General features: G+C 36.0%; 58 protein-coding genes and 1 pseudogene. 18 read left to right on the forward strand and 41 right to left on the reverse strand.

The window, feature by feature from the left end; translation table 11 throughout:
• Positions 1-213: 213 nt before the first annotated feature.
• A complete protein-coding gene (locus I6U49_RS13705) occupies positions 214-1194 on the forward strand; it encodes an IS110 family RNA-guided transposase (protein WP_198627550.1) in 981 nt (326 codons plus the stop codon).
• Between the two features lie 44 nt (positions 1195-1238).
• On the opposite strand, the gene I6U49_RS13710 is transcribed toward I6U49_RS13705, so the two are convergent.
• Positions 1239-1631 (reverse strand): SRPBCC domain-containing protein, encoded by a 393-nt coding sequence (locus I6U49_RS13710; protein WP_198629241.1) that lies wholly within the window; start codon positions 1629-1631, stop codon positions 1239-1241.
• Positions 1632-1703: 72 nt separating this feature from the next.
• Positions 1704-2345 carry an orotate phosphoribosyltransferase gene (pyrE, locus tag I6U49_RS13715; RefSeq protein ID WP_198629242.1) on the reverse strand — a complete coding sequence of 214 codons (642 nt, stop codon included), beginning with the start codon at positions 2343-2345 and terminating at the stop codon, positions 1704-1706.
• Between the two features lie 7 nt (positions 2346-2352).
• Here pyrE and I6U49_RS13720 point away from each other — a divergent pair, with 7 nt between their 5' ends.
• The gene (locus I6U49_RS13720; RefSeq protein WP_198629243.1) at positions 2353-2976 is read left to right on the forward strand and encodes an NUDIX hydrolase; all 624 of its coding nucleotides are present in this window, start codon (positions 2353-2355) and stop codon (positions 2974-2976) included.
• Here I6U49_RS13720 and I6U49_RS13725 read toward each other — a convergent pair.
• Positions 2944-4695 (reverse strand): M14 family metallopeptidase, encoded by a 1752-nt coding sequence (locus I6U49_RS13725; protein WP_198629244.1) that lies wholly within the window; start codon positions 4693-4695, stop codon positions 2944-2946. The genes I6U49_RS13720 and I6U49_RS13725 overlap by 33 nt on opposite strands.
• Positions 4696-4999: 304 nt before the next feature.
• Between I6U49_RS13725 and I6U49_RS13730 the strand changes: the two genes are divergently transcribed.
• Positions 5000-7288 (forward strand): TonB-dependent receptor family protein, encoded by a 2289-nt coding sequence (locus I6U49_RS13730; RefSeq protein ID WP_317191882.1) that lies wholly within the window; start codon positions 5000-5002, stop codon positions 7286-7288.
• Positions 7289-7382: 94 nt separating this feature from the next.
• Here the strand turns inward: I6U49_RS13730 and coaD (I6U49_RS13735) are convergent, their stop codons facing one another.
• A complete protein-coding gene (coaD, locus tag I6U49_RS13735; RefSeq protein ID WP_198629282.1) occupies positions 7383-7784 on the reverse strand; it encodes a pantetheine-phosphate adenylyltransferase in 402 nt (133 codons plus the stop codon).
• Positions 7785-7938: 154 nt separating this feature from the next.
• Between coaD (I6U49_RS13735) and I6U49_RS13740 the strand changes: the two genes are divergently transcribed.
• Entirely contained in the window at positions 7939-8193 is a 255-nt protein-coding gene (locus tag I6U49_RS13740) for a type II toxin-antitoxin system Phd/YefM family antitoxin (RefSeq protein ID WP_193711038.1), read from the forward strand.
• Position 8194: 1 nt separating this feature from the next.
• On the forward strand, positions 8195-8452 hold the full coding sequence (locus I6U49_RS13745; RefSeq protein ID WP_198629245.1) for a Txe/YoeB family addiction module toxin: 258 nt from the start codon (positions 8195-8197) through the stop codon (positions 8450-8452).
• Positions 8453-8613: 161 nt separating this feature from the next.
• Here the strand turns inward: I6U49_RS13745 and coaD (I6U49_RS13750) are convergent, their stop codons facing one another.
• Both coaD (I6U49_RS13750) and I6U49_RS13755 read right to left on the reverse strand, forming a co-directional pair.
• Positions 8614-9072 (reverse strand): pantetheine-phosphate adenylyltransferase, encoded by a 459-nt coding sequence (gene coaD, locus I6U49_RS13750; protein ID WP_198629246.1) that lies wholly within the window; start codon positions 9070-9072, stop codon positions 8614-8616.
• A gap of 228 nt (positions 9073-9300) precedes the next feature.
• Positions 9301-10281 carry a D-alanine--D-alanine ligase gene (locus I6U49_RS13755; RefSeq protein ID WP_198629247.1) on the reverse strand — a complete coding sequence of 327 codons (981 nt, stop codon included), beginning with the start codon at positions 10279-10281 and terminating at the stop codon, positions 9301-9303.
• A gap of 314 nt (positions 10282-10595) precedes the next feature.
• Between I6U49_RS13755 and I6U49_RS13760 the strand changes: the two genes are divergently transcribed.
• Together I6U49_RS13760 and I6U49_RS13765 are read left to right on the forward strand one after the other, a co-directional pair.
• Entirely contained in the window at positions 10596-11210 is a 615-nt protein-coding gene (locus tag I6U49_RS13760) for a PASTA domain-containing protein (protein ID WP_198629248.1), read from the forward strand.
• On the forward strand, positions 11210-12256 hold the full coding sequence (locus I6U49_RS13765; protein ID WP_198629249.1) for an RluA family pseudouridine synthase: 1047 nt from the start codon (positions 11210-11212) through the stop codon (positions 12254-12256). Before I6U49_RS13760 ends, I6U49_RS13765 begins: the two co-directional genes overlap by 1 nt.
• A gap of 258 nt (positions 12257-12514) precedes the next feature.
• Here I6U49_RS13765 and I6U49_RS13770 read toward each other — a convergent pair whose 3' ends face one another.
• The 5 genes from I6U49_RS13770 to I6U49_RS13790 form a co-directional block, all read right to left on the reverse strand.
• Positions 12515-12763, reverse strand: coding sequence for a hypothetical protein (locus I6U49_RS13770; RefSeq protein ID WP_198629250.1), 249 nt, complete (start codon positions 12761-12763; stop codon positions 12515-12517).
• Positions 12764-12839: 76 nt separating this feature from the next.
• A complete protein-coding gene (locus tag I6U49_RS13775) occupies positions 12840-13136 on the reverse strand; it encodes a TIGR03643 family protein (protein ID WP_193711030.1) in 297 nt (98 codons plus the stop codon).
• Positions 13137-13461: 325 nt separating this feature from the next.
• Positions 13462-14769, reverse strand: coding sequence for an MvaI/BcnI family restriction endonuclease (locus I6U49_RS13780; RefSeq protein ID WP_198629251.1), 1308 nt, complete (start codon positions 14767-14769; stop codon positions 13462-13464).
• Complete coding sequence (gene dcm, locus I6U49_RS13785; RefSeq protein ID WP_232804729.1) at positions 14732-15973, reverse strand: DNA (cytosine-5-)-methyltransferase; 1242 nt, start codon at positions 15971-15973, stop codon at positions 14732-14734. Before dcm ends, I6U49_RS13780 begins: the two co-directional genes overlap by 38 nt.
• 127 nt (positions 15974-16100) lie before the next feature.
• The gene (locus tag I6U49_RS13790) at positions 16101-16592 is read right to left on the reverse strand and encodes a very short patch repair endonuclease (RefSeq protein WP_232804730.1); all 492 of its coding nucleotides are present in this window, start codon (positions 16590-16592) and stop codon (positions 16101-16103) included.
• 121 nt (positions 16593-16713) lie between these two features.
• Here I6U49_RS13790 and yaaA point away from each other — a divergent pair, with 121 nt between their 5' ends.
• Complete coding sequence (yaaA, locus tag I6U49_RS13795; RefSeq protein ID WP_198629252.1) at positions 16714-17475, forward strand: peroxide stress protein YaaA; 762 nt, start codon at positions 16714-16716, stop codon at positions 17473-17475.
• Positions 17476-18932: 1457 nt separating this feature from the next.
• Complete coding sequence (locus I6U49_RS13800; RefSeq protein WP_198629253.1) at positions 18933-19592, forward strand: uracil-DNA glycosylase family protein; 660 nt, start codon at positions 18933-18935, stop codon at positions 19590-19592.
• Positions 19593-19792: 200 nt separating this feature from the next.
• Here the strand turns inward: I6U49_RS13800 and I6U49_RS13805 are convergent, their stop codons facing one another.
• The 14 genes from I6U49_RS13805 to I6U49_RS13870 form a co-directional block, all read right to left on the reverse strand.
• Positions 19793-19927 carry a 30S ribosomal protein THX gene (locus I6U49_RS13805; protein WP_198629254.1) on the reverse strand — a complete coding sequence of 45 codons (135 nt, stop codon included), beginning with the start codon at positions 19925-19927 and terminating at the stop codon, positions 19793-19795.
• A gap of 4 nt (positions 19928-19931) precedes the next feature.
• Positions 19932-20075 carry a hypothetical protein gene (locus I6U49_RS13810; protein WP_198629255.1) on the reverse strand — a complete coding sequence of 48 codons (144 nt, stop codon included), beginning with the start codon at positions 20073-20075 and terminating at the stop codon, positions 19932-19934.
• Between the two features lie 77 nt (positions 20076-20152).
• Entirely contained in the window at positions 20153-20920 is a 768-nt protein-coding gene (gene trpA / locus I6U49_RS13815) for a tryptophan synthase subunit alpha (RefSeq protein ID WP_198629256.1), read from the reverse strand.
• A 390-nt stretch (positions 20921-21310) separates the two neighbouring features.
• A complete protein-coding gene (gene trpB, locus I6U49_RS13820; RefSeq protein ID WP_193711019.1) occupies positions 21311-22492 on the reverse strand; it encodes a tryptophan synthase subunit beta in 1182 nt (393 codons plus the stop codon).
• A 265-nt stretch (positions 22493-22757) separates the two neighbouring features.
• A complete protein-coding gene (locus I6U49_RS13825; RefSeq protein WP_232804731.1) occupies positions 22758-23405 on the reverse strand; it encodes a phosphoribosylanthranilate isomerase in 648 nt (215 codons plus the stop codon).
• 203 nt (positions 23406-23608) lie between these two features.
• Positions 23609-24397 carry an indole-3-glycerol phosphate synthase TrpC gene (gene trpC / locus I6U49_RS13830; protein ID WP_198629257.1) on the reverse strand — a complete coding sequence of 263 codons (789 nt, stop codon included), beginning with the start codon at positions 24395-24397 and terminating at the stop codon, positions 23609-23611.
• Between the two features lie 141 nt (positions 24398-24538).
• Positions 24539-25531 carry an anthranilate phosphoribosyltransferase gene (trpD, locus tag I6U49_RS13835; RefSeq protein WP_198629258.1) on the reverse strand — a complete coding sequence of 331 codons (993 nt, stop codon included), beginning with the start codon at positions 25529-25531 and terminating at the stop codon, positions 24539-24541.
• A 124-nt stretch (positions 25532-25655) separates the two neighbouring features.
• Entirely contained in the window at positions 25656-26222 is a 567-nt protein-coding gene (locus I6U49_RS13840; protein WP_198629259.1) for an anthranilate synthase component II, read from the reverse strand.
• 143 nt (positions 26223-26365) lie between these two features.
• Complete coding sequence (locus I6U49_RS13845; protein WP_198629260.1) at positions 26366-27760, reverse strand: anthranilate synthase component I family protein; 1395 nt, start codon at positions 27758-27760, stop codon at positions 26366-26368.
• A gap of 61 nt (positions 27761-27821) precedes the next feature.
• The gene (locus tag I6U49_RS13850) at positions 27822-28118 is read right to left on the reverse strand and encodes a GIY-YIG nuclease family protein (protein ID WP_198629261.1); all 297 of its coding nucleotides are present in this window, start codon (positions 28116-28118) and stop codon (positions 27822-27824) included.
• A 276-nt stretch (positions 28119-28394) separates the two neighbouring features.
• Entirely contained in the window at positions 28395-28895 is a 501-nt protein-coding gene (locus I6U49_RS13855; RefSeq protein ID WP_193711014.1) for a YceI family protein, read from the reverse strand.
• 43 nt (positions 28896-28938) lie between these two features.
• Positions 28939-29517, reverse strand: a complete 579-nt coding sequence (locus I6U49_RS13860; RefSeq protein WP_198629262.1) for a YceI family protein — start codon at positions 29515-29517, stop codon at positions 28939-28941.
• 35 nt (positions 29518-29552) lie between these two features.
• Entirely contained in the window at positions 29553-30185 is a 633-nt protein-coding gene (locus I6U49_RS13865; RefSeq protein ID WP_198629263.1) for an NAD(P)H-dependent oxidoreductase, read from the reverse strand.
• Positions 30185-30634 carry a MarR family winged helix-turn-helix transcriptional regulator gene (locus I6U49_RS13870; protein WP_198629264.1) on the reverse strand — a complete coding sequence of 150 codons (450 nt, stop codon included), beginning with the start codon at positions 30632-30634 and terminating at the stop codon, positions 30185-30187. The genes I6U49_RS13865 and I6U49_RS13870 overlap by 1 nt, the downstream gene beginning before the upstream one ends.
• A 192-nt stretch (positions 30635-30826) precedes the next feature.
• Here I6U49_RS13870 and I6U49_RS13875 point away from each other — a divergent pair, with 192 nt between their 5' ends.
• Complete coding sequence (locus I6U49_RS13875; protein ID WP_198629265.1) at positions 30827-31141, forward strand: rhodanese-like domain-containing protein; 315 nt, start codon at positions 30827-30829, stop codon at positions 31139-31141.
• A gap of 195 nt (positions 31142-31336) precedes the next feature.
• On the forward strand, positions 31337-32587 hold the full coding sequence (locus tag I6U49_RS13880; protein ID WP_198629266.1) for a S8 family peptidase: 1251 nt from the start codon (positions 31337-31339) through the stop codon (positions 32585-32587).
• A 185-nt stretch (positions 32588-32772) separates the two neighbouring features.
• Here the strand turns inward: I6U49_RS13880 and I6U49_RS13885 are convergent, their stop codons facing one another.
• The 4 genes from I6U49_RS13885 to I6U49_RS13900 all read right to left on the reverse strand — a co-directional run bounded on the left by I6U49_RS13885 (position 32773) and on the right by I6U49_RS13900 (position 38057).
• A complete protein-coding gene (locus I6U49_RS13885) occupies positions 32773-33984 on the reverse strand; it encodes a hypothetical protein (protein ID WP_198629267.1) in 1212 nt (403 codons plus the stop codon).
• 129 nt (positions 33985-34113) lie between these two features.
• Complete coding sequence (gene uvrB, locus I6U49_RS13890; RefSeq protein WP_232804732.1) at positions 34114-36117, reverse strand: excinuclease ABC subunit UvrB; 2004 nt, start codon at positions 36115-36117, stop codon at positions 34114-34116.
• A gap of 198 nt (positions 36118-36315) precedes the next feature.
• Positions 36316-37152, reverse strand: a complete 837-nt coding sequence (locus I6U49_RS13895; protein ID WP_198629268.1) for an ABC transporter permease — start codon at positions 37150-37152, stop codon at positions 36316-36318.
• A complete protein-coding gene (locus tag I6U49_RS13900) occupies positions 37152-38057 on the reverse strand; it encodes an ABC transporter ATP-binding protein (protein ID WP_198629269.1) in 906 nt (301 codons plus the stop codon). Before I6U49_RS13900 ends, I6U49_RS13895 begins: the two co-directional genes overlap by 1 nt.
• A 94-nt stretch (positions 38058-38151) precedes the next feature.
• Here I6U49_RS13900 and I6U49_RS13905 point away from each other — a divergent pair, with 94 nt between their 5' ends.
• On the forward strand, positions 38152-39222 hold the full coding sequence (locus I6U49_RS13905) for a hypothetical protein (protein WP_193711005.1): 1071 nt from the start codon (positions 38152-38154) through the stop codon (positions 39220-39222).
• 252 nt (positions 39223-39474) lie between these two features.
• Here I6U49_RS13905 and I6U49_RS13910 read toward each other — a convergent pair whose 3' ends face one another.
• The 7 genes from I6U49_RS13910 to I6U49_RS13940 all read right to left on the reverse strand — a co-directional run bounded on the left by I6U49_RS13910 (position 39475) and on the right by I6U49_RS13940 (position 46187).
• The gene (locus tag I6U49_RS13910; RefSeq protein ID WP_193711245.1) at positions 39475-40533 is read right to left on the reverse strand and encodes a nucleoid-associated protein; all 1059 of its coding nucleotides are present in this window, start codon (positions 40531-40533) and stop codon (positions 39475-39477) included.
• A 277-nt stretch (positions 40534-40810) separates the two neighbouring features.
• Positions 40811-41320, reverse strand: a complete 510-nt coding sequence (locus tag I6U49_RS13915) for an IS1096 element passenger TnpR family protein (protein ID WP_193711004.1) — start codon at positions 41318-41320, stop codon at positions 40811-40813.
• 24 nt (positions 41321-41344) lie between these two features.
• Positions 41345-42370 carry a COX15/CtaA family protein gene (locus tag I6U49_RS13920; RefSeq protein ID WP_198629270.1) on the reverse strand — a complete coding sequence of 342 codons (1026 nt, stop codon included), beginning with the start codon at positions 42368-42370 and terminating at the stop codon, positions 41345-41347.
• Positions 42371-42589: 219 nt separating this feature from the next.
• Positions 42590-44020 carry a CCA tRNA nucleotidyltransferase gene (locus I6U49_RS13925; protein WP_198629271.1) on the reverse strand — a complete coding sequence of 477 codons (1431 nt, stop codon included), beginning with the start codon at positions 44018-44020 and terminating at the stop codon, positions 42590-42592.
• Between the two features lie 91 nt (positions 44021-44111).
• Positions 44112-44489 (reverse strand): GxxExxY protein, encoded by a 378-nt coding sequence (locus I6U49_RS13930; protein WP_198629272.1) that lies wholly within the window; start codon positions 44487-44489, stop codon positions 44112-44114.
• A 26-nt stretch (positions 44490-44515) separates the two neighbouring features.
• Positions 44516-45085 (reverse strand): L-threonylcarbamoyladenylate synthase, encoded by a 570-nt coding sequence (locus I6U49_RS13935; protein ID WP_198629273.1) that lies wholly within the window; start codon positions 45083-45085, stop codon positions 44516-44518.
• Complete coding sequence (locus I6U49_RS13940; protein WP_198629274.1) at positions 45072-46187, reverse strand: glycosyltransferase family 4 protein; 1116 nt, start codon at positions 46185-46187, stop codon at positions 45072-45074. The genes I6U49_RS13935 and I6U49_RS13940 overlap by 14 nt, the downstream gene beginning before the upstream one ends.
• Positions 46188-46370: 183 nt before the next feature.
• Here I6U49_RS13940 and I6U49_RS13945 point away from each other — a divergent pair, with 183 nt between their 5' ends.
• Complete coding sequence (locus I6U49_RS13945) at positions 46371-47138, forward strand: lipopolysaccharide kinase InaA family protein (protein ID WP_198629275.1); 768 nt, start codon at positions 46371-46373, stop codon at positions 47136-47138.
• A 231-nt stretch (positions 47139-47369) separates the two neighbouring features.
• Positions 47370-48218 (forward strand): glycosyltransferase, encoded by an 849-nt coding sequence (locus I6U49_RS13950; RefSeq protein WP_198629276.1) that lies wholly within the window; start codon positions 47370-47372, stop codon positions 48216-48218.
• An 80-nt stretch (positions 48219-48298) separates the two neighbouring features.
• Here the strand turns inward: I6U49_RS13950 and I6U49_RS13955 are convergent, their stop codons facing one another.
• The 4 genes from I6U49_RS13955 to I6U49_RS13970 all read right to left on the reverse strand — a co-directional run bounded on the left by I6U49_RS13955 (position 48299) and on the right by I6U49_RS13970 (position 52422).
• On the reverse strand, positions 48299-49288 hold the full coding sequence (locus tag I6U49_RS13955; RefSeq protein ID WP_193710997.1) for a Stealth CR1 domain-containing protein: 990 nt from the start codon (positions 49286-49288) through the stop codon (positions 48299-48301).
• Positions 49289-49432: 144 nt separating this feature from the next.
• Positions 49433-50497, reverse strand: a complete 1065-nt coding sequence (locus I6U49_RS13960; RefSeq protein ID WP_198629277.1) for a CDP-glycerol glycerophosphotransferase family protein — start codon at positions 50495-50497, stop codon at positions 49433-49435.
• Complete coding sequence (locus I6U49_RS13965; RefSeq protein ID WP_198629278.1) at positions 50494-51561, reverse strand: glycosyltransferase family 9 protein; 1068 nt, start codon at positions 51559-51561, stop codon at positions 50494-50496. The genes I6U49_RS13960 and I6U49_RS13965 overlap by 4 nt, the downstream gene beginning before the upstream one ends.
• A 45-nt stretch (positions 51562-51606) precedes the next feature.
• Positions 51607-52422 carry a 2,3,4,5-tetrahydropyridine-2,6-dicarboxylate N-succinyltransferase gene (locus tag I6U49_RS13970; protein WP_193710994.1) on the reverse strand — a complete coding sequence of 272 codons (816 nt, stop codon included), beginning with the start codon at positions 52420-52422 and terminating at the stop codon, positions 51607-51609.
• A gap of 93 nt (positions 52423-52515) precedes the next feature.
• On the opposite strand from I6U49_RS13970, the gene ruvX reads away from it, so the two are divergent.
• The 4 genes and pseudogenes from ruvX to I6U49_RS13990 all read left to right on the forward strand — a co-directional run bounded on the left by ruvX (position 52516) and on the right by I6U49_RS13990 (position 54701).
• Positions 52516-52923 (forward strand): Holliday junction resolvase RuvX, encoded by a 408-nt coding sequence (ruvX, locus tag I6U49_RS13975; RefSeq protein ID WP_198629279.1) that lies wholly within the window; start codon positions 52516-52518, stop codon positions 52921-52923.
• 214 nt (positions 52924-53137) lie between these two features.
• Positions 53138-53278: pseudogene (locus I6U49_RS17300) on the forward strand (four helix bundle protein); the annotation flags it as partial.
• Positions 53279-53378: 100 nt separating this feature from the next.
• Positions 53379-53969 (forward strand): peptide deformylase, encoded by a 591-nt coding sequence (def, locus tag I6U49_RS13985; protein ID WP_198629280.1) that lies wholly within the window; start codon positions 53379-53381, stop codon positions 53967-53969.
• Between the two features lie 297 nt (positions 53970-54266).
• Positions 54267-54701, forward strand: coding sequence for a DUF5606 family protein (locus I6U49_RS13990; protein ID WP_193710992.1), 435 nt, complete (start codon positions 54267-54269; stop codon positions 54699-54701).
• 142 nt (positions 54702-54843) lie between these two features.
• Here I6U49_RS13990 and I6U49_RS13995 read toward each other — a convergent pair whose 3' ends face one another.
• Positions 54844-55824 carry an IS110 family RNA-guided transposase gene (locus tag I6U49_RS13995; RefSeq protein WP_198627550.1) on the reverse strand — a complete coding sequence of 327 codons (981 nt, stop codon included), beginning with the start codon at positions 55822-55824 and terminating at the stop codon, positions 54844-54846.
• Positions 55825-56037 lie beyond the last annotated feature (213 nt).

Here is a 56037-nt window from a genome sequence, read left to right on the forward strand (position 1 = left end):
TTCCTTTAGACTTGCAAGAGTAAAATTTGTGTAAATTAAGGATTAAAAAAGAGTAGGCTAACTATAACAAGTTCCAGTTAAAAGAGCTATATGCTGATTCAGTACCTACTCTTTCCCTAAATAGTAACTCAAATAGAAATTCGGGATTAAAAGCCCATTATTAAGGAATTGAGTCCTATTTAATTTAATCCATTCATAACTAAAACCAAAATTATGAAAAATTCATTGACTTTTGTAGGTATTGATATCAGTAAAAACACATTGGATATTTGTTCTATAAAAGGTGAGAAGAAACTGGCCAAACGTATTGATAACAACAAAAAAGCTATAAAAGTTTTTTTTAGTGGCTCAAAGCCACAAAGTTTAAAAGTCTGTATTGAGAATACGGGGCGATATGGCCGTAAGATTATTGAAGTCTTAACCTCTTTAAATATCGTTTTTTACGAAGTAAATCCTTTGCATTTACACAAAAGTATTGGACTCACCAGAGGAAAAGATGATATTATAGATGCCTTCCGTATTGCTAAATTCCTGGAAAAAAACCACACAGAACTCGAACCACATCAAAAACCAGAACCGGGAATAGAAAAGCTGAAAGCACTTATATCCCATAGGAACCTGTTAATTAAGCAAAGAGCCCAACTCAAAGCAAAAAACAAAGAAAACCTACTGATTGCAGATCTTGACTTGCCGCAACTGGAAGAGCACGGAGCTGAACTTATTCAATTACTAACTGAAAAAATAAAACAAACCGACAAATCAATAATTGAGGTTATTGAGCACAATAGTGTATTGAAGCACCAATACCATTTAATACGTGCTATTCCTGGAGTAGGTCCTATTTTATCGTGGAATATGTTGATTAAAACAAATGCATTTAAATCGATCACAAATCCTCGTAAATTTGCCTGTTATGCTGGAGTGGCGCCATTTTCAAAAAGTTCAGGAACTTCTGTTTTTGGTAGGGCATCGGTTTCTATCTATGCAGATAAAGGCATTAAGAAAATACTGCATTTAGCAGCCATGAGGGCGATCCAATTGCCTTCTGATTTAAAACAATATTACCATCGAAAGGTAAATGAAGGCAAAAACAAAATGAGCGTCTTAAATGCTGTAAGAAATAAGATCATTCATAGAATTTTTGCCATCATAAAAAATCAAAAAATATATAATAATAACTTGCAAGTGTCATAGAAATCAGCTTGACGAGAATAGACTTTTCAAACAGCTTTTTTAATTTAAAGTTTGCCAATATTTTCGGCTAGCGTGTTTATAAATTTGGTTAATGGCTTTTTAACCATCATTGCCATCATAGCATTAAATTCACCGCCGAATTCCATCTGTACTTCGCTCTGATTTTCGTTTAAAGTCGAAATATGCGCTTTTAATTTAAAATCAAATTTATCTGAAGTGGAGCCCAATACCACCAATTCTGGTTTCCGGGTTTCCTGGATTTCCAATTTTATAACAGGCATACCTTTAAGTCCGAAAACAAAGGTTTTTTCATCTCTTACTTCAAAAACTTCTTTGTTTTCAGGCATTAACTGTTCGTAATTTTTAGGGTTAATCAAAAATTCGAACATTTCCTGCTCACTTTTATTAGCAGTTACTTTTGGGCTTTCTATACGCATCTTGTCTATATATCTTTAAAGAAACTTATTTTCAGATAGTACAGGTTGTATTCTATACTTTCTGTAACCAAATTATTTTTTCCAGTTAGCCGGATCCTGTCGCCACTCTCTTAAAAGATCGGCTTCAGCAGCATTTATATAATTGGTCCTCTGTGCAGTTTCAAGAAGAAAATCGTAGTCGCTAAGGGTATGAAGCTCTATTCCTGCTTTTTCAAAATTCTCATCGGCAGTTTTAAAGCCATAAGTAAAGATGGCCAGCATTCCTTTTACGTTTGCATTGGCTTCTTTTAATGCTTTCACTGCGTTAAGGCTACTGTTTCCTGTGCTAATTAAATCTTCTATTACCACAACGCTCTGGCCTTCGGTTAGGTTTCCTTCTATTTGATTTTTTCTTCCGTGGCTTTTGGCTTCCGGCCTAACATAAATAAACGGGAGACTCAAAATTTCAGCTACCAGCATACCAATTCCAATAGCACCGGTGGCAACCGCGGCTATAACATCGGGTTTTCCATATAGCTCTTCAACCTGCCTTGCAAATTGTTCCCTTATATGGTTTCTAATGGGAGGATAAGATAATACTATTCGGTTATCGCAATAAATTGGCGATTTCCAACCACTGGCCCAGGTAAAAGGTTCTTGTGCATCTAATTTTATTGCTTTAATTTGCAATAGCAGTTCAGCGGTTGTTCTGGCTGTTTCTTTATTTAAAATCATGCTGCAAATGTATAAAGTTTTTGTTAATGATATTCCCCTAATTTTATCTACAAAGAAAGATTTTGGAGAAAATTACGTGTCTTTACCTATTAAGAAGGTTAGAATCAAACGAATAATAAAAAAAATTAGTAAAGGAGAATTGCTCTACGTAAACCTTTACCACGAAAAGGAAGAAAAGCTTTTAAAGCATTTGTTTAAAAAATTGCGCGTGGTTACAGCAGCGGGGGGAATGGTTTTTAATGATAAAGACGAAATTTTATTTATTTATCGCAAAAAGCGTTGGGATTTGCCAAAAGGTAAAACCGAAAAAAACGAAACTATTGAAGCCTCTGCCATAAGAGAGGTAGAGGAAGAAACAGGGGTTGAAGGTTTAAAAGTCACTAAGTTTTTGCAAAAAACCTATCACATTTTTAAACGAAAGGGGCGTTTTAGGCTAAAGGTTACTTATTGGTATGAGATGCGTACTTCTTATGAGGGGGAGTTACGCCCCGAAACTAAAGAGGGTATAGAAAAAGCTAAATGGAAAAACCTGAAGAAAAGCCAAAAGGCCCTTCAAAAATCCTATGCCAATATTAAACTTCTTTTTACCGATGAATATCTAACGAGGAACTCTAAAGATAGGGTAGCGTAAGTGCGCCTCTTCATAATGTTTAGATTGTTTGTGCAACCAATCTAATTGGTTGTACCAACTATTTGCAAATTCGGCCTCTTTATTTTTCTTTGCTTCGAAGGCGTCTTTTAATTCGGGATTATCTTCTAGCATTTTTTTAGCGATATCCTCAAAAACATAGGGAGAGAAGCCTTCCTTTTGCTGAAGAACGCTGTCAAAGAAATTCCAGTTAAAGAAAGAATCTGAAGCTTCAGGTTCTAAAGTTTCAATTAAATAGCGCACTCCATCCTGAAAAGTCTTAACCATAAAATCTCCTTTTCTAAATTTGATAGAATCCATTTTTTTGGAAACCCTGGTTTCGCTATGGGTATAATGGCCCTCGTAGGCATTATCCCTTGTTTTAAAATCTTCTATTCTATAAGTTTCAACATATAGCGTGGTGTCCCGGGCTAAGGATTCCAGTTTTATATTGTTTAGTTTTAGTAGCTCGGTAATTTGCCACCAACCCTGTGGAATAATATATGCCCTGGGAATTTCGATGGTATCTTGTGCAATAAAATTATTATAATAGTCTATTTCTTTGGTAAATGGCTTTTCTGTATCAAATTTTAAACGTTCATCACCGGTTATTTCACTCGCAATCATGTTGCCTTCATAACCTTTAAAATTTCTTTTGGTGGGATTTTCATAATCCGGTGTATAATTAATAGGATACCAGCGGTCTGTCAGGTATTTTCTAGAGGCTCTTTTACGAATATCTTTCATTCGTTCCCTATTGGCTTCGGCAATGCCTATCATACTGCGCATAAGCTCGTAGGTGCCCTTTACCCGTTTTGGATAGGGCTTGAGCATATGGGTTTCAATCATCATTCCAATGGTATTCCAAAGACTGGTATAGCCGGTAGAATACCTGGGAAGATCGTTAAATTGGGTAAAACCTTCATCCGGGACTTTGTTGAAAACATTTACGTAAGGAGTTATGTCCCAATCTTTTTTTGCAAGAGAATCTTCTAATTGAGGTACAATTTGCTCATTCAGGTAAGCTCCCAATTCGCCCCCCAATTTGTTGTGCTGAGTAAATAAATGGGTGAGTGTATATTGGTAATCGGCGCCATTGCTAACGTGATTGTCAATAAAGATATCGGGTTTCACGTGATGAAAAATCTTATAAAAACTCCGGGCATTACGCGTGTCGGCTTTTATAAAATCCCTGTTTAGATCATAATTTCTGGCATTTCCTCTAAAACCATATTCCGCCGGCCCATTTTGATTTGTACGGCTATGGGAGTTTCTATTTAAGGCACCTCCAACATTATATACAGGAATTGTGGCTAAAACTGTATTTTTCGGTGCTGTAATAGAATCTCCTGCCAAATCTCTAAAAAGCATCATAGTAGCATCAATACCGTCACTTTCGCCCGGGTGTATGCCGTTATTTATAAGAATAATGCTGTTTTTATCTCTTAGTTTTTCAAAATCAAAATCTTCAGCAGGGCTGTAAATTGCAAGATGAAGCGGTTTTCCGCTATCGGTTTCTCCAAATTCTTCCAGGCTCACTTTGCCGGAACTTTCTGCCAATTCGCTATAGAAATCTATAACTTCGGCATAAGTAGCGGTTTCTTTTCCATCACTTTTTTCAAAACGGGTTTCAAAATCATAATCGGTAACCAGTTGGTATTTCTCGAAGTCACAAGATGTAAGTGAAATCAGACATAAAAGTAAAAGGAGATATTTTTTCATAGTATCCTAAGAAATTGGAGGGGTAAAATTAACTAAAACCCGTCTAGCCACCAAACAAGCTATACTAATTAGTACTTGTTAAAGTAAACCTAATCTGTTTTAAAAACTTTTTGCCTACTATTATTAAAAGTAATTTTATTTGCTAATTAATGATAAAGGCTGTTATATAATTTTCAATTTTGTAAACTAAGACAGTCAGGTTAACTTTCTCGCGGCAAGTAAACGGGGTATTAAACAGAAAATTTTTGGATTTCGAGGTGGTTATAAGGCCTTACATCTCAATTATTGCGTAAAAATTAAAATAGTGGATAAAAAATTACTGGCACTGCTGTGTTTTTTCTTTTTAAACAAGCTGTTCTCACAGGAAAATCAATTTAAAATATTAACACTAAATACTGAGCAGGTGGTTAGGGAAGCCCGTATTTTTAATGCTTCAGGGCTTGTGGCTGTCTCAGATGAATATGGGGTTTTTGAGCTGAACTCCCGGGAATTGCCGGGAAATTTTACTATATCGGCCATTGGGTATAAAAGTTCACAGTTCTTTTTGCAGGCTTCCAAAGAAATTCAGCAACTTTATTTAAGTCCTGGGTCAGAAAGCCTTTCAGAAGTGGTGGTGCGAAGTACCAATATTCCTAAAAGTCTTAAAAACGTTCCGGCTTCGGTGAATCTGGTGACTCAAACAGATTTTAAACGAACCGATGCTACAAATGTGCTGGAAACATTTAACACTGTACCTGGACTATTTGTAAATCAGGGAGCTTTAAATACCAATAAAATAAATATCCGTGGAATTGGCGCTCGTTCGCAGTATAGCACGAATAGGATTCAGGCTTATTTTGAAGGAATTCCGCTTACCACGGCCGAGGGGGAATTGACCTTAGACGATTTTGACCAGGAAAGCCTGGATAGAATTGAAGTTATTAAAGGGCCAACCTCCAGTATTTATGGAGCGGGTTTAGGGGGATCTATTAATTTGTATGCTAAACAATCTAAACAAGAGGAAGCCCAACTTACGGCCAAAACGCAATTTGGCAGTTTTAATACCAGAAAACAGGTTTACCAGGCCTCCAATACCACTAAAGAATCTTCAATTTTTGGAACCTTTACACACTTAACAAGTAATGGATACCGCGACAACGGAAATTACGATCGGAAATCAGTTTTGGTGAATGGAAGTCTTAAAACCAGCCAAAATGGTAGTTTATCTTATTTAGCCAATTTTAGCCGATTAAAAGCTTTTATTCCCAGTTCATTGAACGAAGAAGATCTAAGAAATGATCCTGAAAAAGCTGCATTTACCTGGGGGCAGGCCAGGGGGTACGAGTCTTACGATAAAGGTATGCTGGGTGGTTCTTATACACATGCCCTTTTCGATGATTTTAGCAATACAACCAGCATATTTTTAAGTTTTAGAGATGCTTATGAACCGCGCCCTTTTAATATTTTAAAGGAAGAGCGTGTTTCGGCAGGGGTTAGAACAAAATTTAATTTAAATACCCGGGTTTTCGAATTGCCTTCTGAAATTAGTTTTGGAGCCGAATATTATAACGAATGGTACGAAACAGGTACTTTTCAGAATCGATATGAGGATTTTCCCGGGAATGGAAGTGTGTTAGGGGAGCGCTTAAGCAATAATGAGCAGGATAGAAATTATGCTAATTTTTTTGCCCAGCTTAATCTTGAGATTACTGAAAAATGGAACCTGGAAGCCGGGTTTAATATCAATAATACAACTTACAGTTTAACCGATCTTTTTGTGCAAGATGAGATAGATCAAACCGGCGAATATAGTTTTGATATAGTAGTTTCTCCAAGAATAGGTGCTACGTATAAAGTAGCCGAAGGTAAAAACATCTATGCCTCTGTAAGCCATGGGTTTTCAACCCCAACAGTTGCGGAGACTTTGACACCTGATGGGCAGATAAACACTAATCTCAAGCCCGAAACCGGATTAAATTATGAGTTTGGTTTTAAAGGAAACTGGCTCCAAAATAAATTGTATACCGAAGTCGCGGTATTTTCAATTCAAATAGAGAATTTACTAGTGGCACAAAGAGTGGCCGAAGATCAATATGTGGGGGTTAATGCTGGAAAAACCAATCATAATGGATTGGAATTTCTTAGCAATTATCGTTTTCTGGTAGGTGGAGATATTTCAGTAAAACCCTATGTTAATGGGGCTATTAACTTCTTTGAATTTGATGAGTTTGTGAATAATGATGAAGATTTCTCCGGAAATAAGCTCCCCGGGGTTCCTAAATATACGCTAAACCTGGGAGTGGATGTTCAAAGTGATTCAGGTTTTGAATTTTTCGGAAACTATAGAAATGTTGGGGAAATTCCTCTAGATGATGCAAATTCGGGTTACACCAATCAATACAGCCTGTTGAATTTTAAAGCGGGATATACTTTTAAATTGTTTCAGGCATTAAACCTGAACTTCTACGGAGGTGTGAACAATGCTTTAGATAAAAATTATGCAGCGAGTATTGTAACCAATGCTGTTGGATTTGGAGGCGCTTCACCACGTTATTTTTATCCCGGAAATCCCAGAAATTATTACGGCGGACTTCAACTGAATTATATTTTTTAAGATTTCGGGAGTATTTTTGCCACGAATGCACCAATAATTTTTTCAGAGCTATGAAATCTTCCTTTGGAGCTTGTCCTGAATTCAATTCGGGAGGTTAGGGTGCTACCCTCACCACATCGGGCACCATAAACTCATAATTTCCTTTATTACGAATTACATCCCGAACTACGGTAGAAGAAATATGGCTTTTACCGGAAGAGGTTATAAAAAAGAGCGTGTCTATTCCGCTCATTTTATAATTGGTTTGGCCAATAGCTTTTTCAAACTCCAAATCTTGCGCATTTCGTAAGCCTCGTAGTAAATATTCGGCATTTTGTTCTTTGCAAAAATTTACGGTAAGTCCTTTATAGGTGGTCACTTTTATTTTAGGTTCGTCTTTAAAAGTTTCCTTTAAAAAATGCAGCCGCTCTTCCAGGGAAAACATATACTTTTTGTTGGAATTTGTGCCAATGGCCAGAATAATTTCATCAAAAAGCGGCAATGCCCTTTCAATAATTTTTGTTGCTGGTTAAATTTATGAAGGATTTATCTCAGGTAATTTTAGCTCATTTCTCTTAAAAAGAATAGAGATAAACTTATTTGGTAGCCATACTTAAAATTGAAATATCCAATTTTTGTACATATATTTGTACTTGAATAAATACGTTATTATGCAAATTACAACTGTTTCTGACTTTAGAAAAAATATTAAAGTATACCTTGACAGGGTAATCCAAAACTTTGAAACCTTAATTATTAATCGTGGAAAAGATTCTGGAATTGTTGTGATGTCCCTGGAAGAATACAATTCTCTAATGGCCACCAATCACGAATTATCTTCCCGAAAAAATGAATTACGTTTAGATTCTGCCATTGAAAAATTAAAAAACGGAAAATCATTTTCAAGGGGCTTAATCGAAGACTAATATGAAATATATATTTGTTGACGAATCCTGGGAAGACTACTTATATTGGCAGAAAACCGATAAGAAAAAACTTAAAAAAATAAACGAACTTTTAAAGGATATTTCGAGAAATCCGTTTGATGGAATTGGGAAACCAGAACCTTTAAAGCATAAATACGCCGGATTTTGGTCAAGAAGAATTGATAGTGAGCATAGGCTTATTTACCAATATAGGGAAGGAGAGATATTGATTGCAAAATGTAGATTTCACTACGACTAAAAAAAGAAAGCCGCAACAAAGACTAAAAATAATTACCTAGTCTTTTTTGAAAAAAATATAATTTAAAGATTTCGGGAGTATTTTTGCCTCGAATGCACGAATAATTTTATCAGAGTCATGAAATTCCCCTTTGGAGCTTGTCCTGAATTCACTTCGGGAGGTTAGGGTGCTACCCTCACCACATCGGGCACCATAAACTCATAATTTCCTTTATTACGAATTACATCCCGAACTACTGTAGAAGAAATATGGCTTTTACCGGAAGAGGTTATAAAAAAGAGCGTGTCTATTCCGCTCATTTTATAATTGGTTTGGCCAATGGCTTTTTCAAACTCCAAATCTTGCGCATTTCGTAAGCCTCGTAGTAAAAATTCGGCATTTTGTTCTTTGCAAAAATCTACCGTAAGTCCTTTATAGGTGGTCACTTTTATTTTAGGTTCATCTTTAAAAGTTTCCTTTAAAAAATGCAGCCGCTCTTCCAGGGAAAACATATACTTTTTGTTGGAATTTGTGCCAATGGCCAGAATAATTTCATCAAAAAGCGGCAAAGCCCTTTCAATAATATCGGTATGGCCTAAAGTAATAGGGTCAAAAGATCCCGGAAAAACTGCTTTTTTCATAAAAAATGATTTTGTCTTTTCCGTGAAGACGGAATACCAATTAGTCATTTGCGCATAAGCGGAAATTCAAATTTAATCATTTCAGGTAAAAGGAAAAAGAAACCCCTCCGCCTATCGGCACCTCCCCTTTAAAAAAAGGGGAGGAACTTTTAAGAGTATTAAATAATTATATAAGAATCACATCCACTTCTATTTTGAATGGAAACTTTCTGAATTTACTTCGGGAGGCTACCGTAATTTTAAAGCCGTCTCGATTGCGCTGCTAAAAAGTTCGCTTAAACTTATTTCTGCAGCTGCGGCCTGTTTGGGTAAAATACTGGCTGCACTTAATCCCGGGGTGGTATTCATTTCAATAAAATGAGGTTCCCCGTTATGGAAAATAAATTCCGACCTTGTAAATCCGCGCATTTTTAGCTTTTTGTAAATCAGTTTAGCGATTTCCTGCACTTTTTTGGTTTGCTCTTCCGAAATATTGGCAGGTGTAATCTCCTGTGATTTTCCTAAATATTTAGCTTCATAATCAAAGAATTCGTTTTCAGAAATAATTTCGGTAACAGGCAGGGCTTTTACTTTTCCTTTGTAGGTAATTACGCCAACAGAAACCTCGGTGCCATCCAGAAAAGATTCAATAATCACCTCGTCATCTTCTTTAAAGGCATTTTTAGTGGCAGGAAGCAATTCTTCTTCAGTTTTTACTTTAGTGATTCCAAAGCTGCTACCGGCCCGATTGGCTTTTACAAAACAGGGTAAACCAACTCTGGCTAGAATTTCTTCGGTATTTACTTTATCTTCTTTATTCAGAAAATAATTTACTGCCGACTTTATTCCGTAAGCTTTTAAAACGCTTATTAGATCGCGCTTGTTAAAGGTTAAAGCAGCCTGGTAATAGCCACAGGTAGTTTGCGGAATTCCGATTAATTCCAGGTAAGCCTGGAGCAATCCGTTTTCGCCGGGTGTGCCATGAATGGTATTAAAAACACAGTCGAAAGAAATGGTCTTTCCGGCTATTTTTACGGTAAAATCGTTTTTATTAATCGGGTAGGGGGTATCATCATCGGCCACTACAAACCATTCCTTTTGTAAAATATGTACCCGGTAAGGTTCATATAAATCGCGATTAAGATGTTTGTAAACCATATTTCCACTATTAATAGAGATTCTATACTCACTGGAATAGCCGCCCATGGCAATGGCAATTTTTTTCTTCATCTGGGGAGTTTGGCGTTTTTAGTTTATTGTTTCAATAATATCGACTTAATTATAAAGCTTATTGTTTAATAAAAATATTTTAACCGAAACAGGCGTTAAAACCTATATGCTAAATTATCCTGGGATAAATAAGCATTCAATGAAAAAATCAAGATTTACGGGTTTGAAATGAGTTTTTTATTATCTCCGGATAACGCGTAAACAATAGACTTTAAACAATAAACAATAAACCGGCAAAGCCGACACAACAAATCTACAAACAATCTGCCACCAAAAGCAGGGGTTTTATATCTTTGCTGCTTAGAAACAAATGTATGGGATTCTTTAAATTTATTTTTAGTAAAACTTTTTTAATTCAGCTAATCATTGCCGCTATTTTAGTAATTGTTATTGCTTTTTTGGCTTTGAAATGGCTTGATTATTCTACCAACCAGGATCAGCGTATCGCTGTGCCAGATCTGGCAAAGCAGTCTTTAGATGAAGTAGAAGATAAACTGGCAGCCCAAAATTTAAGATTTGAGATTATGGATTCTGCGAATTTTAATCCAGATTTTCCGCGTTATTCGGTGATAGAACAAGTGCCGGAAGCAGGGCAATTTGTAAAAGAAAATAGAAAAATATACCTTACTTTAAATCCCTCAGGTTATAGAAAAGTAATGATCCCCGATTTGATAAGGAAAACGCGAAGACAGGCCGAACCTACTTTAAGGTCTTTGGGCTTTGAGATTGGAGACGTTAGTTATAAACCCGATATTGCCGAAGATGCTGTATTAGAACTAAGGCATAAGGGTAAAAAACTGGAACCGGGAGACGAACTTATGAAAACTTCTACTATAGATTTGGTATTGGGAGATGGTTCTGGAAGGTACCGAATAGGCGAAGATAGGAAGGATAGCACAACTACCGCAGAGGAAGAAATTGAATTTTAATGAAAGAAGAAGATCAAAACGAAATAGACCAACAGGACGAAACTTTATACGAACATCATAAATTTGAAGCCGGTCCCGGTCAAAAACCTTTGCGCGTAGATAAATTCTTAATGAATTTTATTGAAAACGCCACCCGAAATAAAATTCAAAAAGCTGCTAAAACCGGTAATATATACGTTAACGAAGAACAGGTAAAACAAAATTATAAAGTTAAAGCCGGCGATATAGTCCAGGTAATGTTCGAGCATCCGCCGTATGAGTTTTTGCTAACCCCGGAGAATATTCCCTTAGATATTGTTTACGAAGACGATACCTTGTTGGTGGTAAATAAACCTGCGGGTATGGTAGTTCATCCCGGCCACGGTAATTATAGCGGAACCCTAATAAATGCCCTGGTATATCATTTTGAAAACCTTCCCAATAACTCCAGCGATCGCCCGGGACTTGTACATAGAATAGACAAAGACACCAGCGGACTCCTGGTAATTGCAAAAACAGAGGAAGCTATGGCACACCTCTCTAAACAGTTCTTTGACAAAACCAGCGAACGCGAATATGTGGCTCTGGTTTGGGGAAATATAGAAGAAGATGAGGGTAGGGTAGAAGGAAATATTGGAAGGCATCCTAAAAACAGGTTACAAAATACCGTTTATGAAGGGGAGGAAGCCGAAAAAGGAAAACCTGCCGTCACCCATTATAAAGTCCTGGAACGTTTTGGTTATGTAACCCTGGTTTCCTGTAAGTTAGAAACCGGGAGAACCCACCAAATTAGGGTGCATATGAAGCATATTGGGCATACCCTGTTTAACGACGAACGTTATGGTGGCGATAAGATTTTAAAAGGAACTACATTCAGCAAATACAAGCAATTTGTAGATAATTGCTTTAAAATATTGCCCCGTCAGGCCCTACACGCAAAAACCCTGGGCTTTGTACATCCAAAAACCGGTGAAGCCATGAGTTTTAATACCCAGATTCCGGAGGATATACAGGCCTGTGTTGAGAAATGGCGCAACTATGCCAAAAACCAGAAGGAGGTGTTGTAAACCATCTCATTTACTTTTTTAACGTCACCCCGAACCTGCGCTTACCTTAAGGCGGGTTTATTTTGGATTATAGCAGCTTTAAAATCTGATTATAAAAAGAATTTATACTCAACTTGCATCCCGATAAAGAATCGAGGCAGTCTCTGAAATAATCCCGAAGCTTCGGAACAGGATGAGGTAGTGCTCGTCACCCCGAATTTATTTCGGGGTCTAAGCTGTTAAGAATTTAAATTGAGCTACGATATTATAGAAAACACTTCAATTCAACGAACAATCTACCCGGGTCATCATCTTCCAGGAACATTTAAATGCCGGCGATTTTTTAGTGGAAGAAAGCTTCCGTTTAAACCTGATCTTAATGAATTTTCCACCCGAAATATTAAACTGGTAAGAATTCGAATTAAGCAGCTGCCCGTTAAAATCAATAATAATTGCACCAGAATTTTTCCATAAAAAACGACCTGTACAGGTTTTTATCGGGTTTGGATATTTAGAAGATCCTTCCATAAAATCAATTTTTGGAAACTATAAGTTACGCAAAAAGATGCTTTTATAAGAAAAACCTGTAAAATTTAACGCAGCTTCAATATTTTTTCTTCGCAATTCTATTCCCGGTAATTTGGCGTTGCGCATTAGATTTAAAGCGTGAGACCTCGTTATCCCGTAGTTTAGCGTGCTTGGTTTTTCTACCCTGCACCCTGGCGCGCCATTTTCTCCAATTACGCGGGTGCATTTCCTCCTGCATAAATTTTATCACATCCTTTTCGGCCAGGCCAAACTGGTATTCAATCGCTTCAAAAGGCGTGCGGTCTTCCCAGGCCATAGCAATTACGCGATCCCGCTGCCGCTCGTCTAAGTCAAACTTTTTAGCAATACTCATTTTTTAACCGAAATTTATGAAAATAGGAGCTTTTGTTGGGTTGAACATTGGTGAAGGTTTTTGTAAAAAAGAGGTGGTTTTATAAAAATGAATAGCAGAAAAGGGATAATAATTATTTAGGTGTTTCCCTGGCGGGTCGGGCTTTACGTTGCAATCTTTTTGCTCGATAATCGAGATTTAATCCTTCCGGCTTTGTTTTAAAGCCAAACCTGCCTCAAACCGAATTTCTGAAACTCGCAAAAAGGATTTCCACTACAATCCCTAACGCAGGGGTTTATGTTTATTATTCCAAAGTTAAAAATCAATTTATTATGTTGTAAATAGCTTATCTGGAAAGATCTATAATTTCATTTTTTTTATACAAATTAGGTAGATATCTCGATTTGATTCGAAACTGACTTCTTTTCTTAATTTTCGGTTTAACAGACATGTTTTCAAGCTTTATACCTGGGTCATAATAAATATTACCAGTCGACATTTGGGAAAGGAAAAGCTGAAAATCCGTTCCTGTACCTAAAATTATATTGTTTCCATACTTGTATTTTCTATCTTTCTTTGAATCCGAGAGAGAGGGGACATAGCACGCCTTGTCATGTTTTCTATTCCAATGTAAAAGCATAGATGAAAAACTCCAAGAGGCCGCTTCATTCCCTTTTTGATCAATTAAAGATATACTTCCGTTTGAATTTCTAATTTTTCCGCTTTCTTGATCGAATCCTATAAGTTTCATTTCTAAATTAGTAGTTGGGTGAATTTTTCCAACTTTGTGAAGGCCACCAAAATTCATACGGTCAGGTCGTCCTCTTTTATCAGAATACCCATATTTTCTAATAAAATATTCCGTCCCTTTTGTTTTATAAAGACCATCAGTTGGTTCTGGTGTCATTAAGGTAATAACCGATGAGTTAATATTTTCGAATTTCTTGACACCAAATTGCTTTATTTCCCAACCCATAAAATCAGGTTCTGAATATCCATTTGGCGTTACACCTAGCTCTGCTTCTAAAGTGTAACCGCCACAATTTGAAGATCTACATGGCAGTATGTTACTCTTGGAATCGAGACGTTTTGAGGAAATCCAACCAAGTTGATGAACTCTTGAAAGTTCTTGAAGTAGAATAGCTCTATTATTTGCTGCTCGCGGCAATTCAATAATTTTAAATACACCGTGTTCTTGCAAATTATTTAGAGCATCAAATTCCTTAGCAATTTTCGAAATAGGATGAGCAACAAAACCTAAAACTTTTCCTTTTTTGTTAGCAGATATAAATAGTATTCTATCCTCCAGTCTTTGAGTCATTAATTCAGAGGGGGCATTCTTTGAACCTAACAAAAAACCTGAAAATCTAACTTCTGGGTATTTAGGATAAAGAATTAATTGAGCATTTGGAGCAGGGGTAAGATTGCCTTCTTCCGTGATCCAAGAAAAATTTAGTGATGCCTTAAATCTTTCTCTTCTCCAATCTCCAGCCTCAACCGTTGATATGCTTGAGATAGGTAAAATATTTAAAATTTCGAAATTTCCACCAAAATAAACTTGATTTTTGGAATTATCATTTGGAGCGAGTTTTTTTACATATATTACATCACATCCATTATTGACGAACAGTGATTTGAGACTCTCTAGTTTCATTAACTTTTAAAAGTTCTTTTACAATATTTTTACCAACCGCTTGAATTAACGGGGTGGCAACTGAATTACCAAACTGCTTGTACGCTTGATTATTTGAAACAGGTATAATAAAATTGTCTGGAAACCCTTGAATTCTTGCACACTCCCTTGGTGTTAATCTTCGTGGATTTTTCCCTTTCTGTGGTATTAAAATTTCAGCACCATCTTTATAGTACCTAGCGCTTAAAGTCCGTGAAATACCATTCAAGTTAGTTAAACCAAAACCAAATCCATTTCCTTTTGCTTGATGTTTTTTCTTATAAGCCTGTAGGTAACTCCATAGTTTGTCAGATAATGTATACTTATCGTCAACTTTTGGCTCTAAAATATCTTGTATGGCTAAATCTATTCTTTCGGGATCCGGAAAATTAAAATTTTCTTTTTCTTTGAAAATATTTTTGTTGAAACCGACTATTATAATTCTTTCTCTGTGCTGCGGCACATAATATTTAGCATCTAAAACCTTGAAATGAATTGAATACCCCAGTTCAGATAAAGTTTCAGTTATTACTTTAAAAGTTTTCTTTTTATCGTGAGAGATTAGGTTTTTTACATTTTCTAACATAAAAACCTTAGGTTTTTTATGTTTTATAATTCGAGCAATATCAAAAAATAATGTGCCTTGAGTTTTATCTAAAAAGCCGTGTTCTCTACCCAGAGATTTTTTCTTTGAAACCCCGGCTATAGAAAAGGGTTGACAAGGAAATCCCCCTAGTAAAATATCGTGATCAGGTATTTTTGTTTCCGGAATTTCCGTAATGTCCCCGAAAGGTACTTCTCCAAAGTTAGCTTCGTAAGTTTTTTTAGCGAAGGAATCCCACTCGCTGGTAAAAACGCATTTTCCACCTACATTTTGATAAGCCAATCTAATACCTCCTATTCCTGCAAAAAGGTCAATGAACTTAAATTTTGGTTTTTTTGGAGGTGGAAATGGAATATCCCACTTTATAGGTAAATAATATTGAAAATCTGGTTCTTCTGAAATCTCCAAATTTTCGTGCAATTGGGTTAAGAATTCTTTTGCATAGGTTTCATAATATTTTGAAACCTCATTATCATGATTTTGAAAATAATGAGTTAAATGAGCCATTTCGTTAGTAGTTTTTTTGTCTATAACGATTTGTAAATTTTCTTTAACCTCAGAATATTTTTTACTCATTTTCATATTGCAAATATGCGATAATTATAACTTTTAACTTAGAAATTTTATTCCAACTTTTCAACAGTTTAAAGACTTCACCTTGACAGATTTTAAAGAAAAATATAAACAAAGGGGTATAACAAAGTTTAATTTAATCTTTAATTTTTAAAATTTTCATCAATCGATTTAGGTTTACCTCTCTTTTAATTGATTTCTTCCTCTTTGGTTCTAACTCACAATCTGTCCAAATTATAATTACTCGCCATCCTAATTCTTTCCATTTCTGTGATTTTATTTTATCTCTTTTTACGGCTGAAATTCTTTTGCCGGAAACTATTTCAGAAGTTGTAGATATTTTATCTCCCTTATTGCAATCTTTATGGCAATGCCAAAAACATCCCCGTACATCAATTATTGTTTTATATTTCGGTAAAACAATATCCGGTTTCCCCGGCAATTTTTTATCGTGAAGTCGGTAACGAAATCCTTGCGCATGCAAAAACTTTCTGACAATCATTTCTGGTTTGGTATCCTTTCCACGAATTTTACTCATATTGTAACTCCGTGTTTTCTTATCGTGTACATCTGCCATAAGAATGCTCAATTTACCACTTAATCCACAAACCAAAAAAAGGTTTTCCATAAAGCGATCTAAATTTTTAAAAGCCTATAAATCCTGGCTATTCCCATATAAAAAACTAATAAAACGTGGCTTTCCTGTTTTCTATGCTTTCACTTATATTTGAAGTAAAAATCGCATAATTATGAAAATTGTTATCTCACCGGCCAAAAGCCTTGATTACGAATCTAAATTACCAACCACCCGGGGCACACAGCCCGCTTTTTTGGAAACTACTGCCAAACTAAACCGCAAGATGAGTAGAATGACCAAAAATGAGATTTCAAAATTAATGAGCATCAGCGATAAGCTGGCCGATCTTAATTATACCCGCTACCAGGATTTTGAAGAAGAACACAATAAAAGGAACTCCCGCCCGGCCGTCTATGCCTTTAACGGCGATGTGTATGCCGGCCTGGATGCCTATAGCATTCCTACCGAAAAGTTAGACCAATTGCAGGATAGCCTGCGCATCCTTTCCGGACTTTACGGTATACTAAAACCGCTAGACCTTATACAGCCATATCGTTTGGAAATGGGAACATCGGTAGGTATTGAACGTAAAGATAGCCTTTATGAAGTTTGGCAGTCTAAAATCACCGAACTGCTAAATAATGAAATGGAAACAGATGAGCTTTTTATCAACCTGGCCAGTAATGAATATTTTAAAGCCATAGACACCAAAAAGTTAAAGGCTGAGGTAATTTCACCGGTATTTAAAGATTTTAAAAACGGAAAATTAAAAATCATTAGTTTCTACGCCAAAAAAGCCAGAGGGGCCATGGTACGTTATATCATAGATAAAGACGTTCACAACCTGGAAGAACTTAAAGGTTTTGATTATATGGATTACCGATTTAGCGAAGAACATACCGAAAAAGAAAGCGAGCCGGTGTTTATTAGGTAATTTCTTCAGATTTTCAGTGAGCAGTCTCAGTGGGCGGTAGTATTTAATCGTCATCACGAGCGAATGCTGAGTGCGGCCATCTTTTGTTTTATTTTCCCGGTCACTTCTAATTTCCGACGCGAGTCGGAAGTATCGGGAAATGCTTGGTAGATAAGAGTTAAAAGTTAAAAGTGAATAGTTAATAGGGAAAGAGGTTAGAGAAAAGAATAAAGAGGTAGAAGTGAGGAAACCCATAACTGACTAAGACTAGAGTTTAACAACTACCGTCCAGGGGGGAGTTAAAAGTTAAAAGTGAATAGTGAATAGGGAAAGAGGTAAGAGACTAGAGAAAAGAGAAAAGAATAAAGAGGTAGAAATGAGGGAACCCATAACTGACTAAGACTACAGTCTAACAACTACCGTCTAGAGGGGGTGAAAGTTAAAGGTTAAAAGTTAAAAGTGAATAGGTAAGAGAATAGTTAAAAGAATAAAGAGGCAGAAGTCATGGAATTTTAAACCTATACCTGACTAAGACTACCGTATAGGGGAGAGTTAAAAGTTAAAGGTTAATAGTGAATAGGGAAAGAGGTAAGAGAAGAGAGAAAAGAGAAGAGAGAAAAGAGAAGAGAGAAAAGAGGTAGAAGTGATGGAACCCATAACCGTCTAAGATTACAGTCTAACAACTATCGTCTATAGGAGAGTTAAAAGGTTAATAGGGAATAGGGATTAGGGAAAGAGGTGAGAGACTAGAGAATAGTGAAAAGAATAAAGAGGCAGAAGTCATGGAATTTTAAACCTATACCTGACTAAGACTACAGTCTAACAACTACCGTCTAGAGGGAGTGAAAGTTAAAGGTTAAAAGTTAAAAGTGAATAGGTAAGAGAATAGAGAAAGGAATAAAGAGGCAGAAGTCATGGAATTTTAAACCCATAACTGCCTAAGACTACAGTCTAACAACTACCGTCTAGAGGGGGTGAAAGTTAAAGGTTAAAAGTTAAAAGTGAATAGGTAAGAGAATAGAGAAAGGAATAAAGAGGCAGAAGTCAGAGAATTTAAAAACCCATAACTGACTAAGACTACAGTCTAAATAACTACCGTCTAGAGGGAATTAAAAGTTAAAAGTGAATAGTTAATAGGGAAGGAGGTAAGAGAAAAGAGGCAGAAGTCAGAGAATTTAAAAACCCATAACTGACTAATACTACAGTCTAATAACTACCGTCTAAAGGAGAGTTAAAAGTGAATAGTTAGCAGGGAAATGAGGTAAGAGAAAAGAATAAAGAGGTAGAAGTGAGGAAAACCATAACTGCCTAAGACTACAGTCTAACAACTACCGTCTAGAGGGGGTGAAAGTTAAAGGTTAAAAGTTAAAAGTTAAAAGTGAATAGGTAAGAGAATAGAGAAAGGAATAAAGAGGCGAAAATTAGGAGAACAACAAACCCCAAACAACAAACTCCAAAACAAAAAAATACGAATCACAATGTTTCATCACACTCATCCTTTTAAACCATTTATCCCAAAAAATGCTACAAAACTAATTGTAGGTACCTTGCCGCCACCGCGTTTTACCAAAGGGGAATTAAAAGAAGGCGACGTGAACTTTTGTTACGGCAGTCGCGACGGACTCTTATGGATTGTGCTTGATGCTATCTTTGAGTTGGGGCTTAAATTTGAAACTACAGAAGAGGCTATAAAGCAACGCAAAGACTTTCTTAAAAGGAGAGGGATTGGAATTTGCGATATGGTGGAAAGCAGTAGGAGGGAGAAGATAGATGCTTCAGATCTTGGAATGCAAGAAGTGGAACTTCGAAATATTACTGAAATTCTACAACAAAACTCCAAAATTGATACTTTGCTTTTTACCGGTGGAAATTCTAAAAATGGTCCGGAATACTTCTTTAGAAGGCATCTAAAACAAATCGAAAGTGATATCAAATTAAAACTAATTTCTAATGAGGTACCCAGGGTACATCAATTTTTGCTGGATGGGCGACTTATAAAAACTGTATCCCTAACTGCTCCTTCGGGTTCGGCAAATCGTGCCATTGGCAGTATGGAGCTTTACAAGCAATTAAAACAAAAAGATAGAGATTTTAATACCATAGATTTTAGGGTAATGCAGTATAGAGAGTGGTTTTGAATTTTACGACTTTAACGTCATGCAAAACTTATTTCAGCATCTAGCATGTTTAAAAATGTAAAATTTCATCTTAGACCCCGAAATAAATTCGGAGTGACGAATAAATAAACATAATATAAAAGAAAGGTAAATGAAAATAAAAACCCTGAATTAAAAGTTACACTCTTAATTCAGGGTTTCCAGACGTAGTCAACTTACAACTACTGTAATTCTTTCTTTTCCTGTTCGGCCATTGTGGTTGGTTTTACCTTAAATTTTTTACGTTTAGGGCGTAACCTTCCATGCGTGCCTATGGCAATTTTTCCTCGTTTGGTCTTTTTGTCTCCTCGTCCCATAAATTTATTTTTTGTTTTGTTGGTCTTTTATGGTTTTTTCGTCAAAATCTACCTCGTTGGCCTGCTTATCCGTTTTTCCGGTTGGGTTGGTTGGATTTGTCTGATCTTTTTTCCTTTTTCTCTTGCTATCTTCAATTGGTCCTCCCATAATCTTTCATTTTTAGATTCACCTCTAATTTACGAATTGAGGCTCTAAAAATCTACTAAGACCTTGTTAGAATTAGGTTAAACCGGGCGAATACTTTTAATAAAATTTGCAATATTAGCTTTTCCGTGAGCGTTGAGGTGTTTTATAAATGCGGAGCCAATAATGGCACCTTTGGCAAACTCGGTAGCCTGATTAAAGCTTTCTTCGTCACTAATTCCAAAACCTACAATTTGTGGGTTTTGCAATTTCATTGCCGAGATTCTTTTAAAATAATCCCTGGTTTCTCTGCTAAAGCCCGAGGTAGAACCGGTAACACTTGCGGTACTTACCATATAAATAAATCCGTTGGAAACCGAATCTATAAACCTTATACGCTCTTCTGAAGTTTGTGGGGTAATCAGGAATATATTCTGAAGTCCGTTTTCTTCAAAAATTTGTTTATACTCCTCATTGTAAACATCAACAGGAAGATCAGGGATTATAAGTCCGTCTATTCCGGTTTCGGCACATTTTTTACAAAATTTTTCAACGCCATATTGCAGAATAGGATTAAAATAGCCCATAATTACCAGGGGAATTTCTACTGAATCTCTAACTCCTTCCAGTTGTTCAAAAAGTTTATTGGTAGTCATGCCATTTTGTAAGGCTTTTGTAGAACTTTCCTGAATAGTAGGTCCATCGGCCAGGGGGTCGCTAAACGGTAAGCCGATTTCAATAAAATCTACCCCGTTTTTTTCTAAATCCTGAATAATGGAAACCGTGTCTTCATGCTCGGGGTAACCGGCGGTAAAATAGATGGAAAGCATCTTATGTGCTTCCTGAAGTTTTTTATTTATTCTATTCATTTTCATAATCTTATATATCGCCATTCTGAATTCATTTCAGAATTTAACTTGTTTTCAATTTTTTTCGCCACGAATGCACTAATATGTTCTTTCCCATTGTAATGGCAGCGCACAAGGCAATCTGTTTTTTTACGTCATTCTGAATTTATTTCAGAATCTAACTCGTTTTCTTTTTTCGCCACGAATGCACTAATATGTTCTTTCCCATTGTAAGGGTAGCGCACAAGGCAATCTTTATTTTTACGTCATTCTGAATTTATTTCAGAATCTAACTATTTAAGATTTTGCAATAATCAAAAATTAGAAACTGAAACAAGTTCAGGTTGACGGTAACTCATATTTTGTTTTAAAACTTTCATTATAATTCCCCGTTTGGGAATAGAGAGCTTTCTACAAGTCAAAATAATCAATATACGTACTCAAATCTTTATCCCCACGGCCCGAAAGATTAATCACTACAACATCGTCTTCTTTAAATTTACGATCTTCAAAAATTGCCAGGGCGTGAGATGTTTCAATAGCAGGAATAATCCCTTCCAGTTTGGCCAATTCCCGGCCGGCATCCATGGCTGCCTTATCGGTTATCGAAATAAATTCTCCGCGGCCACTTCTAAATAAATGGGCATGCATAGGGCCCACACCGGGATAATCGAGTCCGGCAGAAATAGAATAGGGTTCGGTTATTTGACCATCTTCGGTTTGCATTAATAGCGTTTTACTGCCGTGAATAATACCTTCTTTTCCCAAAGCCGAAGTTGCGGCACTTTCGCCACTTTGTATGCCTTTTCCAGCAGCTTCAACCGCAATAATCCCAACATCGGGATTATCCAGGTAATGAAAATAGGCTCCGGCAGCGTTACTTCCGCCACCTACGCAGGCCACCACATAATCTGGGTTTTCGCGATTTTCTTTTTCTTTTAGCTGAACTTTTATTTCTTCAGAAATCACTGCCTGGAATCTTGCTACCATATCGGGATAGGGGTGGGGGCCAACCACAGAACCAATAATATAATGCGTGTCTAAAGGGTTATTGATCCAGTCCCTTATCGCTTCGTTGGTAGCATCTTTTAGGGTTCGGCTTCCCGATTTTGCCGGAACAATTTTAGCACCCAGCATTTTCATTCTGGCTACATTGGGAGCCTGGCGTTCAATATCAATTTCGCCCATATAAACAACGCATTCAATGCCCATAAGTGCACAAACAGTAGCAGTAGCCACACCGTGTTGCCCGGCACCGGTCTCAGCAATTATTCGGTTTTTTCCAAGGCGTTTTGCCATTAAAATCTGGCCTACCGTATTATTTACCTTGTGGGCACCTGTATGGCAAAGGTCTTCGCGTTTCAAATAGATTTTTGTCCCGTATTTTTTACTGAAGCGCTCTGCATAATACAAAGGCGTTGGTCTCCCTACATAATCCCGAAGCAAATCTTTAAATTCTTTCTGAAAAGATTCTTCTTTCATAATATCCAGGTACTGCGAACGCAATTCCTCTACATTTGGATAGAGCATTTCTGGAATAAAAGCTCCTCCAAAATCGCCGTAATATCCTTTTTCGTTAGCCTGATAGCTCATTTTAATTTTTTTATTTGTGTGCCGCAAGTGCACTTATTTTTATAATGTTTGCAATATCCTGAACCTGGAACCTGAAACAAGTTCAGGTTGACGGTCAATTTTTAATTTTTCTTACGAGGGCAGCGCCCTTAGAAGTTTTTAATATTTTCTTTCGTCATCCTGAACCTGCCCGTTCGTTCAGACGGGTTTATTTTAGAGCCTGCCGATTCTTTATCGGGGATCTAAGTAAATCCAAACTGATAAACCAAAACAGATAACCGACAACTCAAAACTGTTTTCTAAATTCTTTCAGTTTTTCGGCATTTTTTAAACCTGCTTTTTCTTCAAATTTACTATTTACATCTATGGCATACAGCAAATTTTCCTTTCCATTCTCTTTAAAATATGCTTGTAGTTCACTAATAGCTTCCACCTCTTCCGGGCCAATACCACCACTTAAAAAAAAGGATTTTTTTGAAGGATATTCTTTTAAAACCTCCCAATTAAAGGTAATTCCGTTGCCGCCTTTATTCTTTCCTTTGGTGTCAAATAGAAAATAATCAACCACAGTTTCGTAAGCTTCTAAAAGCCCAAAGTCAAAATCGTCTTTTACCGAAAACACCTTTATAATCTCTACCTCGGTTTCAACTAACAGGGTTTTTAATTCGGCACAGAAAGTATCGCTTTCCTCACCGTGAAGCTGAATGGCATTTAAATCGTGCTCCTTTATTTTTTGTAAGATAATATTGATGTCTTCATTAACAAAAACCCCTGTTCTTTTTATTTCCCGGGATATTTCGGGGATGCTGTCCTCGAAATACCTGGGTGTTTTTTTATAAAAAATAAACCCCATGTAATCAGGTTGAAGTTTCGCAACTTCACTGATGTTTTCGGGATGCTTCATCCCACAAATTTTCAGTTTTAAGTTTTTCATTTTATTAGGTTTTAACCACTTCCCCTTGCGGGTACTCCTCCTTAAAAGGAGGAGAGCAGGTGTTGGTTTTCGTCATCCTTAATTTATTTTAGAGTCTGCCCCGATTATTTATCGGGGATTTAAGTTATGGATAATCCAAATTTGTTAGAAGCTGAAACAAGTTCAGCTTGACGAAAACCAGACTTTAGAGATAGGCAACTATTTTATTCTTTGGTCAATTTTCTCACAAACTCAGCGGCAGCTTTACCTGGGTTTTCTGTTTTCATAAAATTTTCACCTATTAAAAAGCCTTTATACCCATATTCTTTCAAATCTTTTATCGACTCAACCGAGCTGATCCCGCTTTCTGAAACTTTTACAAAATCTTCGGGAATTTTTGCTGCAAGCTGCTTGCTTGTATCTATATTTACTTCAAAAGTCTTTAAATTCCGGTTATTTACCCCCAGCATATCTATACTTGGCATAATAGATTTTTGTAACTCTTCTTCGTCGTGAACTTCAAGTAAAACATCTAAACCAATGCTTTTTGCAAATTCTGAAAGCAATTTTATCTGTTCGCGGTCCAGTACTGCGGCAATTAATAAAATAACATCGGCGCCGTGTGCTTTTGCTTCTAATAATTGATATTCATCAATTATAAACTCTTTTCGCAATAGTGGCATTTGTACCGATGCGCGTGCATAGAGCAAATCGTCTAAAGAACCGCCAAAATATTTGCCATCGGTCAATACCGACATTCCTGAAATTCCTGCATTCTCATAGCCTGTAGCAACATCCTGCACATTTAGATTTTGGTTAATTACCGACTTTGAGGGGGAGCGCCTTTTATGTTCGGCAATAATACCGGTATTACTGCTTCGTAATTTTTCGGCTAGAGAAATTGTTTCCTTATTGAAAAGCGCCGATTGTTCCAATTGTGAAACGGGCACTACCAGTTTTTTTAAGACTAATTCTTTATGCTTGTCGGCTATTATTTTATCTAAAATGTTCATTTTTTCAAATAATTTTATTTCTATACACTTATTTAAAACGTCATCCTGATTTGTTTCAGGATCTAATTATAAAACACCTTAGAAGCTGAAATAAGTTCAGCTTGACGATGATAAGACTTAATTTTTCTTAAGGCTAACTTCTTATTCACTCAATTCCTGCAATTTCTGCAATGCTTTTAAAGCTTTCCCGGAATTTATAGATTCACGTGCAGTTTCAAAAGCATCTTTGATGCTAATTTGTTGTGCGGTGGCGATAGCCATCCCGGCGTTGGCACAAACTACATTTTCTTGCGCCCTGGTGCCCTTTCCTTTTAATATATTCACAAAAATTTCTGCGGAACTTTCTATAGAACCACCTCCGGCAATTTCTTCTTGTTTTAAGCCTTCTACTCCAAAATCTTCGGGGCTTAACATGGCTTCAGTATTATTAGAAATGGTTTTGGTATTTCCGGTAAGCGAAATTTCATCATACCCGTCTAAAGCGTGTAAAATAGTAAAATTCTTATCGGTGTTTTGATATAGATACCCATACATTCTGGCAAGTTCGAGGTTAAAAACCCCAACTAATTGATTTTTGGGAAAAGCCGGGTTTACCATAGGCCCCAACATATTAAAAAAAGTTTTTACCGCTAAAGATTTTCTGATGGGGGCCACATTTTTCATAGCCGGGTGGAATAGGGGAGCGTGCAATACACAAATACCTGCTTCTGCAATGCATTTTTCAAGGAAACCGGCATCATTACTAAATTTTATCCCCAGGCTTTCCATAACATTAGAACTTCCGCTCACCGAAGAAACCCCATAGTTACCATGTTTTGCTACATGTATTCCGGCACCGGCTGTAACAAAGGAGGCCGTTGTGGAAATATTAAATGTATTTTTACCATCACCCCCGGTTCCACAAAGATCTATAGGATTGTAGGCGCTTAAATCTATAGCCACACAAAGTTCTAAAAGCGCATCTCTGAAACCCTCCAGCTCTTCTATGGTAATGCTACGCATCATATAGACGGTTAAAAATGCGGCTATTTGACTTTCGTTGTATTCTCCATTAGAGATGCTAAAAAGTGCTTGCTTGGCTTCATCTTTGGAGATGGTTTCGTGGTTAATAAGCCTGTTTAATAATTCTTTCATATTTAATTTTGTTATTCCCATAAAGATGGGAACCTGTTTAATAAGTCTTGGTCACTCCTACGAATGTAGCAGTCTTTTAATAAAATTGTTTGCTTTTAGAGATTTCCGTCTGCGCGGAAATGACCTAAGCCTTAACCCAATTTTCAATCATTTTTTTGCCATCTGGGGTCAATACCGATTCAGGATGAAACTGAACCCCACGAACATCGAATTCACGATGACGCAGCGACATAATTTGGCCATTTTCGTCGTAGGAAGTAGCTTCCAAAGCATCGGGCAGTTCTTTTAAAACCACCCAGGAATGATAGCGCCCCACCTTCATGGTTTTGGGCAAACCTTTAAATAGCGGTTCATCGTCAACACAAAGATTCATAGTAGTGGCAATACCGTGGTAAACCGATTCTAAATTCCCTAACTCTCCTCCAAAAACTTCCCCTATAGCCTGTTGGCCAAGGCAAACGCCAAGAATACTTTTTGAAGAAGCATATTTTTCTATAATAGGTTTCAATAAACCGGCTTCACTGGGAATTCCCGGCCCCGGAGAAAGTAAAACCTTATCATATTTTTCTACTTCTTCCAGCTCCAGCTGGTCGTTTCTTATAACCGTGACCTCACAATTCATTTCTTCTAAATAATGCACAAGATTGTACACAAAAGAATCGTAATTGTCTATAACTAATATTTTTTTCATTCTACCTGGTGTGAAATTCTGTTTTTAAATACTCAAAGTCGCGTCAATCTAAACTCGTTTCAGATTCTAATATGTTAGATCTCCGAATAAATTTGGGAGCTAGCTCCCAAATTTATTCAGGATGACGTATTGTTTTTATTTTTTTAGATATCTTCAGCAATATCCAATGCTTTGGTCAATGCGCCCAATTTATTGTAAACCTCCTGTAATTCGTTTTCTTCAACAGATTCAGAGACTACTCCGGCACCGGCCTGGTAATGCAATTGATGATCTTTACTAACAAAAGATCGAATTATAATGGCGTGGTTAAAATTTCCGTTAAAATCCATAAACCCGATTGCACCTCCATAGGCATCACGATTTACATTTTCATATTTTTCTATAAGCTTCATGGCGCTGTGTTTGGGTGCACCACTTAAGGTTCCCGCCGGAAAAGTATCGGCCACTACCTGCATGGTAGGGGTTTTAACATCTTTGGTACCGGTAACTTTGCTAACTAAGTGAATTACGTGCGAGAAAAACTGAATTTCCCGATATTTTTCCACTTTTACATTATTTCCGTGCCTACTAAGATCATTTCTGGCCAAATCTACCAACATTACGTGTTCGGCGTTTTCTTTTTCATCTGCGGCTAGTTTTTTGGCTAATTCAGCGTCTTCTTCATCATTTCCGGTACGTTTAAAGGTGCCGGCTATAGGGTGTATTTCTGCCCGGCCATCCTGAACTACCAATTGTGCTTCAGGAGAACTTCCAAAGATTTTAAAATTTCCGTAGTCAAAATAGAAAAGATAGGGGGAAGGATTTACACTTCGTAAAGCCCTGTAAACATTGAATTCGTCTCCTTTAAATTTTTGGGAGAACCTTCTGGAAAGTACAATTTGAAAAACATCGCCGCGATAGCAGTGTTTTTTTCCGAGTCTTACGTTTGCTTTAAACTCTTCATCGGTAAGGTTAGAAATTGCTTTTTCCTGACGTTCAAAATTATAAGTTGCAAAGTTTTTTACCTTAATAAGTTGCGCTATTTCGTCAATTCTGGAGTCATTGTTATAGCGGTGATCAAAAATATAGGCTTCGTTATTAAAATGATTAATGGCTATAATGTTTTGGTATACCGCATAATAAATATCAGGCAGTTGAAGGTCGCCATTGCGCTTTTTGATTTCAAGATCTTCAAAATAGCGAACCCCATCGTAAGCGATATAGCCAAAAAGCCCATTGTTTATAAATTTAAAATCTGAATCTTCGGTATTAAACTGTTTTGAGAACTCCTGGATTTGCCGGGGAACGTTTACTTCAGGAGTGATTTCCGTAGTCTTTTTACTTCCGTCAGGAAAAACTTCGGTAATTACTTCATTTTGAATTTTAATAGAAGCGATAGGGTTACAGCATATATACGAAAAACTATTATCGTTGGCGTGATAGTCACTACTTTCCAGAAGAAGGCTATTGGGATATTTATCCCGTACTTTTAAATAAATACTCACCGGCGTAATGGTATCGGCAAGGAGTTTTTTATGGCTTGTGGTCAATTTAAACATATATTGTTTTTTTTATCACTCCGGCAAAGGCGGGAGTCTATTTAGTATATTTTTGTTTGAGTTATTTAAATCTTATAGTCAAATCTTCCCAATCGGGGTTGAAATCGTTTATCAGGTTTATTTTCCAGAGTCGATTCCATTTTTTTAGTTGTTTTTCCCTTTTAATCGCCAACGACGGATATTCGAATTTTTCATAATATACTAGTTTATCAAGTCGGTACCTGCTGCTAAAACTTTTTAGGTTTCGATTTCTATGTTGATATAATCTTTGTTTCAAGTTTCCTGTAATTCCAATATATAGTGTTCCATTTTTACGATTTGTAATGATGTAAACGTGATATTGGTAATCATTTGTCATTTTGATCTTTTTAGAGATTTCCGACTTCTCGGAAATGACGAAAAATTAAATAAAAAAAGGCTTGTCGTGAGACAAGCCTTTTGTATGATTTTATACTATAGCAATGTTACTTCACGACGTTTTGACGTAAATTGTTCCACCACCAAGTATTTGCTATTCTGTTTTTCATTGCTTCAAAGATAGAAAGCCTATTTTAATAACCAAATGAAATTTTAAAAAAGAAAAGCCGAAAAAGTAAATTTAACTTTTTCGGCCCTATTTCTATATTTTAAAAAATTAGAATTTCAATTCAATATTTAAATCGAAATTGTCGTAGATAGTTTGGTCTCCCAATCCGCTGAAGAAACTACCAGAATTGTATTTCACGTTATATTTAGAACGATCTATTGTTAATTTTGTAGTTGCGGTATTATCGTTGTAATCTAAATCGAATGTTATGGGATGGGTAGTGTCTTTAATAGTAAGATCTCCAACTACGCCATAGGTGCCATTATCTTTTTTGGCTACACTCGTAATTACCAGGCTGGAAGTTGGATGATTTTCTACTCCAAAAAAATCATCTGAATTTAAATGGCCTTCCAATCCTTCTTTATCTTTTCCTTTTAGATCTGTAACTGTAATGCTAGACATATCCATTACAAATTCACCACCTACAATCTCATCGTTCTCAAAACGGAGTTTTCCATCTTTTAGGTCTATGGTTCCAGAGTGCGAACCCAAAACTTTCTTTCCTGTCCAGGCAATATTACTGGCCTGCGTATTTATTGACTTTTCCATAATTTATTTTTCTTTTTTATAGCAATTTTCTTCCCGATCCTGTTTAGAATTTTAGATCTACGTCCAGTTCAAAGTTGTCATAGATGGTTTTATCGCCAAGATTATCAAAGAAACTTCCCGAACCGTAACGAACATCGTATTTAGACCTGTCTATGGTTAATTCGGTAGAGGCCGAATTTTTGTCCATATCTAAATCGAATGTAATTGTATTTGTTTTTTCTTTAATTGTAAGGTCGGCAACTACACCATAAGTATCGTTGCTTTTCTTTGCAACACTGGTGATTACCAATTTTGAACTAGGATAAGTACTTACTCCAAAAAAATCATCAGATTTTAAATGGCCTTCTAACTTTCCTTTGTTTTCGCCTTCAAGGTCGGTTACATTAATTGTGGTCATATCCATAACAAATTCTCCACCTTTAAGCTCACCATTTTCCATAGTGAAATACCCATTTTTTAATTGAATAGTGCCCTCGTGAGAACCGGTTACTTTTTCTCCTTCCCACTCAATTTTACTATCTTTTATTTCAATTTTCTTTTCCTGTGCGTTTACGCCGGTAAAAGATAGCATCGATACGATAACGGTGGCTGCGAAAGCGCCTTTAAATAGATTCTTTTTCATAACAATTTTTGATTTTAATTAATTTTAGATTTGATTTATATTAAATGGAATAATTCGTTTTCTTGTTTTCTCACTTTTTTGGCGTGTTGCATTTGGTCTTCATCGCTTCTATAACCGGCAGTAGCTATTACAGCGGTAGTTAAGTTAGTTCCCGATATTCCCAGGACTTCATCAACCTTCCCGGTGTCAAAACCTTCCATAGGGCAGGTATCAACTTTTAGGTGGGCAGCAGCCGAGAGTAAATTTCCCAGAGCAATATATGCTTGTTTTTGTGCCCATATTTTTTGCTGATCTTCGGGTTTATCAACAATATTTGAGGTGAGCATATCTTTTAATCCGCTTAAATCCTGAACTTTAATTTCCCTGATTTTACTAATATTTTCCAGATAAGAATCAATATAGTTTTCGTTTAGTTTTTTTAGCCCTGCGAAAATAAAAACGTGCGAAGCATCGGTAAGTTGCGACTGATTCCAGGCAGCTTCTTTAAGTTTTTCTTTTGTCTCTTTATCTGTCACCACAAATACTTCGTATGGTTGTAATCCGTAGGAGGACGCAGAAAGTTGAATACTTTTTTGTAAATATTCTACCTCCCCTTCACTTAAAGATTTTTCGGGATTAAATTTTTTGGTGGCATATCGCCAATTTAATTTTTCATTATAACTCTCCATTATTTTCTTATTTCGTTTAAACAATTTGTCACGTACTCTATGTCTTCTTCAGTCAAGTTCCTGGTCATTTCAGCTTCTACCGCATCTACTGCCGGATCTGTTTTCTCTAAAAGTTGTAGTCCTTCTTTAGTAATAGTAATTTCTACCTTTCGCCTGTTAGATTCGCAAATAACTCTTTCGGCCAAACCTTTAGAGATTAGTTTGTCTACCAATCGGGTAGTGTTGCTCATTTTGCTAACCATACGCTCCTGAATAGTACTTAAGTTGGCCGGCTTGCCTTTTTGCCCACGTAAAATTCTCAAGACGTTAAACTGAGGAATGGAAATATCAAAAGGCTTAAGGGCTTCAGCCACTCTATCATCTATATAGTTGGCAGTCACTAATATTCCCAGGCTAAGTTTTCTGGCTAAAGGTAGATTACTGGTTTTTAATTGATCTTCAAGTTTCATTTGTTCTAACAACATTTGTACGTACAAATATAAAGTGCTTTTGTCATTTTAATCAAAAAAAAATGTTAATTTTTAATAAGTATATCCTTGCCTCTTGAATTCTTTAATTTTTAAAACTTTCAATATCTTTACGGGAAATAAAAAGGAAGATATTAACAAGTTTCCCTTTGGGAATTGAAAAACCAGGAATTTATGAAAGAGCTTAGTCAGGAAGAATGGGCATCACAATTGAAAAAAGATGACAACGCTGTAATTTTAGATGTAAGAACGGAAGAAGAAGTAGAAGACGGGTATATTCCAACCGCAAAGAACCTTGATATTTATAAAGGTCAGGAATTTGTAAATGAAATCGAAAAGCTGGATAAAGATAAAAATTACTATATCTATTGTCGTTCGGGAAAACGAAGTGCCCAGGCCTGCACTATTCTAGATCAAATGGGATTTAAAAATACTTATAACCTGGAAGGTGGTTTTATGGAGTGGGAAGGCGAAAAGGCTGAAGACTAAACACCGGTTAGTTTAGAAGTTATAAAGCAGCATTTAACATTGTAAGTGCTGCTTTTTTTTATTGTTTTTCTTTTAATTATATAGCTATTTGTTTTGTTAAATTTATAATTTAATCGGATGAAAATTTGGTTTTCATCGATAAAGTGATAGATTTGGTTAATCTATTAACCTTTTTTTAACCAAATATTTAAATTTATGATTTTAAACAAATTCAAACCACTCGCGGTAACTGCTTTAGTTGCCACATTTTTATTTTCCTGTTCACAAGATGAACAAAACGATCAGCAAATTGATGAAGAATTGGTGGCCCCCACTTCATCAAATATTATTGAAAGCCAATATATAGTCGTTTTTAATAAAGAGGTAACGGGAGATGCTACTTCTAAGTATCCCGAAAGTTATACCAAAGCTCAGGAGGCTGTGGCCAATACTACCAAAAAGCTTTTATCTGAAGCAAATATTGCCGATGCAGAACTTCTTGCAGTTTACAGTAAAACTATTAATGGTGTAGCACTTAAATTAAATCTTGATCAGGTAGAATCATTACGTAAGAAAAAAGAGATTGCTTTTATCGAGGAAGATAGAATAGTACAATTTGCACCACCTTGTGGAACTCCAAATGGTGGTCCTTGTGACGGTGATCCCGGAGATGGAGATGGCGGTGATGGCTCCTCAAGCCAGGTGACTCCCTATGGGATAGCTCGTGTAAATGGGGTTGCTTCTTATACGGGCTCTAATGTAGCCTGGGTAATCGACTCAGGAATTGATACCGATCATCCAGATTTAAATGTTGATGCTTCAAGAGGCTTTAATGCGTTTACATCGGGAAGAGATAGCAAGTCTACAGATGATGGAAATGGCCACGGAACGCACGTAGCAGGAACTATTGCTGCTTTAAATAATGATATTGGGGTTATAGGAGTGGCTCCCGGAGCTACCGTGATTCCGGTAAAGGTATTAGACAGCCGTGGTAGCGGTTCTTATTCAGGGGTAATTGCCGGGGTAGATCACGTAGCCGCATACGGGAGTGCAGGTGATGTAGCAAATATGAGCCTTGGAGGGCCAACCTCCGCTGCTTTAGATAATGCAGTTCTTTCTGCATCTAAAAAAGGAATTATTTTCGCACTTGCCGCCGGAAATGAAAGTTCTGATGCTAACACAAGTTCACCGGCAAGAGTAAATGGAGCCAATATCTATACTATTTCTGCAATGGATTCTAATGATAATTGGGCTTCTTTTTCTAACTACGGAAATCCACCGGTAGATTATGCTGCCCCGGGAGTTGCTGTTAATTCTACCTGGAAAGGTGGTGGTTACAACTCAATTAGTGGTACCTCTATGGCTTCCCCGCACGCTGCAGGAGTTTTACTTCTAGGAAATGCATCTACCGATGGAAATGTGAATGGAGATCCAGATGGTAATGCCGATCCGATTATTGTTCACTAAAAAACAATAAATTTAATAGATATAGAAAAAAGCTGTCTGAAAAGGTTTTAAAACCGTCATCTTGAATTTATTTCAAAGCCTGCCCCGATTCTTTATCGGGGATCTAACGTGTTGGTAATTAAAAACATGTTAGAAGCTGAAACAAGTTCAGCTTGACGAGAATAGACTTTTCAGACAGCCTCTTTCTATTTTCTAATTAGTATCCAGCGAGTACCTATACTTAGCATCTTTAAAATTTCCCCTTTTGCGATGCTGGTAATACTGGTATTGTTTTGAATATCGTCCAGGGTATCTCCGTTTAAAAAAATTAGAGAGGTATTGCTGCTGCCCATAGCTATTAAAACCAATTCGCGGCCTCTACAACCGGAAGCATCCGGAATGGTAATCGAAGACGGGCTATTAGTAATTCTCAGGTAGTAAACTTCATCACCAATGTTATAATTTCCACTATGAGTTCCCGTACTTACATAATTTCGGGTATGATTGTATTGCCAATCTACATTCCCCGAATTATCTGAAACTAAAATCTGATTTTCTTCTCCCCGTAATTCCGGTAAAATATATTCCTGGGCTTTAGTTCTACCTATTCCCACCGGACCTTCAAAATAACCCGCAAACACCCTTGAACTTGAGTTTCCCAGGGCACGGGCATAAATTCCATAGATATTGCCCCTGCCGGAAGATTCGCCAATTTCTGTGAAAATCCCATAATTAGAACTGTTAGCACCTTCTGTACGACCTACCGAATTATAAATTCCATAAATTCCCGAACCGCTAGCCCCCTGTGAAGTAGTGTTATAAATGCCATATCTAACCCCATCACCATCTCCCGTAACGTGATTTTTTATACCATATTTTATAGCATCTGTTTTACTTCTATTAAGTACTTCTATCCCATAGGTGTTTTTTGTTTTGCCGGGATTATTATTATTTATTTCCAGGCCTTTTTTAATATCTTTTGAATCCCCCGGATTTATGGCAATTTGAAGTTTGCTCTCTATTGTTTCGGTACCAATACCTATGTTTCCATTTCTGAATAGGTCATCATTTATATTTCCGGGACTTTCTACGGTACCAGGTTCATAAAAATCAGCCATTTTTGCATCTGAAACTATAGACTTCCATTGCGATTCAGGGTGGTGCCAGTAATAAAAACCGGTGGGCGAGGTGTTAAAATCGGCACTTAAAAAGATAAGCATGCCGTGTTGTTCACTTCCGGGATTTTGTGCCGGGAATTTTTTTACCCTGGGAATAAGGATGCCATCTATTTTTGCGGGATTATTTATATCGGAAGCAATAATATCTAATTGTGCTTCGGGACTGGTCGTGCCAATGCCCACCTGGGAATATGCGGCTATTGAGATAAGCAGAAAGCAATAAAGTATAAAGTTTTTCATCCTACTAAAAAATACCTGTTACGGAATCCTATTTCTTTAGTCAGGAGTGTTTTGGAATTCTAAATATAGTTTTTGAAAACTTTTCTTCTATAGTTCTTTCAATAATAAGGGATTTCCCCGGCCTTAGCCTTATGCTTCTTTTACTTTATTTTGTAGCATTTTTATTTCATCACGATGTTTCGCCGCAGCCATAAAGTCAAGTTCTTTTGCTGCTTTTTCCATCGCTTTTCTTTTCTCCCGAATTCTTTTTTCCAGTTCGGGTTTGCTCATATAGGCAACTTCTTCTTCGGCAGCCTTTGTAGTGAGTGGTTTTTCGGCATCATATACATCTAATTTCTCCTTGATCAAGGTGCTACTTTCAAGTTTTTTAACCAGTGGGGTAGGGTTAATATTATTCTCTTTGTTATAATTTATTTGTTTGGTTCTTCTATATTCAGTCTGGTCAATAGTTTTTTGCATACTATCGGTAATCTTATCGGCATATAAAATGGCTTTCCCTTCTACGTGACGAGCCGCACGGCCAATGGTTTGAGTAAGCGAGCGGTTACTTCTTAGAAAACCTTCTTTGTCGGCATCAATAACAGCTACCAGCGATACTTCAGGGAGGTCGAGTCCTTCTCTTAAAAGGTTTACTCCAATAAGTACATCAAACAATCCACGGCGTAAATCCTGCATTATCTCTACACGTTCCAAAGTGTCTACATCTGAATGGATATAACGACATCTAATATTAATACGCGTAAGGTATTTTGCCAATTCTTCGGCCATTCTTTTGGTTAATGTGGTGACCAGCGTTCGTTGATCTTTTTCAATTCGTGTTTGAATTTCTTCAATAAGATCGTCTATCTGATTTAAGCTCGGTCTCACCTCCACAACCGGGTCCAGAAGTCCGGTTGGTCTAATAACCTGCTCCACATAAATCCCTTCGGTTTTTTGTAATTCGTAATCTGCCGGGGTGGCACTTACATAAATCACCTGGTTTTGCAAGGCCTCAAACTCTTCAAATTTAAGCGGCCTGTTGTCCATTGCGGCAGGAAGCCTAAATCCGTATTCTACCAGGGTTTCTTTTCGGGACCTATCACCGCCGTACATAGCATGTACCTGCGGAATGGTTACGTGACTTTCGTCAACCACCATTAAATAATCATCTGGAAAATAATCCAGCAGGCAGAAAGGCCTTGTACCGGGTTGTCTTCCATCCAAATAGCGAGAATAGTTTTCAATTCCGGAGCAATAGCCCAATTCTCGAATCATTTCAAGGTCAAAATTGGTTCTTTCGTCCAGGCGTTTTGCTTCTAAATGTTTACCAATATCCCTAAAATAGTCTACCTGCTTTACAAGATCGTCCTGAATATGATGAATAGCATTTTGCATTACATCAGGTGAGGTAACAAACATATTGGCGGGATAAATATTCAGGCGTTCATATTTTTCAATAATATCATTTGTTCCGGGATCAAAAGCTTCAATTTCTTCAATTTCATCTCCAAAAAAATGAATTCTGAAAGCATTATCGGCGTAGCTTGGAAAAACATCTACGGTATCTCCTTTTATTCTAAAGTTTCCGTGGGTGAATTCTGCTTCAGTACGGGAATAAAGTCCCTGAACCAATTGGTGTAGGAATTTGGTTCTGGAAATTTCCATATCCTGTTCAATAGTAACTACATTCTTTCTAAATTCTACCGGATTACCAATACCGTATAAACAAGAAACAGATGCCACCACAATTACATCACGTCTCCCACTTAAGAGGGAAGAAGTAGTACTAAGTCTTAATTTTTCAATCTCCTCATTAATGGAGAGGTCCTTTTCAATATATGTTCCTGAAGTAGGAATAAAAGCTTCGGGTTGATAATAGTCATAATAGCTTACAAAGTATTCTACCGCATTATTCGGAAAAAACTGTTTGAATTCTGAGTAGAGTTGTGCGGCAAGGGTTTTGTTATGGGCCAGGACCAGGGTAGGCTTTTGTACCTCCTGAATAACATTGGCAACAGAAAAAGTTTTTCCCGAGCCTGTTACCCCCAGTAAAGTTTGGTACTGGTCGTTATTATCTATTCCGCTTACCAGCTGCTCAATGGCTTTAGGCTGGTCTCCGGTAGGCTTGTAATCCGATTCTAACTTAAATTTCATTTTTATTACCCGATATTCAGGATTGAAATGCATGGAAGCATGTCCCGAAATTCATTTTTTTCTAATTAATACCTCGTGAGTTCATAGCAAGGAAGTACTAAACTAATCAATAATCCTGCCTATTCAAACTCATATGCAATTTGTCAGGTTTTTGAGGTAAAAGATTTAAAATCAGGAGTATGAGGTGTTTTTTATGGTTTACAAGTCTCTCTTTTTAAGTAGTTTATAAGATAAAAACACAAAAATAGCCGTCCATAGTAGCACAATAAGCAGTTGATCCCAGTGAATACCGTAATCCTTATCAATTTCAGAGCCTATTTGTGATGCTGCGGTTTGTACGGCCGATAGTCTTGAAAAAGGTTCTTTAATTAAATTGCTCATAGATTCCAGCGGGAAAAACCTTGCAATAGTATCGGCAACTTCAGAGGCTCTAAAGACTTTCCATTTTAAAACTCCGTAAACAATGCTTTCCAAAATCCACCAGATAAAGAGAAAGCCCAATGCAAATGCCGAACGTTTTATGAGAATTCCCAAAAACATACAAAAAGCAAAAAAACCGGTAAGTTTTACAAAATAGGCGATTATATATTCCATATCAGAAAAGATGATGGAAACCTCGGTAAAGTCTGAAAATGACAGTCCTAAAATAAGCGACACAATAAATAGAAAGATAGTAGAAACCAAAGAAAATACCATCACGGTTAGAAACTTAGAGGCGATAAATTCTTTTTTACTAAGTCCGTCTATTAAATTTTGTTTTAGGGTCCTATTGGTATATTCATTAGACATCATGGAGACAATAACAATTGCCAGAAACAGCTTCAGTAAGGCGGCTACGTAGGAGTTAAAATGCCAGATATAGGGGAAATTAAAAATTCCCTGGTCTGCAACCCGAAAATTAATAGCCCCTAAATTGAATTCTATTGATGCTATTAACGCAATAAATGTTATTAAAATAAAATAGGTTAAAACCAGTATTTTTGCCGATCGGCTATAGCGTAATTTATGGTATTCTATCTCTAAAAGTCGTAACATTATATAGAGGGGGTTTGATTGGTTAATTCCAGGAATTGTTCTTCCAGGCTTTCTTTGCGTTTTACCAGGTAGGATAATGCAAGTCCTTTTTCAAATAAATATGCATTTATAGTTTCGGCATCCATAGGTTCTTTTAGAATGGCGGTAACCACATTTTCTTTTTCCGATACATTTTCTATTCCCGGGTGTGCTATAAGTAATTCCTGTAATAACTGCATATTTTTAGCTTGCAATTCAAAGAATCCATGGCTGGCATTTATAGCATCTACTGGGCCGCTATAAAGTTTTTTTCCATTTCTTATAATCACCACGTGGGAGCAAACCTTCTCTACTTCATCCAGTAAGTGGGAAGCAAGTAAGATGGTAGTACCTCCTGCGGCAATTTTTCTAATAATTTCCCTAATTTGGTGAATTCCTTGCGGATCGAGCCCATTGGTAGGCTCATCTAAAATAAGGATTTCAGGGTCGTTGAGTAGGGCAGAAGCTATAGCGAGACGCTGCTTCATACCCAGAGAAAATGTTCTAAATTTACTGTCTTTCCTATCCAGCAAGTTTACAATCTCCAGTTTTTCTTCAATTTTATCTTTGGGGACATCCTTAATTTTACATACCAAAGCCAGGTTTTGTGTGGCTGTCATATAAGGATAGAAATTAGGATGCTCAATAATGGCACCTACTTTTTTTAAAGCTTCGTGGGTTTTAATATTGCCGCCAAACCAGGCAAATTCCCCAGAGGTTTTATTTACCACATTCAGCACCATACCGAGTGTAGTAGATTTTCCACTTCCGTTAGGGCCTAAAATTCCGTATACGTTACCTTTTTTTATGGTAAAAGACAGGTTGTCTACCGCGGTTAATGCGCCATATTTTTTAGTAAGCTTTTTGAGACTTAAAATTGTTTCCAAAATTGAAGAAAAGTTTAAAGTATGACGACGAAGTTAGGCAATTGTTACAGATTTCTCTTTAGAAAGCTTATTTTTGATAAAAAGCTGATATAATATGGAAGAAAAGCTGATGTCTAAGAAAAAACCATCATTTGCTGTAAATGAACGGTTAAATCGATATCTGGCCAAATATAACCGAAATACTAAAATTCCTGTTTTTTATGATGACTTGCTGCGTTTTTCCGGCTCGGTTGTAGTGTACGATCAGCATGATGAAGATACTTTTTGGGTACGCTGTTATTATCCCGATTTTGAGCGGGAAGAAATAGATAATAGCCTAAAGCAGGTGTATACCATTATGCATTCTGATGGTAGTGATGATTCGCTGGAATTTTTAACCGTAGATGCTATAGATTATTGCACTTTTGGCAACTCGAAACCCTTTCGCATTAAGGTGAGAAACATTCTAAATGATAGTTTTACTTATTTCTATGTAAAAAAAGCTGATGCCTCCCGAATCTATGGGCTGGAGTTTGAGCATTTGCTATCCCCACACCGAATAAATTTTTTAGTCTATAAAGACACGTTAATTGAAGAACATATTGCGGGTATTCCCGGAGATGTTTTTATAGAAGATCATTTGCCTTTGTGCGATAACCGGGCACAAACCCAAATCGCCAAACAATTTGTAAAATTCAATGAGCGATGTACGGTAAGGTTACTGGGAGATATGCGCTCGTATAATTATGTGGTAATTCCTACACACGATTTTGATCATGTAGAATATCAAATAAGGGCCATAGATTTCGATCAGCAGTGTTTTGAAGGAAACCTAAAAGTGTATAGGCCACAATTCTTTAAAGAAAACCTGAAAATGGTGCAGTTGGTACAGGAAAAACTTCAGGAATCTTCAATTGAACAATACCGGAAAGAAGAACGTTCCCTGCTTGCCAAAAGAATAATAAACACCCGTCCGCGCTATAAAGAGTTGTTGCGTTGTATGATAAACGATCATGTTTCTACCCAGGCCAACGTAAAAAGCTTAAGAAAAGACCTGTATAAATATACTAACGATATGAAGTTTAAACGTGCCAGTACCATGGGGCAAATTCTTAGAACAGCATTAGATTTTGTACGTCGTAATTACGAAGACGTAAATATGAAACGTTTGCTGGAAAGTTCATGAAAGAAAAATAGGATATGTGAAAACTTTTCTTAAAATCGTCATCCTGAATTTATTTCAGAGCCTGCCCCGATTTTTTATCGGGGATCTAAAATGTCGATAATCAGAACAGGTTAGAAGCTGAAACAAGTTCAGCTTGATGAAAGCTATACTTTTTATACAACATTTTTAACGTAAAAACAGTTGAAAAAAAAGCCACGAATCCACTATTAATTTTTGTGGATTCGTGGCTACAATCTTTTTTAAAAAGATGTTTTAGTTTTTTTCTTCTTTATTAAAATAAACCAGGTAATAATACATCTGTTTTTCTTCGTCCCAGCCTTTTTCAACAAATTTATCGGCCGACTCGGCATTTACAAAATCCATTTTAATCTGGATGTTTGTGTCAAGGTTTATAACACTTTTAATTTTCTTGCGGGCATCTGTTACCGCTTTGTTGGCTATAGGGAAATTGGTAAGATCTTCAATCTTATATTTAGGAGCCTTTTCGGTTTTGTAATGTTGAAATTCAGGCACTAAATCTGGATTATCTATAACTGAATTTAAGAAGTTACTTTCTTCAAAATCGTCATTTTTAGCGAAGTAATCCATACTTCGGTTCATGAACATGACTTCTTCTTTTTTGTCTTCAGCAGGTAAAACCACGTCTTTGGCAAAGTTCTTACAGAAGTTTAAGTAACTTTTGGTGTTGTAATTTTCATCGCGCATTACATCTACTCCTAAAAAGTTTTCCAGCCAGTATTTGGTGTCATATTTATTAGAGTCTACCGAAAGGATTTTATAACCTTCAGCACGGTTTTTATTGAAAATTAGCGCACCTTTATCTAACTTATTTAAGTTGATTCCCTGTTTAACAATCATCTCCAGGATACTGCCATTTTCTTCAAACTGAAGAAAATCATGTTTTAACTCAGATTTAAAAATGCCAATTCCTGAAACTTTCTCATTATCAATTTGTAGGTTCTCAAAATAGACTACATAAACTTCTCCACTTTTAATATGCGGATGGGCAGATTGCTCAAATAATAGTGTTGTAATTTTCTTAGAAGCTTCGTGTATGTTGTCTGGATTATCAAAAACAGCATTGGCTAAATTATAAAGTTCGTTGAACTCAAGATCTGTATCGTGAGAAAATTGGAAATAATTTTCTTCCTTTTCTCTAAAAGGTTTTAGGAAATACTCCTTAATTAGTGGAGTGATCTCATCATTTAATTGATAAGGAGCAGACGAAAGAAAAATATTTTCATTTCGGCTTTTATTGCCAACTCTATGAATAGACAGCGATTCAATTTGCGCATTAAAAAGATTAATCATTCGGTATATAATTTTTTCAATTCCGTTTCGAATATACGAGATAAACCAAAGCGGAAATTTTATTTGTTGTTTATTGGCACTGCCAAAGGGTGTAATACCCGGAGACATGCCTCGAAATTAAAAATTTGTTTCCATCGAATGCCTCGTGGTAATAAGACCTTTAACTACTATGAAGTTTGAAATCTGAATACCCACGACGCTTGGAGACCGGTACAGTAAACAGTCAAGTTACACTTATTTAAGACGCCGAAGCGAGTTAGGAATGATTCCTCCGAAATCAGTTCCAGTTTTCATCAAACGAAAGGTCGTCGTAATCGTTGGTATTAAAACCCTGGTCAAAAATATCACCAGAACCGCCATCGCCATCATCCTCGCCTACAAAATCTTTATCTGGTGCATTGTCTGGAATTTGCCCGTGTACAAACATAAGGTTGGGGTAATCTCTTCCATCTTCAATTTCGCCAATCTGTGCTAACTCTATTAAAAAGGTCCACATTTTTAGAAAGTCGTACACATAGATTATGTTTCTATTATCTTCATCTAAAATAGATTCCAGGCTGGTTTCGTTCATCAATCTAACTTCACCACCCATATCAAACTGCGAAAATTCTTCGCCTTGTTCCCATTTTTCGTCACTTAAGTAGAATGAGGCCATCTCGGTACCATCAAAACCAAACGACTGTAGAATGGTGTTATGAAGATCTTCCAGGGTGTTGTCTTTTAGTATTTCTATATCTCTAAATACATCTTCCTCTGCATCAAGAATTACTCTAAATCGGTAAACCATAATTTCAAATTTTAGGGGGCAAAGTTACGAAGTTTTCAACTTTCTGCCGGCGGTAAAGCTTTCCAATAATAAATAAAATTGGAATCCAAACAAAGCCGAGGCGATTACTAAATGTAGCGATTGGGTTGTAAAAGGAAAATCGAAATTATACATGGCAATTCCCGTTATAATTTCGAGGGCTATTAGCCATAGTACCCAGTTTATTTTTCCAAAATTAAGTTGAAGTTTACGGTTTTTCCACCAAAGTACAAGGTTTACCAGTATTACAAGAATGGAGAAACTTCGGTGAATGTAAAATGTTATATCAGGATTTGCCAGCCACATTTCCCTGGCATCATAACCAAATGCTTTTATTTGTTCATCTACAATTTGCCTTACTTGAGTTCCTAAAACCACTTGAATTAAGGTAAGTGCAAGAGCCAAAACCATTAAGTTTTTAAAGGTTTTATTAGGTCTTTTAGATTGTTGTTTTTCTCCTGAAATATAGAGTAAATAAAGTAAAACTGCTACAATTACCAGGGCCATAACCATGTGTATGGTGATTCTTACCGGAGATAGAACCGAATAAACAACGGTGGCACCCAGCCACGCCTGGAACCCCATAAGAAATACACTAAGCCAGGAGAGCAAAGTGATTTTTTTGTTGCTTTTCCATTTTCTGAAAGAAAGTATAGCCATAATAAGCACAGCAAAACCAGCCAAAGCACCTGCCAACCTGTTGATATATTCTACCCAGGTATGTACGGGGTTAAAAATGGCATAATCGTGTTTGGTATAGGTGCTCCAATTTTTTTCGTTATAAACTTCTTTTGATGTGAAGTCCTCTGCAGCTACTTTTAAAGTTTCGTCAACAATAATTACCTGGCCTTTTTCATACTCTCTATTAGCCTGAAATTCCAATTCTGAGACTTCTGTTGGGGGAATGTAATAGCCGAAACATTTTGGCCAATCTGGGCAGCCCATTCCAGAGCCTGTCATTCTAACAACTGCACCGGCAACTATAACCAGGTATACGAGTATGAGGGAAATTTTAACCGATTTTCTATACATTTTTTTAAACTTTATTGGCACCGCCAAAGGGTGTAATACCCCGAGGCTTGGCTCGAAATTAAAAATTTGTTTCCAAAGAATGCCTCGTGGGCTTGCTCAGAGGTAGTTTACTTTTTAACTCGATAATAGATATTCAAATATTTCGAGGCTAGCCTTTAAAAATAAAACAAAGCTTTTGAAATTATACCTCTTAAGCCCACTGCCTACTGAGACTGCCTACTAAGACTGCTCACTGCCCACTGTTAACCCAAGTTCTTTTCCTTTTTTTAGCATTAAATTCCTTGCGGCTTCATGTTCATTAGGAATTTCTCCTTCCAGAATTGCTTCTTTAATGGCATCTTTTATAATACCAATTTCTCGCGAGGGCTTAATATTAAAAGTTTCCATAATTTCTTCGCCGGTAACCGGGGGTTGGAAATTGCGCACCTGGTCGCGCTCTTCCACCTCTTTCATTTTACTGCGAACCACTTTAAAATTGTTATGATACTTTTTAAAACGATTAGGGTTTTTAGTGGTGATATCGGCCTCACAGAGTGTCATTAGGTCTTCAATATCTTCACCCGCATCAAAGATAAGTCGGCGCACGGCAGAATCGGTTACGTCATTGTCTACAATAGCTATGGGGCGTGAACTCATTAATACCAATTTCTGTACATATTTCATCTTCTCATTAAGCGGCAGGCGAAGTCGTTTAAAGAGTTTAAATACCATTTTCGCGCCCACAAACTCATGACCGTGAAAGGTCCACCCAATTTTCTTATGAAATTTTTTGGTAGGGGCTTTCCCAATATCGTGCAATAGGGCTGCCCAGCGTAGCCAAAGATCATCGGTGTTTTCTGCAATATTATCTACCACTTCTAAAGTGTGCCAAAAATTGTCTTTGTGACGTTGACCTTCAATTTCATCTATGCCTTCCAGAGCGGTAAGTTCGGGTAAAATAATATCCAGTAAGCCTGTTTTGTGCAGCAAAGAAAATCCTTTTGAAGGTATTTTTGCCAGCATTATTTTATGCAGCTCTTCTGTAATTCTTTCTTTGGAGATAATGCGTATGCGTTTCCTGTTTCTGGTAATAGCATCTAAGGACTCTTTTTCAATTTTAAAATTTAGTTGTGTGGCAAATCTAATGGCCCGCAGCATACGCAAGGGATCGTCAGAATAAGTTATATCGGGGTCCAGTGGAGTTTTAATGATTTTGGACTGAAGATCTTCAATACCATTAAAAGGGTCTAAAAGATTTCCGAAGTTATCCTCATTTAATCCCAATGCGAGTGCATTTATAGTAAAATCACGCCGGTTTTGGTCGTCTTCCAAACTTCCATCTTCCACAAGGGGTTTTCTACTCTCTTTTTGATAGCTTTCTTTACGAGCGCCCACAAACTCTATTTCCATATCATAAGCCCGTAACATTGCGGTTCCATAATTTTTAAAAACCTGCACTTTGGGTTTATGCGGAAGTATTTGGGCTACTTTTTTAGCGAGTTGAATACCGCTGCCAACCGCAACAATGTCTATATCTTTAGGGGTGCCTCGTTGTAAAATATGATCGCGCACAAAACCTCCAATAACATAGCTTTCAAGATTTATTTCTTCTGAAGCCTGGGTGATGACCCTAAAAATATTATGGGATAACGCGCTTTTATAATTCTTCACTATTTAATTTCTTTTGAAATTTCCTGTTATCAATATGTAATTAAATGATACTGGAAAATTATATCTTTTCTAGCCACGAATACACAAATATTTATAGTACAATTCTTTTGTGATCTAATAAATCTTTGTGGAAGTTGGCTAATATGGCTAATCTGTTTTCGGAAACCTTTAAATAATTAATACATTGAGCAATATGCTTATCGTGAATATTCTCTATAGACTTTATTTCTAAAATGATTTTATCAAAAGCGATAAAATCAGCATAGAATTTGTGTCTCAGAACAACTCCTTTATAGGTGACTGAGTATTCTTTTTCTCTTTCAAAGGGAAGAATATTCAGCGAATTAAACTCAAGTTCTAATGCATCTTTATAAACTATTTCAGAAAAGCCACTTCCTAAATTATTATATTCATTGAATAGTGTGCCAACAATGACATAACTTTCATCTTTATATATAATATCGAACATAATTAGTGTATTCGTGGCGAAATAATCTATTTTCTAATCACTTTAACCTTACCATCGTTACTTAATTTAATGATAGTAGAGGGTTTAGCCGATTTCTTATTTTTTTGCAAATTTACTATATAGTCCACACCTTCTAAAATTTCGGGACTAATTTTGGCGAAACTTTCCGGTGTTTTTTCACCACTAATGTTTGCCGAGGTAGAAACGATGGGTTTACTAAATCTTTTTGCTAAATCATTACTGAATTTATCTTTGGAAACCCTAATAGCCAGGGAATTATCAGCGCCTATTAGGTTTTCGGCCACACGAATTGGATTATCGTAAATAACGGTGGTAGGTTTTCGGGCAAATTTTAAAATGTCGTAAGCTACTTCTGGTACATCTTCCACAAATTGGTTGAGCATTTTATAATCTGAAACCAAACAAATTAAGGCCTGACTTTCGTGGCGTTTTTTTAGTTTATACACTTTTTCTACCGCTCCAGGATTGGTGGCGTCACAGCCAATTCCCCAAACTGTATCGGTAGGATAAAGTATAAGCCCGCCGCGTTTTAAGATAGTAAGGGCGTTTTGTATTTCTGTTTTAAGATCTTCCATATAAAATGTTTTTGTATTCGTGTAGTGTTTTTTGCGCCATTTGTTTTGTGGTGAAATTTTCTACCACTTTTCGATGGGCGTTTTGGGTAAACCTAAGGCTTATATTGGTTTCTTTTGCCAAAAATAGGATGTGTTCGCTTAATTTTTTAGGATCTGTCGCATCAGCTAAAAGTCCGTTTTCCATATGGCTCACAATTTCGGGAATTCCTCCAACATTTGTGGCTATAACTGGAGTTTTATGGTAGAAAGCTTCATAAATTACATTAGGGACACCTTCAGAGTTAGAGGTGAGCAGTAACATATCTAACTGTAATATTAGGTTTGCGGCATTTTCTTTAAAACCCAAAAAACTGATAGATGCTTCTAAATTATTAGCTTTTACCTGTTCGAGTAATGCGGCAGTTTCAGAAGTGAAATATCCAATTTGTACAAAGTGAAATTTTTGACCGTTTTGCCGGTTTATTATTTGTTTGGCAGTTTCAATGAAAGTAGAAAGGTCCTTAGCAGGAATATGATTGCCAATATTTCCTACCAGAATATAATCTTCGGTTAAGCCAAGTTTATTTCGAAGATTACCATCAGGGCAAAGCTGTTTTTGTTTTTCAATAGAAATACCGTGATAAATGGTTCTTAAACGATTTTTATCCTTAATTTTTTCTGCAGTGATCTCTTTGGTTTTATGCGAAACACACAGAATGCGTTTAATTTTTGGATAGTTGTATTTGTAAAGTGTTTGCTCTCTGTTTTTGATGGGAAAAGAAGTCTTTTTGCTAAAAACCATTGGCGGTAAATTATAGAATTTATCGGCCAAAACAACCAGGGCAAGTGCTTTTGGATCGTGAATATGGATAAGGTCTATTCGCCTGGTCTTGCAAATTTGTATAATCTTTAAACTGTACCGAATATCGAAATTAAAGCGAAGTGGTGAAGTTTTGAACTTTAATTGATTCTCTTTGAGTCTCTTATGAAACAATCCGTTTTTTACGCATAGAATTAGATTTTCCACTTCGGGAGCCTCATTTTTAAAGGCTTCACACAGCAATTCGATTTGGTTTTCACCGCCCCCCCAATTTTTTACTGCCGATAAATGAAGGATTTTCATTAGGTCTTTCTCTTTATTCGTTGCTGCAATGTTTATATTTGTCGATTATTAAAAACTTAAGTTTTTGATTAGTCAAGCCTTAATGCGGTGGTAAAAATACTAATTTACACTGCGATATTTAGCTAATCTTTCGGTCTAATTCGGGGATGGTGTAATTATTAATAGCTTTAACTTTATTTGTTGATGAAGATTTTCATTTCAAAATATCATAAATTATCCAAGAAGAACATCGAAGAAATTCTGTTGAATTTTAATGCTATTGGGCAGTCGTTTTTTGCAGGAAAAAAACATCGCAGAAACCATATTAAAATAATTGAAAAAGAGGGGGAGAAATTCAATATAAAGTCTTTTAAACAGCCTAACTTCATTAACAGGTATGTGTATGTACTTTTTAGGGAATCTAAAGCTGAGCGCTCGTTTAAATATGCAGAAAAACTTATTAAAAAAGGAATTGGAACCCCTAAGCCTATTGCTTTTGCTGAAGAAGTTGTTAAGGGAGCTCTTACTAAAAGTTTTTATATCAGCGAGCATTTAGATTATGATCTTACATTTAGGGATTTAGATTTGACAATACCCGGCCACGAAGATATTTTACGTGCTTTTACCCGTTTCACCTTTAAACTTCATGAAAATAATATTGAGTTTTTGGACCATAGCCCCGGTAACACTTTAATTCAGCTAAATAACGGCGATTATAAGTTTTACCTGGTAGATTTAAATAGAATGAATTTTAAACCGCTTAATTTTACCGAGCGGATGAAAAATTTTGCCAGGCTTACTCCCGATAATGAAAAGATTGAAATTATGGCCGATGAATATGCAGAACTCATAGAAAAGTCGGAAACCGAAGTCTTTAAAAAAATGTGGTTTTTTGCCCATTCTTTTTTTGTAAAAAGGGCTAAGAATAGGGAACTGAAGCAAAGGTTTAAAAATTTTGTCGGAATTAAATAAGCGAATATAAAATTAAGGTTCTTGTCCTAAAGTTTTGAAATTGATATTTTCAATTAAATAACATCAAGAAATCTTAGAGTTTTTTTGTAGTATTAACCAAAGTTTAAAGTAAGCTCTTCCAATAAGAAATGAATTATTTCTTTAGGAGGGTTATGAATAAAATTAAAATGTTTAGCTCAATAAAATGAGGTGATGTTTTAAGTTTAAAATAGTCATTTATAATTTAGAATAATGTTTCAGCACTATATTGTTACTCGTTTCAATTTAAGAGCGAAAGACTGGACTACTACAAAAAATAACGAAGAAGTGCTAACTGATGAATGGTTAGAGGAGCGTTTTGATTTATTCGAGAATTATTGTTTTGCATCGGTAAAAAACCAAACTAACCAAAACTTTAAGTGGTTGGTTTTTTTTGATATTAATACTCCTGAAATCTATAAACAGAAGGTAGTAGATTACAAAAGTGACTACGAAAATTTTGTTCCCGTTTTTATTGACGGTATGAAAAATTTCCTTCCCGAAATTGTAAAAACTATTAGTAATCTTGATTCCCAGGAATATATAATAACCTCACGGCTAGATAACGACGATTGTATTCACCAGAATTATACAGATGTTGTGCAAAGTTATTTTAATAAACAAGAGCATCAAGCGCTTGATATAATTGATGGTTATACTTTAGAAACCGGTAAAAATACCCGTTTGGGTGCTTTAAGAAAATTAAATAATCCATTTATTAGTCTTATAGAAAAGAAAGATGATTTTAAAACTGTTTGGTTTCGAAATCGTCATGGCTCCTGGAAATATGAAAAAAATCTGGTTAGAATAAAAAATCAAAGACTCTGGTTAAGTATAATTCATTCTAAAAATAAAGTGAATAGATTTTGGGGATATGGAAATATAAACCCTGAAAAAATCTATGATTTTAATATTTCTAAAACCCGAACAACAGAAATCTTTAAAAGTTTAGTGAGTTTTAATTCATGGCGATTATTGAGTTTTAAAAATAGGGTAAAGTTAATTAGCAAAGAAGTTTACAAAAAAATTAAAGCGGCTATAGGGCTTTATAGAAATACCTGAATTAAATAAAGTACAGGAACTTCTCTAATTTACTCCATAATCTGGATTTAATGCTTCAAGGCTTGTTACCAGGGAACATCTTAGCTTTCACTTAATCGCTTTTTTATCCAAAGTAAAATATAATTTAATATTTCGTCATTGGCCATATCCAGGGTTTGAAAGGTGAGAAAAAGTTTCTTTTGGTTTTTTTCAAACCATTTCAATTTTAGTTTTGTTGACGATAAATTTTTATACGACCTGAAGTAAGTTAACTGCGAGTAACTACGATAATGGTAAGTGTTATTCTTAATTTCCAGATGCTCAGATAAGGAAGATAGCAGAAATTGATTTGGATTTCTAAATCTGTGTTGAATATTGTTTCTAAGTAAAGAATCTTCTTTAAAAAATTTTGTTAGAGTTGATTTTCTTACACTAACCGGAGTATGAAATCGTCTAACATATTTATCCATTTTCGCCATTTTGGCGCTGTTTTGTTGTAGTTTTTTAAAACTGATTTTATCCTTTTTTGTAGAAACATCCAGGAAGTTTAAAAATTCATGATATGATTTTCGTAATGTTTTGTTTTCATTGAAGTCTTGCCATTTACCTCTTATGATAGGTTCTCCATTAATAAAAAAATCATCTACAGAGACTTCTTTCATTACAAAAGTATCATCATTAAAAATAATAAAGTGCTCAGATAAGTTGGGGATTCTATACAACATAGATATAATAGAACACGAGTTAAAGGTGGGGAGGTATTCTTCAAATCCCCTAAAAATAATTTCGTGATCTACCAGTTCTAAGTTCATACCTTTCTTTTGAGCTAATGATTTTAGGTGATCAAAAGATTCGGGCGATTGATTATCGGTTACTAAAAAAATATTCCTAATAAAAGGCGCAAATTTGATTATAGATTTAATAGCCATATCAATTTCCCCAATTGAATTGTATCTTTTTAAGTGTTTTTTAGAGGAGAAATTTATAGGAGATTTAGAATAATCATTAATTTTTTTTTGCCAATTTTTGTCGTCGCCATCTACCCATGTTATAACGGCATCAACGGGAATATCTTCTAGAGATTCTTTCATTCTTTGAAAATTTAACCTGGTAATTTAGGTTTTAATTTGAATTATTCACTGAAAAATAAGGATTAATTTACCTTTTGTTTAAATGCTAAATTATAATATTCAAAAAAAAAGTAGCAAATTTAATACGTTAAAATCACTTAAGCGCTATTTAATTGTGGGTGGTTTCCGGTAAGTCTTTAAAGGATAGAAATTAAGGTTTTTGCGAACTTTTAGCTTTCGTATAATATTTAAGGGTTTAGGTTTTAAATGACTTTTATCGGCATGTAGAAATTTTATTGATGCATCTATTAAGCGCGCGCTAGACTTGCCATCTTTATAGGGGTGCATATTTTTATTAAATTCCTGGATTTCTTCAAGTAAATTCACATCAGGATCAAGTGCATTTTCTATTGCGCTTTCAATTTTTTCAACCTGGGTGATATTTAGTAAGTGTTTTCCGGGTTGTGAGTTTCTAAAAGTTACTACCGGTTTTTCTTGAAGCAAAAATTCAGTTACTACAGAGGTAGAATCGGCAAACAGTACATCGCTTTCTCGAAATAAAGGGATCAAATCTGTAGTATCGTAATAGGTGAGGTTTTTCCCTTGTATGTCTATAAATTTTTGAACACGTTCCTGCGGAATTTTTGGGTGGAGCACTACTTTAAAATTCCAATTTCCTTTTTTCGAAATGCGTTTTATTTCCTCTATCACATCATCATTATAGGCTAAACTCAGTTTTTTACTAAAGGTAGAGGAAATTAAGATACTAGGTTTTTCCCGCGGAATTTCTTCTAGCGGAAACAGGGGATCTAATTTGGGCCAACCGGTTTCTACTACTTCAAAGTGTCTATATTTTTTCTGCAACTCTTTAAAAGGTTGTGTAGTAAACGGTCCTTGAGTTGAATATAGATCGAAAAATCCGCGAATTCTAAAGTGCCCCTTTTTAAAATTACGTTTACTGGGGGCAATCCCATGAAATACCTGTACTTTTAAACCCGGGAGAAAATCGGCTATACTGTTGGTAATACTTAAAATAATATGGGGGTTGTAATCAATGGCCTGGTGAATATCATCTACCACAAGCTTATCTTTACTAAATTTCTTTTTGGTTTCCGGTTCATCAGCAAACCATTTTACCTGGTATCCACGTTTTTTAATTTCTTCTTCCAGGGGCTCACCAATTGGAAAAGCATAGGTATAACTGATATAAATAAGAAACCGATAATTCATATGTTGAGGTTTTTTAAAAACTCACTTAATTTTAATTCCATGAGCTCGGGATTTAATTTTTGATATAACCTGTCATTTTTAAGTTTGCTGAAGCGGGGTGTATTGTTTTTGAAAAGATGTGGTTCGAAGTCCTCCAAATGTATTGAAACCTGTTTTACATTATCTTCATAAATCGCCCAATAATTCTTTTTTACAATTGGGGAGTGTATAGAAAAACCTGGTATACCCAGTGCTTTCATAATATTGGCAGCTCCACCTTCATTTCCAAAATAAAGATCACAGTTAGCCGCGTTAAGTATAAAACCTTTTAATGAGTTTTCATAGATATCAAGAAAAATACGTGATTGGGTTTGGGGACTGCACAGGTTGTAAATTTTTTTTGCTTCAGCATTTTGCATGGGCAAATAGTTAAATAATATCTGCGCTTCTGGTATTTGTTTTACAATTTTATCCAATAAAAATGCCATATAAGCTTTAGGATAAGATTTTGTGGTGGAACTTCCCAGTACACCGCACATAATTACCGGTTGGTCTATGTCTATTCCTTGCTTTTTCAGCTTCTTTCTAAAAGTCTCTTTTTCTTTGGGAGAGATAAAAATTTTAGGTCTAAGCGCTATAGGAAAGCTCTGGTCCAGACCTTTTAAAAGTTGCATTCTGTTCTCTATGGCGAGACCTGCACTAGTTTGGGGATTTTCTTTATAACTGAAAGTTTTTGTATAAAACAGTCGGGTATAATTTTTATCAAAACCAAGTCTTCTAGGTGCCCCTGCAAAGTAGGTAATAATGCCTGAACTTATTTTAGAGTAAATGTCAATTATTATAGAATAAGATTCATTACGAATAAAACTCAAAAACTTTAGAAATTTTAAAGGGTTTCTTCCTGTCTCTGGTTTATACTCAATAAGCTTATCTATAAATGGATTGTTTTCTACTACCGGCTTTGTGTGTGGGTAAATTAAATAATGTAATTCAGCATTCGGATATTTCTTCCGAAGGGCTTCAAATAAGATTGAGGATGTGAGCACATCCCCAATCATTTTTTGCTGAATTATAAGTATTTTCATACGTTTTTTTCACTCGCCTCACAGCAAAGTTTATAAGATAAGACCTTATACCGCTACATCATACTCACGTAGTGCATCGTTTAGCGATGTCTTTTTATTGGTAGATTCTTTACGTTTACCAATAATTAAAGCACAGGGAACATTAAATTCTCCCGCAGGGAATTTTTTGGTATAACTTCCCGGGATAACCACCGATCTTGCCGGAACAATTCCCTTCATTTCTTTAGGCTCTTCGCCGGTAACATCTATAATTTTAGTAGAAGCGGTAAGTACAACGTTAGCGCCTAAAACAGCCTCTTTTTCAACTTTAACACCTTCTACCACAATACTCCTAGAACCTAAAAAGGCGTTGTCTTCTATAATTACAGGAGAAGCCTGTAGCGGTTCTAAAACCCCTCCAATTCCTACACCACCACTAAGATGAACGTTTTTGCCAATTTGAGCACAACTTCCTACGGTAGCCCAGGTATCTACCATAGTACCTTCGTCTACATAAGCACCAATATTTACATAGCTAGGCATCATAATTACTCCGCTAGAAATATAGGCCCCGTGTCTTGCAACCGCGTTAGGAACTACTCGAATTCCTTTTTCTTTATAACCGTTTTTTAGTGGGATTTTATCGTGATATTCAAAAATGCCAGCCTCTAAAGTCTCCATTTGCTGAATAGGGAAGTAAAGCACCACGCCCTTTTTAACCCATTCGTTCACTTTCCAACCATTTTCAGTCGGTTCGGCAGTTCTTAACTTCCCTGAGTCTAATAGCGAAACAACTTCGCGTATAGCTGCTATGGTTTCTGTATCTTTTAGTAAATCCCGGTTTTCCCAGGCTTCATTGATCTTAGCTTCTAAATGATCCATAATATTATTCTTGATTTTCAGCAAATATAAGAGCTTAAAGCTAATTTTTGGTTCTAAAGCAATATAAACCTTACCTTTGCGCAAATTTTGAAGATGGCACGAATTATGGCACTTGATTTTGGGACAAAACGCACCGGTATTGCCGTTAGTGATGAACTTAAAATGATTGCCTCTGGACTAACTACTGTAAAAACCCCAGAGCTTCTGGAGTTCCTTGAAAAATATTTTAAAGAGGAAAAAGTGGAACTGGTGTTGGTAGGGGAGCCTAAACAAAAAGACGATACAGCTTCAGCAGTAGAAGTTTATATTCAGCAGTTTTTAAAAATTTTTATTAAAAAGTTTCCTGAAATGCCTTTTAAGAGAGTAGACGAACGTTTTACTTCCAAGATGGCTTTTCAGTCTATGATAGATAGCGGTGTAAAAAAGAAAAAACGCAGGGATAAAGCGCTTATAGATGAAGTTAGTGCTACCATAATCCTGCAGACTTATTTGTATGAGTGAGCTTAAAATGTATAATGCCTATTGAATAATTTATAATTTAAGTTGTTTAATTTTATGAAAACTGACTTAATTAATCGTTCCAATGTTTTTGCACATAAATGCGTAAAACTAGCAATAAATCTTCCAAAAAATAAATTAGGAAGCCATATTGAGGGTCAGTTAATTAGGTGTAGTACTTCGGTTGCAGCTAATTTAGGCCGCATGTTTAGGGCAATCAAAAAAAGCTTTTATTTCAAAATTAGGAATAGTAATTGAAGAAGCTGATGAATGTATTTTCTGGATAGAATTCGCGAAAGATGAAGATCTGCTAAATGAGAAAGATTCAAAGGAATTGATAATTGAAGCCAAGAGCTGACATCTATCTTTATCGCGTCTGGAATCACGGCGGTAAGAAACCAAATTTCCGGGAAATGATATTATAAATTATTCATTATAAAATATAAATTCTAAGAAGAATGATTTTACCAATTGTAGCGTACGGAGATCCGGTTTTGCGAAAAAAGTGCAAAGATATCTCTGAAGATTATCCAAAACTGGATGAGTTAATAGAAAATATGTGGGCAACTATGTATAATGCTTATGGCGTAGGCTTAGCGGCACCACAAGTTGGCCTGCCAATTCGTTTGTTCCTTGTAGACTCGAGCCCGTTTGCAGAAGATGAGGAATTAGAGTTACAGGAACGCGAAGAACTCAAAAAACTAAAAAGAGTTTTTATAAATCCAAAAATTGTAGAAGAAGAAGGAGATGAGTGGGCTTTTAACGAAGGCTGTTTAAGTATTCCTGAAATTAGGGAAGACGTTTTTAGAAAGCCTAAAATAGTGATAGAGTACCAGGATGAGAATTTTAAGGAGCATAGGGAGACTTTTACAGGACTGTCAGCCAGGGTTATTCAGCATGAATACGACCACATTGAAGGAATTTTATTTACCGATAAACTATCCAGTTTAAAAAAGCGTTTACTAAAAAGTAAACTTGCGAATATTTCAAAAGGGAAGATTAAAATTGAGTATAAAATGCGTTTTCCCGAAATGAAAAAAGGCCGTTAATTGTATTGTTAAAGATTTAGAGAAGGTTGCGTGTCTTGATGGTTACCCCAGGCTTAGTTGAACATTATTTTTGAGTATTAGGAATATTGGGGAAGCTTTGTAACTACAAATATTTATGAGTTATCTCATAAATATTCCGGGCTAATCACTTTGATAAGTTGTTTTGGCAGCTGATATTTGCCAGCCTAAAAATAAAATCTGACAATAGGATTACAAAAACATTATTTAGAAAACTATTTATAATGCTGGGCCAAGGCCCACAAAATAATAACCTCGTCGAGGAATTAAAGATATACTATGGGATTAGATAAGATATTAGCGATTTCGGGAAAACCCGGTTTATACGAACTTACTGCACAAAGCCGCGGAGGATTTATTGTAAAATCTATTCCTGACGGAAAAAAAATGGCAGTAAATATTCGTCATAATGTAAGTTTGTTGAGTGAGATTGCCATTTACACATATACCGAAGAAGTGCCATTGGCAGAAATATTTGAAAAAATAAAGGAGAAAGAAGATGGTGGCGAAACTATAAACCATAAGTCTTCTAAAGCCGAGTTGGAAAAGTATTTTGCCGAGATCCTGCCAGACTATGATGTAGATCGTGTATATGCCAGCGATTTGAAAAAAATATTTCAGTGGTATAACCTGCTTATTAAAAACGGTATTACCGATTTCTCTACCGAGGAAGAAACATCAGCAGAAAAAGATACTTCTGGAGAGGAAGAATAAAGATTTCTGCTGTCATTGAGGGATGAAGATAGTCAACCTTTCAAGAGGTTACTTCACTTTGTTCTTAATGGCGTTAATTAATAAAACCTCACAGGTTCAAAAGCTGTGAGGTTTTTTGTTTAAAAATACGTCATCCTGATTTCTATGACACTTGCAAGTTATTATTATATATTTTTTGATTTTTTATGATGGCAAAAATTCTATGAATGATCTTATTTCTTACAGCATTTAAGACGCTCATTTTGTTTTTGCCTTCATTTACCTTTCGATGGTAATATTGTTTTAAATCAGAAGGCAATTGGATCGCCCTCATGGCTGCTAAATGCAGTATTTTCTTAATGCCTTTATCTGCATAGATAGAAACCGATGCCCTACCAAAAACAGAAGTTCCTGAACTTTTTGAAAATGGCGCCACTCCAGCATAACAGGCAAATTTACGAGGATTTGTGATCGATTTAAATGCATTTGTTTTAATCAACATATTCCACGATAAAATAGGACCTACTCCAGGAATAGCACGTATTAAATGGTATTGGTGCTTCAATACACTATTGTGCTCAATAACCTCAATTATTGATTTGTCGGTTTGTTTTATTTTTTCAGTTAGTAATTGAATAAGTTCAGCTCCGTGCTCTTCCAGTTGCGGCAAGTCAAGATCTGCAATCAGTAGGTTTTCTTTGTTTTTTGCTTTGAGTTGGGCTCTTTGCTTAATTAACAGGTTCCTATGGGATATAAGTGCTTTCAGCTTTTCTATTCCCGGTTCTGGTTTTTGATGTGGTTCGAGTTCTGTGTGGTTTTTTTCCAGGAATTTAGCAATACGGAAGGCATCTATAATATCATCTTTTCCTCTGGTGAGTCCAATACTTTTGTGTAAATGCAAAGGATTTACTTCGTAAAAAACGATATTTAAAGAGGTTAAGACTTCAATAATCTTACGGCCATATCGCCCCGTATTCTCAATACAGACTTTTAAACTTTGTGGCTTTGAGCCACTAAAAAAAACTTTTATAGCTTTTTTGTTGTTATCAATACGTTTGGCCAGTTTCTTCTCACCTTTTATAGAACAAATATCCAATGTGTTTTTACTGATATCAATACCTACAAAAGTCAATGAATTTTTCATAATTTTGGTTTTAGTTATGAATGGATTAAATTAAATAGGACTCAATTCCTTAATAATGGGCTTTTAATCCCGAATTTCTATTTGAGTTACTATTTAGGGAAAGAGTAGGTACTGAATCAGCATATAGCTCTTTTAACTGGAACTTGTTATAGTTAGCCTACTCTTTTTTAATCCTTAATTTACACAAATTTTACTCTTGCAAGTCTAAAGGAA

Source organism: Salegentibacter maritimus (genome assembly GCF_016236915.1).
GTDB lineage: Bacteria > Bacteroidota > Bacteroidia > Flavobacteriales > Flavobacteriaceae > Salegentibacter > Salegentibacter maritimus.

What these genes read in the sequence shown, in the direction of transcription:
- I6U49_RS13705 (WP_198627550.1), top strand. Translation starts at nt 214, where the DNA reads ATGAAAAATTCATTGACTTTTGTAGGTATTGATATCAGTAAAAACACA.
- I6U49_RS13710 (WP_198629241.1), bottom strand. Translation starts at nt 1,631, where the DNA reads ATGCGTATAGAAAGCCCAAAAGTAACTGCTAATAAAAGTGAGCAGGAA.
- pyrE (WP_198629242.1), bottom strand. Translation starts at nt 2,345, where the DNA reads ATGATTTTAAATAAAGAAACAGCCAGAACAACCGCTGAACTGCTATTG.
- I6U49_RS13720 (WP_198629243.1), top strand. Translation starts at nt 2,353, where the DNA reads ATGTATAAAGTTTTTGTTAATGATATTCCCCTAATTTTATCTACAAAG.
- I6U49_RS13725 (WP_198629244.1), bottom strand. Translation starts at nt 4,695, where the DNA reads ATGAAAAAATATCTCCTTTTACTTTTATGTCTGATTTCACTTACATCT.
- I6U49_RS13740 (WP_193711038.1), top strand. Translation starts at nt 7,939, where the DNA reads ATGCAAATTACAACTGTTTCTGACTTTAGAAAAAATATTAAAGTATAC.
- I6U49_RS13745 (WP_198629245.1), top strand. Translation starts at nt 8,195, where the DNA reads ATGAAATATATATTTGTTGACGAATCCTGGGAAGACTACTTATATTGG.
- coaD (WP_198629246.1), bottom strand. Translation starts at nt 9,072, where the DNA reads ATGAAAAAAGCAGTTTTTCCGGGATCTTTTGACCCTATTACTTTAGGC.
- I6U49_RS13755 (WP_198629247.1), bottom strand. Translation starts at nt 10,281, where the DNA reads ATGAAGAAAAAAATTGCCATTGCCATGGGCGGCTATTCCAGTGAGTAT.
- I6U49_RS13760 (WP_198629248.1), top strand. Translation starts at nt 10,596, where the DNA reads ATGGGATTCTTTAAATTTATTTTTAGTAAAACTTTTTTAATTCAGCTA.
- I6U49_RS13765 (WP_198629249.1), top strand. Translation starts at nt 11,210, where the DNA reads ATGAAAGAAGAAGATCAAAACGAAATAGACCAACAGGACGAAACTTTA.
- I6U49_RS13770 (WP_198629250.1), bottom strand. Translation starts at nt 12,763, where the DNA reads ATGGAAGGATCTTCTAAATATCCAAACCCGATAAAAACCTGTACAGGT.
- I6U49_RS13775 (WP_193711030.1), bottom strand. Translation starts at nt 13,136, where the DNA reads ATGAGTATTGCTAAAAAGTTTGACTTAGACGAGCGGCAGCGGGATCGC.
- I6U49_RS13780 (WP_198629251.1), bottom strand. Translation starts at nt 14,769, where the DNA reads ATGAAACTAGAGAGTCTCAAATCACTGTTCGTCAATAATGGATGTGAT.
- dcm (WP_232804729.1), bottom strand. Translation starts at nt 15,973, where the DNA reads ATGAAAATGAGTAAAAAATATTCTGAGGTTAAAGAAAATTTACAAATC.
- I6U49_RS13790 (WP_232804730.1), bottom strand. Translation starts at nt 16,592, where the DNA reads ATGGAAAACCTTTTTTTGGTTTGTGGATTAAGTGGTAAATTGAGCATT.
- yaaA (WP_198629252.1), top strand. Translation starts at nt 16,714, where the DNA reads ATGAAAATTGTTATCTCACCGGCCAAAAGCCTTGATTACGAATCTAAA.
- I6U49_RS13800 (WP_198629253.1), top strand. Translation starts at nt 18,933, where the DNA reads ATGTTTCATCACACTCATCCTTTTAAACCATTTATCCCAAAAAATGCT.
- I6U49_RS13805 (WP_198629254.1), bottom strand. Translation starts at nt 19,927, where the DNA reads ATGGGACGAGGAGACAAAAAGACCAAACGAGGAAAAATTGCCATAGGC.
- I6U49_RS13810 (WP_198629255.1), bottom strand. Translation starts at nt 20,075, where the DNA reads ATGGGAGGACCAATTGAAGATAGCAAGAGAAAAAGGAAAAAAGATCAG.
- trpA (WP_198629256.1), bottom strand. Translation starts at nt 20,920, where the DNA reads ATGAATAGAATAAATAAAAAACTTCAGGAAGCACATAAGATGCTTTCC.
- trpB (WP_193711019.1), bottom strand. Translation starts at nt 22,492, where the DNA reads ATGAGCTATCAGGCTAACGAAAAAGGATATTACGGCGATTTTGGAGGA.
- I6U49_RS13825 (WP_232804731.1), bottom strand. Translation starts at nt 23,405, where the DNA reads ATGAAAAACTTAAAACTGAAAATTTGTGGGATGAAGCATCCCGAAAAC.
- trpC (WP_198629257.1), bottom strand. Translation starts at nt 24,397, where the DNA reads ATGAACATTTTAGATAAAATAATAGCCGACAAGCATAAAGAATTAGTC.
- trpD (WP_198629258.1), bottom strand. Translation starts at nt 25,531, where the DNA reads ATGAAAGAATTATTAAACAGGCTTATTAACCACGAAACCATCTCCAAA.
- I6U49_RS13840 (WP_198629259.1), bottom strand. Translation starts at nt 26,222, where the DNA reads ATGAAAAAAATATTAGTTATAGACAATTACGATTCTTTTGTGTACAAT.
- I6U49_RS13845 (WP_198629260.1), bottom strand. Translation starts at nt 27,760, where the DNA reads ATGTTTAAATTGACCACAAGCCATAAAAAACTCCTTGCCGATACCATT.
- I6U49_RS13850 (WP_198629261.1), bottom strand. Translation starts at nt 28,118, where the DNA reads ATGACAAATGATTACCAATATCACGTTTACATCATTACAAATCGTAAA.
- I6U49_RS13855 (WP_193711014.1), bottom strand. Translation starts at nt 28,895, where the DNA reads ATGGAAAAGTCAATAAATACGCAGGCCAGTAATATTGCCTGGACAGGA.
- I6U49_RS13860 (WP_198629262.1), bottom strand. Translation starts at nt 29,517, where the DNA reads ATGAAAAAGAATCTATTTAAAGGCGCTTTCGCAGCCACCGTTATCGTA.
- I6U49_RS13865 (WP_198629263.1), bottom strand. Translation starts at nt 30,185, where the DNA reads ATGGAGAGTTATAATGAAAAATTAAATTGGCGATATGCCACCAAAAAA.
- I6U49_RS13870 (WP_198629264.1), bottom strand. Translation starts at nt 30,634, where the DNA reads ATGAAACTTGAAGATCAATTAAAAACCAGTAATCTACCTTTAGCCAGA.
- I6U49_RS13875 (WP_198629265.1), top strand. Translation starts at nt 30,827, where the DNA reads ATGAAAGAGCTTAGTCAGGAAGAATGGGCATCACAATTGAAAAAAGAT.
- I6U49_RS13880 (WP_198629266.1), top strand. Translation starts at nt 31,337, where the DNA reads ATGATTTTAAACAAATTCAAACCACTCGCGGTAACTGCTTTAGTTGCC.
- I6U49_RS13885 (WP_198629267.1), bottom strand. Translation starts at nt 33,984, where the DNA reads ATGAAAAACTTTATACTTTATTGCTTTCTGCTTATCTCAATAGCCGCA.
- uvrB (WP_232804732.1), bottom strand. Translation starts at nt 36,117, where the DNA reads ATGAAATTTAAGTTAGAATCGGATTACAAGCCTACCGGAGACCAGCCT.
- I6U49_RS13895 (WP_198629268.1), bottom strand. Translation starts at nt 37,152, where the DNA reads ATGTTACGACTTTTAGAGATAGAATACCATAAATTACGCTATAGCCGA.
- I6U49_RS13905 (WP_193711005.1), top strand. Translation starts at nt 38,152, where the DNA reads ATGGAAGAAAAGCTGATGTCTAAGAAAAAACCATCATTTGCTGTAAAT.
- I6U49_RS13910 (WP_193711245.1), bottom strand. Translation starts at nt 40,533, where the DNA reads ATGATTAATCTTTTTAATGCGCAAATTGAATCGCTGTCTATTCATAGA.
- I6U49_RS13915 (WP_193711004.1), bottom strand. Translation starts at nt 41,320, where the DNA reads ATGGTTTACCGATTTAGAGTAATTCTTGATGCAGAGGAAGATGTATTT.
- I6U49_RS13920 (WP_198629270.1), bottom strand. Translation starts at nt 42,370, where the DNA reads ATGTATAGAAAATCGGTTAAAATTTCCCTCATACTCGTATACCTGGTT.
- I6U49_RS13930 (WP_198629272.1), bottom strand. Translation starts at nt 44,489, where the DNA reads ATGTTCGATATTATATATAAAGATGAAAGTTATGTCATTGTTGGCACA.
- I6U49_RS13935 (WP_198629273.1), bottom strand. Translation starts at nt 45,085, where the DNA reads ATGGAAGATCTTAAAACAGAAATACAAAACGCCCTTACTATCTTAAAA.
- I6U49_RS13940 (WP_198629274.1), bottom strand. Translation starts at nt 46,187, where the DNA reads ATGAAAATCCTTCATTTATCGGCAGTAAAAAATTGGGGGGGCGGTGAA.
- I6U49_RS13945 (WP_198629275.1), top strand. Translation starts at nt 46,371, where the DNA reads ATGAAGATTTTCATTTCAAAATATCATAAATTATCCAAGAAGAACATC.
- I6U49_RS13950 (WP_198629276.1), top strand. Translation starts at nt 47,370, where the DNA reads ATGTTTCAGCACTATATTGTTACTCGTTTCAATTTAAGAGCGAAAGAC.
- I6U49_RS13955 (WP_193710997.1), bottom strand. Translation starts at nt 49,288, where the DNA reads ATGAAAGAATCTCTAGAAGATATTCCCGTTGATGCCGTTATAACATGG.
- I6U49_RS13960 (WP_198629277.1), bottom strand. Translation starts at nt 50,497, where the DNA reads ATGAATTATCGGTTTCTTATTTATATCAGTTATACCTATGCTTTTCCA.
- I6U49_RS13965 (WP_198629278.1), bottom strand. Translation starts at nt 51,561, where the DNA reads ATGAAAATACTTATAATTCAGCAAAAAATGATTGGGGATGTGCTCACA.
- I6U49_RS13970 (WP_193710994.1), bottom strand. Translation starts at nt 52,422, where the DNA reads ATGGATCATTTAGAAGCTAAGATCAATGAAGCCTGGGAAAACCGGGAT.
- ruvX (WP_198629279.1), top strand. Translation starts at nt 52,516, where the DNA reads ATGGCACGAATTATGGCACTTGATTTTGGGACAAAACGCACCGGTATT.
- def (WP_198629280.1), top strand. Translation starts at nt 53,379, where the DNA reads ATGATTTTACCAATTGTAGCGTACGGAGATCCGGTTTTGCGAAAAAAG.
- I6U49_RS13990 (WP_193710992.1), top strand. Translation starts at nt 54,267, where the DNA reads ATGGGATTAGATAAGATATTAGCGATTTCGGGAAAACCCGGTTTATAC.
- I6U49_RS13995 (WP_198627550.1), bottom strand. Translation starts at nt 55,824, where the DNA reads ATGAAAAATTCATTGACTTTTGTAGGTATTGATATCAGTAAAAACACA.